Below are 55,109 nucleotides of genomic sequence, written 5' to 3'. Positions count from 1 at the left end.
GTTCGGCGACCGCGGCGGTCTCCGGGTCGTCGTGTCCGACGATGACGATGATCTCGAAGTTGGAGTGGCTGGACTCCAGCAGCCGCTCGATGGTGTGCTCCAGCACCGCCTGCTCGTGGCGGGCCGGCAGCAGCAGCGAGAACGAGAGACCGACCCCTCCGTCGGGCCGGTCGAACCGTGTCGCCGCGAGAGTCTCCGGCGTACGCCAGGCGTGCATCTGCCACCACAGCGTGAACGCCGCCATCCAGAAGAGCGCCACCGAAATGGCAGCAACGAACAGCGATATGAGCATGAATGGCCCCCCTGCCACAGCGCCGCGGCAGGACCCCCCTGACCGTCGGCACATACTTCCCCCACGCGCGTCACTCCCCAGTACGCGCGCCGATGCATCTGCGTTCAGGACAATAGAGGCGGAGGATTTCGTTCCGGAGCCTGACGGTTAAATTCGGCTTTTCTCGCCTCAGTCGGTGAGTTTCCGGGCAAGTTCTGTTGCGTTTGTGGTCGGTGAATCGCACACGAAACCACGGCAGACGTACGCGGCCGAACTGCTGTTCACCAAAGGACGGTCCCGCAGCAGCGGGAACTCGTCGCTGTCCGGCTCCCCCACCGCGACCGCCGCCCCCGGCGCCGTGCCCATCAACGCCGTCAGATGCAGCTCCCGCGTCGCCGGGTCGCCCTGCGGGCCGACGACCGCCACCTCGCGCGGCCCGTCGAGCAGTGCCTCCGCGACCGCGAGACCCCAGCCGATGAACCGCGGGGCACGCGGCCCGAGCGCCTTCACCACGCCCAGGGCCTCCTCCGCAGCGGTGCGATGGACCTCCGAGCCGGTGTGCGCGGCGTACGTCAGCAGCGCGCCGGCCGCCGCCGACCAGCCCGAGGGAGCGGCGTTGTCCGTGGGGTCCTGCGGGCGGCGGATCAAGGGCTCCGCGTCGTGGGCGGTGTCGTACAGCTGGCCGCCCTCCCCCCGGAACCGGTCGATCACCATGTCGAGCAGGAACCCGGCGAATTCAAGCCAGGCCCCTTCGCCGCCGACCGCCGCCAGCGCGAGGAAGCCCTCGGCGACGTCCGCGTAGTCCTCCAGCACCCCGGCGTTGTCCCCGGCCCGCCCGTCCTTGGACGTCCGGTGCAGGCGCACACCACCGGCCTCGAAGTCCATGTGCAGCCTCACCAGCAGGTCGGCGGCCTCCGTCGCCCGCTCGACGAGGTCCGGCCGGCCGAAATACGCACCGGTCTCGGCGAGGGCGGCGACGGCGAGCCCGTTCCAGGCGGCCACGATCTTGTCGTCGCGGCCGGGACGCGGACGCTCCTCGCGGGCCGCGAGCAGCCGGGCGCGCAAGTCCGCGTCCGGTTCGCCGACGGGCAGTTGCAGCACCGACGCACCTTCCTCGAAGGTGCCCTCCTCGGTCACCGCGAAGAGCTCCGCCGCCCGTGCCCCGTCCTCGTCGCCGAGCACCTCGCGCAGCTGCGCGGGTGTCCACACGTAGAACGCGCCCTCGGCGTGACCGCCGTCCGCCGTGTCGCTGTCCGCGTCCAGCGCGGAGGCGAACCCGCCCTCGGCGGTGCGCAGTTCGCGCACCATGAAGTCGGCGGTCTCCAGCGCGACGCGCTTGGCGAGATCACTGCCGGTGGCACGCCACAGGTGGGCGTACACCCGGCACAGCAGGGCGTTGTCGTACAGCATCTTCTCGAAGTGGGGCACGACCCACTCGCGGTCCACCGAGTAGCGCGCGAAGCCGCCGCCTAGCTGGTCGTAGAGCCCGCCCCGGGCCATCGCCTCGCCGGTGTGGGCGGCCATCTCCAGTGCCCCTTCCCCACCGGTGCGGGCATGGTGCCGCAGCAGGAACTCGATCACCATCGACGGCGGGAACTTGGGCGCACCGCCGAAGCCGCCGTGCCGCTCGTCGTAGTCCCTGGCCAGCCCGAGCAGCGCCTGGGCGAGCTCGTCCTCCCCAGGGGCGCCCTGCCCACCGTGGGCGAGCGAACGCCCGGCCAGGTCACGGCTGATCTTCTGCGCCACCTCGGCCACCTCGTCCGGGCGGCCGGTCCAGGCGTCGCTGACGCCCTCCAGCACCTGCCGGAAGGACGGCATGCCGTGGCGGGGCTCGGGCGGGAAGTAGGTCCCGAAGTAGAACGGCTCCCCGTCGGCCGTCATCCACACGGACATCGGCCAGCCGCCCTGCCCGGTCGCGGCCTGCACGGCCTCCATGTAGACGGCGTCGACATCCGGCCGCTCCTCACGGTCGACCTTGATGTTGACGAAGTGCTCGTTCATGTACGCGGCGGTCCGGGCGTCCTCGAAGCTCTCGTGCGCGAGCACATGACACCAGTGGCAGGAGCTGTATCCCACGCTGAGGAACACGGGCACGTTGCGCCGCCGCGCCTCGTCGAAGGCTGCGGGCTCCCACTGCCACCAGTCGACGGGGTTGTCGGCGTGCTGGAGGAGGTAGGGGGACGTGGCCTGCGCAAGTCGGTTCGCCATACCTCCATCCTTGCGCACGGGGGCCGGGGACGCGGAGTGCCACCGCGGAGGCGTGGCGGCGGCCCTCACCGCCGGCGGTCCGGTCAGGGGCGCCGGTGTCGTCCCTACATCCCGGCCCGGAAGGTCAGCGCCCAGGCCGTGGCACCCTTCACCGTCGAGGTCGACCTCGGCGTGCTCTGAACGCGCGCCGGCGAACCCGCCCGCTCAGCGCGCCGGGCGGTAGGTCGCGATGATCACGCCGCTGCTGGTCGGCTCGGCGCTCACCAGCTCCAGCTTCTTCATCGCGGCGTCGTCCGCGAACAGCTTCTTGCGCCCCTCGCCGGCCACTACCGGGTGGATCAGCAGGACCAGCTCGTCCAGCAGGTCCTGCTCCAGCAGCGAGCGAACCAGTGTCGGGCTGCCGGCGACGGTGATGTCCTTGCCCTCGCCCGACCTGAGCTCGTTGACCGCGGCCACGAGATCACCCTTGACCAGCGTGCTGTTCGCCCAGTCGTCGACGCCGTCCAGCGTCGAGGAGAACACGTACTTCGGCGATTCGTTGATCCACTTGGCGAAGCCGGCGTCCTCGCCGCTGGTCACGGTGGGCCAGTACCCGGCCCATTCGGTGAACGTCACCCGACCCAGCAGGATCGTGTCGGCCGTCTCCAGCGTGTTGGCCAGGGCGGCGCCCATCTCCTCGTCGAACGCGAACTGCCACTCGTTCGGGGCCTGTGCGACACCGTCGAGCGAGATGAACAGACCCGAGACAACCTTGCGCATGATTCCTCCATGATGAGTGCGGAGTCCGCCGCCCGTCCCGGCCCCGACGGCGCTCCGGCCGGGACGGGCCGACCCCTTCGGCCACGTCGTGAACACTAGGCCGGGCCGGGACTCAGGTCTTGTACAGAAGCGACAGCGGCTCCGCGCCGTCCGGGAGGCTCAGCCGAGTGGCGGTCCGGCCGATGTACCGGCTCAAGGACCGTGCGAGGTGCGGCTGGTCGAAGTACCCCAGCCGGTGGACGACGTCCTGGACCGGCACCCCCTCCTGGACCAGTACCGCCGCCTGCCGTGCGCGCTGGATCTGCCGGACGGCGCCCTGTGTCAGACCGGTCGCCGCGACGAAACGCCGCTGCAGGGTGCGGTCGGAGACGTCCGGGCGAGCGCCGCCGAGCACAGCGGGCACGATCGGGTCCTGGTCCACGATCCCCTTCCGCACCATCCGAAGGACGAACGCCTCCGCGTTGTCGTAGTCCGGCACGTGCCAGGCCGAACCCTTCAGCCACAGCGAACGTCGCGTCACGTCGGGGATCTCCGCGTTGCCGCCCACCAGACTGCTCACGGGGATGTGCGGCATCGAGGTACCCAGCGCGAAACTGATCCCGAAGAAGACGGCGTCGTCCGGCACCGGCGCCTGGGACGCCCTCGGCTCCGGGCCCAGCACGGCGGCCTGCGTCCGCCCCTGGTGCTCCCAGAACACCAGCTCCCAGTGGGACGTCGCGACCGACATCATCCGGGTGACGTCGTCGCTCCGGCTGCGCCACACCCGCTCGATGTACGGCAGCTCCGACGTCCGGCTCTCGATCACCAGACTCATCCCGGTCCCCCTCGCACGGCCCGGATCCCGAAGTCCCGGAATCCCGGAAGAGCCGCCAGTCTGACACCCCGCTCGCCGACTCCGCCGCCGGAACCCCTCGCACTTCCTCCCCGGGGCGACGACACTTGACGGGCCGATACATGGGTAGCGACACGGAATCCGGGCTCTTTCAGGGGGACGCACATGCGGGACGGCCACCGGGCTGAAGCGGAACGGCTGTTGGCACGAGCGGTGGAGGAGGAGGTGCGGCGCTCGGGCGGCAGCTCGGACGCCGGGACGCTGCTCGCGCGGGGGCGTGCCGCTCTCGACTCGATGGCGGCGAGCGCGAGCGAGGAGTACGCGGCCTACGAGCAGGCGCTCACCGAGGCCGAGGCCGGGCAGCAGCCGCTGTCGCAGCGCTTCAGCCGGGAGACGCTGGGCGCTCCGGTGCTGGTCACCGCCGTCGCCGCCGTCGCCGCGATCGGCGCGGACATCGCCCTCGGGACGGCGACGGGCACCGCGCTCGGGGCCGGTGCCGTCGTGGCCGTCGCCGGGGCGGCGACCACCGTCGCCAAGGTGACCGCCGCGCACTGGCCCGCGGCGCACCGCAGGGCGGGAGCACTCGCGCAACCCGGCGGCGTGGAGCAGCTGCGGCTCCAGTGGCTGACGGCGCTGGAGGTACGGGGCATCCGCCCGTTCCTGGACCAGCAGCGGATGCTGGCCGCGTCGGCCCGGCCCGCGAAGAAGGCGTCCGTCGTGCCGCAGCTGCGTGGCGCGGACCGGTCGGCGGCGGCACGGCGCAGGTCCGTGCTGGAGCAGTCGTTCGGCCATCTCCCCGATCCCGGGGGCCCGTTCGCCGGGCGCCGCTCGCAGATGGCGCAGATCACCCAGTGGGTGCACGCGGCACGCGCGGCGACGCAGACGCTTCCGGTGGTGGTGGTCCTCCACGGTGATCCGGGCTCGGGACGCACGACGCTCGCGGTGCGCGCCGCCCACCATCTCAAGGACCTGTTCCGCGGCGCGTGCGTGGTCGACCTCCGGGGTGACGGCGAGCAGCCGCTGCCCACCCGTGACGCACTGCTGCACCTGCTGAACCGGCTCGGTGCGCCGCGTGAGCAGCTGCTCTTCCGTGAACGCGCCTCGGCGGAGCAGCAGGTGCGGCGGCTGAGCGAGCTGTACCACCAGTATCTGACCGGGCTGCCGGTGACGGTGGTGCTCGACGACGCGCGCGACCCGGACCAGGTGCGCACGCTGCTGCCGGAGCGGTCGGACAGTCTGGTGCTGGTGACCGCACGCGCACCGCTCGACCTGCCCGACGACATCCCGGCCCGGGTGCACCACCTGCCGGTGGAGGCGCTGGACGCGGCGGGCGCGGAGGAGCTGCTGCGGGCCGCGGCGGCGAGCTCTTCACCTGGGCCGTACGACGTCCGGTCCACGGACGAGGTCCGGGAGCTGTGCGGCGGGCTGCCGCTGGCGCTGCGGACCGCGGGCTCCTCGCTGGGCGAGCGTTCCGCGGACCGCCTGGCGGCGGACCTCCGCGCCCTGGGGCCGCTGGATCCGGTCGAGCGGGCGCTGCGGCTGCGCTACACCGACCAGCCGGAGCAGGCGCGGCGGCTGCTGCGCCGGCTGGCGCTGGCGGGCCGGGCCTCGCTCGGTCCTGCGGCGGCCGCGGCGCTGCTGGCGACCGACGAGAAGGAGGCGCAGCGGCTGCTGGCGGCGCTCGCGGAGGCGGGGCTGATCGACCATGTGCGCTCGGCGCGTTACCGGCTGCACGACGCGGTGCGCCGTTTCGCCAGGAGCCGGCTGATGGACGAGGAGGACGCCGCCGACCGCGGCGCGGCGCAGGAGCGGCTGATCCGGAACTACGCGGAGCTGGCCGGTGCGGTGATCCGGATGGTCGACGGCAAGATGTCGACGCGGGCCGGGCAGTTCGGGGCGTACGGCTTCCCCTCGCTGGACGCGGCGCTGCGCTGGCTCGACGACGAGTCGAGCTTCATCACCTCGGCGCTGCGGCACGCGGAGGGTGTGGACCAGCAGGCCGTGCTCGGGCTGCTGGGCGCGCTGTGCGACTACTGCCTGCTGCGCGGCGACCTGTACCGGCTGGGTGAGATCAGCGAGCTCACCCAGGCCGTGGACCAGGGGCTGCTGGAGCGCTCCGTGCGCTGGCGTACCGGTATCGCGGCCCGGCAGCTCGGCGAGCTGGACAAGGCGCGTACGACGCTCTCGTCGGTGGTGGGCCTGTACCGGGAGGCGCACCACGACGCCGGTGCCGCGCTCGCGCTGTGCTCGCTCGGGATCACTCTGCACCATCAGGGCAATCTCACAGAGGCGGCGGCGAAGCTGCACGAGGCGATCGCGCTCCAGGATTCGCAGGAGCAGGCGGAGGACCGCGCCTGGTCGCTGCACGCGCTGGCCGCCGTGGAGCGCGACCGGGCGAATCTCGCCGAGGCCCTGCGGCTGCTGGAGACGGCGCTGGCGCTGCACCGGGAGGGCGAGTCCCTGCACGGCGAGGCCTGGTCGCAGTTCCAGCTGGGCCAGGTGTTCCTGCGCATGGGCGACGTGCCCGCCGCCCGGACGGCGCTGGAGGTGGCCCTGGACCTGTACGGCCGCACCCGCGACGGCCGCGGTGAGGCATGGGCGCTGACCCAGCTGGCGCGCGCCCGGCTCGTCGACGGCGACCCGGCGCCCGCCGTGGACGACCTGCGCCAGGCGCTGGCCAGGCACCGCGAGAACGAGGACGCCCGCGGCGAGGCGTGGACCCTGTACTACCTGGGTCAGGCCCTGGAGGAGTCCGGCGACCGCGACCAGGCGGTACGGGAGCTGGAGCGGGCGCGGACGATGTTCTCCCGGATGCGGGACGTGTACGGGCTGGCCTGCGCCCGGCACCACTCCGGGCGGGTCACCCGCGACCAGCTCGCGGCCAGGACGGGCAGCCTGCGCAACTCCGGCTTCGCCCGCCAGCTCCTCGTCGACGCCCGCGCGGACTTCGCCCGGATCGGCGTCGCGCACGGGGAGGCCTGGACGTGCCTGGAGCTGGCGATGATCGACGCCGGGAACAGCCGCGCGCCGCAGGCGCTGGAGCTGTGCGACGAGGCGGCGGCCCTGTTCGCCTCGTACGGCGACGAACGCGGCGGCGACTGGGCGCGTTTCCTGCGCTGCACCCTGCTGCCGTACGCCTCGCCCGGCGGCATCGAGGTCGGCACGGTCGTGGCCCAGGAGGAGCTGTCGCGTCTGATGGCCGCCGGGCACGCGTCGCGTGACGCGAAGCTGGAGGACTGCGCGGAGGCGCTGGCGGTGATGCTGGAACGCGGCGTGCGCCTGGAGGACGGCTGGCAGGCATGGCAGCTGGGACTGGTCCCCAACCGGCACGCCCGGGAGGTCATGGGCGTGGCCGTGGAGGCGGGCCGCTAGCGGGCGGACACACCGGTGGGCCCGGTCCGCGGAGGCGGTCCGGGCCCAGGGGGTGACGCGTCAGGCCGCCTCGGAGCCCGTCCGCTTCGCGGGGCCGGCCTCCGAGGTGACCTTCGGGTCAGGGGCCTCCTCGAAGTTCACCCGGCCCATGTGGCGGTTCATGGACTTCATCAGGGCCCACACGCCCACGGCCAGCGCCGCGAAGACGAGAAAGCCGAGGACACCCGGGGTGACCTTGTTCTCGTCGAGCTCCTTGGCGAGGGTGGCCATGTGCGTCATTGCGAGGTGTGCGCTTGCGCTCATGTCAGGCATTGTCCCGGATGCCCGCGAAGAGGTCGTCCTCGGGGAGGGAGGTTTCGACGAGCGACTTCGCGAGCTCGTACTCCTCCGTCGGCCAGACCTCCTTCTGGATCTCCATGGGGACGCGGAACCAGCCGCCCTCGGGGTCGATCTGCGTGGCGTGCGCGATCAGCGCCCGGTCACGGGTCTCGAAGAACTCGGCGCAGGGCACGTACGTGGTCAGCGTCCGCTCCGCGCGCTGGAACTCCTTCCAGCGCTCGAGCCACTCGCCGTACGGCGACTCGAGACCGCGCTCGAGCAGTGCCTCGTGGAGGGCGACCGTGCGGGGCCGGTTGAAGCCCTGGTTGTAGTAGAGCTTCTGGGGCTGGAAGACCTGCCCGTACTCGGACTCGGGGAACTTCTCCGCGTCGGCCGCGCCCTCGAACGCCACCATCGTGATCTTGTGGGTCATGATGTGGTCGGGGTGCGGGTAGCCGCCGTTCTCGTCGTAGGTCGTGATGACCTGGGGACGGAAGTCGCGGATCCTGCGCACCAGCTCGCCGGCCGCCTTGTCGACGTCCTCGAGGGCGAAGCAGCCCTGCGGGAGCGGCGGCAGCGGGTCGCCCTCCGGCAGGCCGGAGTCGACGAAGCCGAGCCAGTCCTGCTTGACCCCGAGGATCTCGCGGGCCTCGTCCATCTCCTTCCTGCGCACCTCGTGGATGTTCTCCTCGATATAGGCGTCGCCCTGGAGCTTGGGATTGAGGATGGAGCCGCGCTCGCCTCCCGTGCAGGTCACGACCAGCACGTCCACCCCCTCGGACACATACTTGGCCATCGTCGCCGCGCCCTTGCTCGACTCGTCGTCGGGGTGGGCGTGCACGGCCATCAGTCGCAGCTGCTCAGTCAAGACTCGATCCTCAATGAATAGTCGCGTCGTGCAACTTCTATAGTGACCGAATCGGCGGACGGAAAATTCCTGCCTCCGGCTCTCGAGAGGAACGATCATGGCGGCTGTCGGCGAAAAGCTTCCGCAGGGGCGCTACGGGCGCACGGCGGACGAGCGCGCGGACCGCAAGCTGCGGATCGTGGGGGCCGTTCTCGGCGCCTGCATGCTCGCTCTCGTCGGCTGGTTCGGCTACGACTACGTCGCCGGTACGCGGATCAGCGCCGAGGTGATCAAGTTCGACGTCATGGAGGGCGCCGACGAGGTCCAGGTCCATCTCGAGGTCCGCAAGGACGCGGGGGCCGCCGGCAGCTGCACGCTGCGTGCCCTCGCGGAGGACGGCGCCGAGGTCGGCCGGCTGGACGTGGCGATCGGCCAGGAGGGTGAGAACCGCGTCGACGAGGTCGTGAAGATCCGTACGACGCGGCAGGCGACGAGCGCCGAGCTGATGGGCTGCAACGCCGCGTGACACCCCGGACCCCGCGCTGAGCAGGGGTGCTGAGCAGGTGTTCTGCATTTCCCGAGGCCTTTGTCCTCCCCCTTTCCCGCCGGAATTGTTAGGCTCGTGGTTTCGCCCGCCCATGGGGGTACATCCTTCTGGGTAGGGCGATGCTTTGTATTCCCAGTACCTACGAGGAGCACCTGTGACCCAGACCAGCGACAACGTCACCTGGCTTACCCAGGAGGCGTACAACCAGCTCAAGGCCGAGCTGGAGTACCTGTCTGGTCCCGCCCGCACCGAGATCGCCAAGAAGATCGAGGCGGCGCGCGAGGAGGGCGACCTGCGGGAGAACGGCGGGTACCACGCGGCCAAGGAGGAGCAGGGCAAGCAGGAACTCCGTGTGCGCCAGCTGACCCAGCTCCTGGACAACGCCAAGGTCGGCGAGGCCCCGGCGGACGACGGCGTCGTCGAGCCCGGCATGGTCGTCACGATCGCCTTCGACGGCGACGAGAACGACACCCTGACGTTCCTGATGGCGTCGCGCGAGTACGCGAGCGCGGACATCGAGACCTATTCGCCGCAGTCGCCGCTGGGCGTCGGCGTGAACGGCAAGAAGGTCGGCGACGACGCCGAGTACGAACTGCCGAACGGCAAGAAGGCCGCGGTGAAGATCCTCGCGGCCAAGCCCTACTCGGGCTGAGCGGGACGCGTACGACGAAGGGGCCGGACCGCGGAAGCGGTCCGGCCCCTTCGTGTGCCGGTCAGGCGGCGGAGCGGTACTTGCGGACGGCCAGGGTCCGGAAGACCACGAGGATCAGCACCGACCACAGCACCGAGGCCAGGATCGGGTGCTGCATCGGCCACGCGTCCGGGGTCTTGAAGCCGGGCGGCAGGTTGCCGAACAGCTCACGGCATGCCTGGACGGTGGCGCTGAACGGGTTCCATTCCGCGATGTGCCTCAGGAAGGTCGGCATCTGGCTCGCGTCCACGAAGGCGTTGGAGATGAACGTCAGCGGGAACAGCCAGATGAGCCCGCCGGAGGTGGCCGCCTCCGGCGTGCGCACCGACAGGCCGATCAGCGCGCCGATCCAGGAGAAGGCGTAGCCCAGCAGGAGCAGCAGCAGGAAGCCGAGGAGCACCTTGCCGATGTTCTCGTGGACCCGCCAGCCGACGATCAGCGCGACCACCGAGAGCACCACGAGGGTGAGCGCTGTCTGCACCAGGTCGGCGAGCGTACGGCCGGTGAGGACCGCGCCGCGCGCCATGGGCAGTGACCGGAACCGGTCGATGAGGCCCTTGTGCATGTCGTCCGCGATGCCCGCGCCGGCGCCCGCCGTGGCGAAGGTGACCGTCTGCGCGAAGATGCCGGCCATCAGGAACTCGCGGTAGGCCTCCGGGGAGGTGGAGCCGCCGACCTGGATGGAGCCGCCGAAGACATACGTGAAGAGCACCACGAACATGATCGGCTGGATCAAACCGAAGATGATCATCTCGGGGATGCGCATCATCCGGATCAGGTTGCGCTTGGCCACCACCAGGGAGTCCCTGACGGCCTGGCCGATGCCGCCACGGGGGCGGGGCGCCGCGAGCGGCGGCGCGGTCTGCGTGGTGGCGCTCACTTCGCGCCCTCCTTCCTGGCGCTGTGGCCTGCGGCGTCTTCCGGTTCCGCGCCGCCGTTGCCCTCTGCGACCTCCGCCGCGTGCCCGGTCAGCGAGATGAAGACGTCGTCGAGGGTGGGGCGGCGCAGGCCGATGTCGTCGATCTCCACGCCTCGGGCGTCGAGGTCGCGGATGACCTCGGCGAGCAGCTTGGCGCCGCCGGTGACCGGGACCGTGAGCTTGCGGGTGTGCTCGGCGACGGCCACCTCGCCCTTGCCGTAGCCGACGAGGACCTCGCGGGCGGGCCCGATCTGCTCGGGCTCGTGGACGACGACCTCGACGCGCTCGCCGCCCGTGCGGGCCTTGAGCTGGTCGGAGGTGCCGCGGGCGATGACCTTGCCGTGGTCGACGACGCAGATGTCGTCGGCGAGGTGGTCGGCCTCCTCCAGATACTGGGTGGTCAGCAGCAGTGTCGTACCGCCGCCGACGAGTTCCTGGATGACCTCCCACAGTTGCTGCCGGTTGCGCGGGTCGAGACCGGTCGTCGGCTCGTCCATGAACATCACGGGCGGGGACACCACCAGCGCCGCGGCGAGGTCGAGCCTGCGGCGCATACCGCCGGAGTAGGTCTTGGCGGGGCGGTCGGCGGCGTCGGCCAGGTTGAACCGCTCGAGCAGCTGACCTGCCCTCTTCTTCGCGTCCCTGGCGCTCATCTGGTAGAGCTGCCCGACCATCTGGAGGTTCTCCCGGCCGGTCAGGTACTCGTCGACGGCGGCGAACTGGCCGGAGAGGCCGATGGACCTGCGCACTTCGTTGGGGTGCTTGAGCACATCGATGCCGGCGACGACCGCGGAACCGCTGTCCGGCTGGAGGAGAGTGGTCAGTACGCGCACGGTGGTGGTCTTGCCGGCGCCGTTCGGGCCGAGAAGTCCGAGGACCGTGCCTTCGGGGACGTCGAGATCGACGCCGTCCAGTGCCCTTACGTCACCGAAGGTCTTGACCAGACCTTCGGCGTAGATGGCGCCTGGCATAGGGGGTCTCCCATGGTGACGGGTGGAGTGGATGAATGCTTGCGCGCGAAAGGCCGGCTCGGCCGCTCCCTTGGCGGGAGCATGGCAGGGGCCACACCATAACGCGATACATCGCGTCTCTCAAGAGGGTGTCGCGTCGACGTCCGCGCCGGGTATCGCGATACATACGCCTCGCCCTCCCGCCGGCGCGGAAGCGCTCAGACCATCACCGTGTAACCCGCGGCGCGCAGGGTCGCCGCGACCTCCTCGCAGTGCTCGGGCCCCTTCGTCTCCAGGTGCAGCTCCACCTCCACCTCCGTGAGCCCGAGCCGCGGGTCGGTCCGTACATGGCTCACATCGAGAACATTGGCATCCGCCACTGACAACAGGCCGAGAAGCCCCGCGAGCGCACCCGGCCGGTCCGTCAGCCGCAGCCGCAGCGACAGGTACCTGCCCGCCGCGGCCATGCCGTGCCGGAGGATGCGCTGCATCAACAGCGGGTCCACGTTGCCGCCCGAGAGCAGGGCGACGACCGGGCCCTCGAACGACCTCGGATCGCTCAGCAGTGCCGCCACCGTGCTCGCCCCGGCCGGCTCGACGACCATCTTCATCCGCTCGAGGCAGAGCAGCAGCGCACTGGAGAGCGCGTCCTCGGAGACCGTACGAACCTCCTCCACAAGATCGCCAATGATTTTGAAGGGCACATCGCCCGGCCGCCCCACCTTGATCCCGTCCGCCATCGTCGTCGGCCTGTCGACGGACACCGGATGTCCGGCCGCCAGCGACGGCGGATAGGCGGCGGCGCCCTCGGCCTGCACGCCGATCAGCTTCACGTCGGGCCGCAGCGCCTGCACCGCGACCGCGATCCCGGCCAGCAGCCCGCCCCCGCCGACACCGACGAGGATCGTCCGCACCTCCGGGCACTGCTCGAGGATCTCCAGCCCCACCGTGCCCTGCCCGGCGATGATGTCCGGGTGGTCGAAGGGGTGGATGAAGACGGCGCCCGTCTCCCGCGCGTACTCCTGCGCCGCGGCCAGCGTCTCGTCGACGACCTGCCCCTGCAGACGCACATCGGCCCCGTACTCCCTGGTCGCGGCGACCTTCGGCAGCGGCGCCCCGACCGGCATGAAGACAGTGGAGCGCACCCCCAGCAGCGACGACGCCAGCGCCACGCCCTGCGCGTGGTTGCCCGCGGAGGCTGCGACGACGCCTGCCGCCCGCTCCTCCTGCCGGAGGCCGGCGATCCGCACGTACGCGCCGCGCAGCTTGAACGAGCCGGTGCGCTGAAGGTTCTCGCACTTGAGATGGACCGGCGCCCCCACCAGTTGCGACAGATGCCTGCTGCCCTCCATCGCCGTGACTCTGGCGACGCCGGACAGCATCTTCTGCGCTCCCCGGATGTCGTCGAGGATCACGGAAGGAATCTCGGGCGTACGGAAGCTCATGCTGCCAAGTCTGGCAGTTCGGGCCCCGCCGGGTGGCGCCGTCCGCATCCCGGGCCGGCGCCCCCGCCGTCACCCGGGACCGGGCCCGCGACAGAGCGGGCGCACCGGCCCGGAGTCCGGCCGCGTAAGGGGCCCGTACCGGATTGTGCAGCGCAGGTACGCCGGGACCCAGGGCCGCGTACTCTGTCCCCCACCAACCGACCACCGCACAAGAGAGCCCCCGCAGCCATGCCCACTTCTCAGGACATGACGACCACTGCGTCTGCCTCTCGGGGGACCTCCCCCGAACCCGCCGGCGGCCCCGGTCTCCTCGATGCCCTCCAGCACCAGGTGGCCGTGTTCGCACGCCGCGCGGAACAGACACGGCTCGGCGGAGTCGGCCAGGTCCGCAACTCGATGGACCGCGCCGCGTACCTGCTGCTCAACCGCCTGGACCTCGAAGGTCCGATGGGCGTCAAGGCACTTGCCGCCGGGATGGGCATCGACTCCTCGACCGTCACCAGGCAGGTGGCGCCGCTCGTGGACAGCGGCCTGGTCAAACGCACCTCGCACCCGGAGGACGGCCGTGCGGTCGTGCTCCAGCTGTCCCCGCGGGGCCTGGCCAAGCTCGAAGAGGTCCGCGCCTCACGCCGTGAGCTGATGGCGCAGGTGACGGACGGCTGGACGGAGAGCGAGCGGGAATCGTTCTGCACTCTGCTCACCCGTTTCAACACGGCGCTCTCCGCCCGCCAGGCCGGTCTTCCCGCCGGTGAGACGGAGACGCCGCCGACCTCTTGACCCAGGGCCGTCGCCGGGCCCTATATGAGGACGTGAGCGAGCGGAATTCAGCCATGGACCGCCGTCGCGCCCATGAGTTCGAAGCCTTCGTGGCGGGCGCGTCGAGCCGGCTGCTGCACGCCGCGACCCTGCTCACCGCCGAGCCCCCCACCGCCAACCCGCTGGCACAGCGGCTGCTGACCGGTGCCCTGGCCCGCACCTACGCCCACTGGGACCGGCTGCGCGGCGAGGACCCGTACGACCGCACCCGCCAGGAACTCGCCCTCCGCTTCGCCCGCAGCGCCTGGCGCTACCACCGGGTGCGCGGCGGGGTACTGGACCGTCTCACCCCGCAGGAACGCCTGATCCTCGTGCTGCGCCTCTACGAGGGGGTCGAGGAGGAGCAGACGGCCGCGATCATCGGACTTCCCGCCGACCGGGTGCGGGCCATCTGCAGCCGGGCGGTCTCCACCATGCGCGGCGCCCGCCGGGCCCGAGGCCGCACACTCCTGAGGACGGCCTCGTGAACGGCCCGGAGCGCAAGGAGGACGAGGTCAGGCGGATGATGGACGTCCCCCATCCCGTGGTCCCCGCCGGCCTCGGCCCGCGCGCCGCGGAACAGGGCGCCCGGCTGCTGCGCCGGCACCGGGCGGTCCGCCGGGCATGGATCGGGCTGCTGGTCGTGCTGGTGATCGCGTGCGCGGTGTGGGCGACGGTGACCGAACCGTGGGCGGTGCCCCCGTCGGACACGACGCCCCCGCTCGAAGGCTGGTAGCAGCCGCTCGTCGCGGATCTATCCTGAAAACAGCGGCGCAACGAACGAGCCCAGGAGGTCGTCATGACCAGAAAAGTCGCCGACTGCCGCAACACCCCCAGCGTCTCGGGCTGCACCCTCACCATCAGCGGTGAGGAGGAGGAAGTCGTGCGGGCGGCCGCAGAGCACGCCGTCTCCGTGCACGGCCACACCGACGGCCCCGAGCTGAGGCAGATGGTGCGTGAGTCCCTGGAGGACGAGAAGGCCCACGTCTGACCGGATCCCGGCCCCCTTCCGTCGGGCCCCGGCGGGCTCGCCGGGGCCCGACGGAGCGTCGGGGCAGGGTCAGCCCAGAGCCTGCTGGAGATCGGCGAGCAGGTCGTCGGCCGCCTCGATGCCCACGGAGAGACGGACCAGATCCGCCGGCACCTCCAGGGCGGAGCCCACGACGGACGCGTGCGTCATCCGGCCCGGGTGCTCGATCAGCGACTCCACACCGCCCAGCGACTCACCCAGCGTGAACAGCTTCGCCCGGTTGCACACCTCGACCGCCGCCTGCTCGCCGCCCTGCACGCGGAACGAGACCATGCCGCCGAAGGCCCGCATCTGCTTCGCCGCGATCTCGTGGCCCGGGTGCTCCGGCAGGCCCGGGTAGAGGACCTGGGTGACCTTCGGGTGGCTGGTGAGCATCTCCGCGACCCGCGTCGCGTTCTCGCTGTGCCGGTCCATGCGCACGGGCAGCGTCTTGATGCCGCGCAGCACCAGCCACGCGTCGAACGGTCCGGCGACCGCGCCCATCGCGTTCTGGTGGTACGCCAGTTCCTCGCCCAGCTCGGCGTCCGCGGCGATCAGCCCACCACCGACGACGTCCGAGTGGCCGCCCATGTACTTGGTCAGCGAGTGCACGACGACGTCGGCGCCGAGCGCGATCGGCTGCTGGAGGTAAGGGCTGGCGAAGGTGTTGTCGACGACGAGCTTCGCGCCCGCCGTGCGGGCGATGTCCGCGACGGCCGCGATGTCGGTGATGCCGAGCAGCGGGTTCGACGGCGTCTCGACCCAGATCACCTTCGTACGGTCGGTGACCGAGGAACGCACGGCCGCCGGGTCGGAGGTGTCGGCCACGGAGAAGTCGACGCCCCACCGCTCGACCACCTTGGCGAAGAGCCGGAAGGTGCCGCCGTACGCGTCGTTCGGGATGACCACGTGGTCGCCGGGGCGCAGCAGCGTACGCAGCAGGCAGTCCTCGGCCGCGAGGCCGGAGGCGAAGGCCAGACCACGGCGTCCGCCCTCGATCGCGGCGAGGTTCTCCTCCAGCGCGGTGCGCGTCGGGTTGGCGCTGCGGCTGTACTCGTAACCGCCGCGCAGACCGCCCACGCCGTCCTGCTTGTACGTGGACACCTGGTAGATGGGCGGTACGACCGCGCCGGTCAGCGGGTCCGCGGTGTTGCCCGCATGGATGGCGCGGGTCTCGAAGCTGTGGAAGCTGTGCTGGTCGCTCATGAGGTCCGAGCGTAGTCCGGTGCGGGACCGGCCGTGGCCGCACGCCGCAGGCGTCCGGGACAATGGGCTCATGGAGATTCTCTGGTTCCTGATCGCACTGTGCATGCTGACCGCGATCATCGGCCCCGTCGTGCTGCGCCGCCGGAACGGCATCCGGCTCGCCCGGCCCGGCTCGCCCGACGCCGCCGACCCGGACACCTACGGCTTCGTACGCCAGGAGCAGCTGGACGTCCGGATGCCCGGACCGGACCAGGACCTCCTGGACGTACTGGACGTCGTCCAGCGGACCCAGGACTGGCACGCCGCCTCGCAGCTGCTCGCCGGTACGCCGAAGGAGGGCGAGCGGCGCTGGCAGCGCGTCCAGGCCTTCGCCGGGGCCGCGTCCCTGGAGCTGGCGCAGCAGCCCGGCGTCGGCGGCGCGTGGCTGCGCAAGTGGCGCTCGGAGGCCCCGAAGGACGCGGGCGCGGCGCAGGTGCACGCCGAGTTCCTGGTGCAGCAGGCGTGGCGCTCGTCGGCCGTCGGCGCGGACGACTTCCGGATCATCCTGGAGGAGGCCAGGACCGTCTGCGGCGAGGCGGCGCTGCTCGCGCCCGGCGACCCCGTCCCGTACATCATCGAGCTGGCCGTCGCCCGCGGACTCGGCTACAGCCACGAGCAGTTCGACCAGCTGTGGGCGAAGGTCATCGACCGCGCGCCCGACCACATGGGCGCCCACCTGGCCGCCCTGCACCACCTCTGCGAGAAGTGGCACGGCTCCCGCGAGGAGGCCGACCACTTCGCCACGACGGCCGCGGCCCGCGCCCCGCGGGGGTCGCTGCTGGCGGCCCTCCCGCTCTTCGCGGTCTACGAGCACCTGCCCGAGGTGAACCTCGTGCGCTCCTTCTACCAGAGCGCTGTGGTCACCAAGGCCATGGAGGGCGCGCTGTTCGCGGTGCACTCCGCCCGCCCGGACGACCCGATGCTCGCGCACGTACGCCACCTGCTCATCGTCTTCCTCGTGAACTCCGAGCGGTGGGCCGAGGCGATGCACCAGCTCGTACAGGTCGACGGTCACGTGGGCGCGCTGCCCTGGACGACGGAGCCCGACCCGGCGGCGGCCTACACCGTCTACCGCGCCCTCGCGGTCGCCGGCTACGAGGCGAACGGCGGCAGCCCGGCGACCCTGCTGCGCTGAGCCGCACCCCCGCGGCGGCGGCAACGGCGCCGGTGGAATTCCGGACGGCACCGGGACGTTGTTCCGGTGCCGTCACCGTGAAGGAGAACCAGCCATGCTCTTCGGCCGTACGCCCGTGCTGCCCACCCCCGAGCAGGCCCTCAAGGGCCGCCCGGAGCCGACCTTCACGGTCCCCGACCGCCACACCGTCCTCGGCAACCCGCTGCTCGGCCCCTACCCGGAGCACCTGGAGACCGCGGACTTCGCGCTCGGCTGTTTCTGGGGCGCGGAGCGCAAGTTCTGGCAGACGCCGGGGGTATGGACGACGCTCGTCGGCTACCAGGGCGGCTACACGCCGAACCCGACGTACGAAGAGGCCTGCTCGGGCCTGACCGGCCACACGGAAGCGGTCCGCGTCGTCTTCGACCCGTCGCAGGTCACGTACGAGGCGCTGCTGAAGCTCTTCTGGGAGTCCCACAACCCGACCCAGGGCTTCCGCCAGGGCAACGACGTGGGCACCCAGTACCGCTCGGCGATCTACACCCACTCCCCCGCCCAGGCCGCTGCCGCGGCGTCGTCCCGCGACGCCTACCAGAAGGTCCTGACGGGCTCCGGGTACGGCACTATCACCACGGAGATCCTCCCGGCGGAGGGCCGGCCGTTCTACCCGGCAGAGGCCTACCACCAGCAGTACCTGGACAAGAACCCGGCGGGCTACTGCGGTATCGGCGGTACGGGCGTCTCCTGCCCGATCGGCGTGGCACGCGCCGAGGGCTGACCTCGGCCCGCCGCCGGCGGCGGCGCGTGCCCGGTTTCCACAAATCGAAGGCGGATGCGATTCGGTCCTCCTACGATCCCTGGCATGCTGCTTCGCCAGGTGTTACGGATGACCATGGTCCTCGTTCTGGCCCTCGCGGGGGCCGTCGGAGGCGGTACGAGCACGGCGCTGGCCGAGGAGAGCCGGCCGCCTGCCGATCGGCAGTTGCTGTTCTACAACCACGCCTACGGGGTGCTCGACCGGGAGACCGCCGACGCGATCGAGCACTCCGGCTTTTTGCGTACCTTCGCCGACTTCCAGGTCCGCACCACGACCGGAGCCGACGGGCAGACCTGGACCGGCCGCTATCTGCTCGGCCGCGAGACCTACCTCGAACTGTTCGGAGTGGGCGACCTGCCCGGCCAGGACGGCACCCTCGGCGCCGCCGGGACGGGGCTGTCCACCGAGCGCGCCGGTGACCTGGCCACGGTGACCCAGCGGCTGCGCGACCAGGGGATCGCCGAGCCGGTGCGGTTCCGCCAGACACGGGACTTCGGCGACGGCGTGCCCGTGCCGTGGTTCGACGCCGTCTTCACCTCCGCCCGGTACGACGCCTTCGGCGCCTGGGGGATGGAGTACCTGCCGGAGTACTTCGCCGACCCGCGCAGCAACACCGAGCCGGCGTCCTACCCCGGCGACGTCGGCCGGGAGCGCTATCTGTCCGACGGCTACCAGGACCGCCTCATGCGTGACGTGACGTACGTCCGCCTCGGGGTCACGGAGGCGGACCTCGCGAACACGGAGCCGCTGCTGCGGGCCGGCGGGTTCGTCGTGCGGCCCGTGGCCGGTGGCGTACTCACGGTGCGGGGCGGCACCACGCTCCGGTTCGACGCCGTCCCGCGCGAGCAGGCGGGCCTGCGGCAGGTCGGCCTGTCGCTCGACCGGTCCGTGGAGTACCGGCACGAGGAGCGGATCGGCCGTTCGACCCTTGTCGTCGGCCCGGGTTCCCACGCCGTGTGGACCTTCGGCGGGACCCCGTAGGCCGGGAGCCCGCAGGAGCGTCAGGCGGCGAAGCCCAGAGCCAGCGCCGCGACCACCGGGGCCGCGTACACCAGCGGGGAACGGGATGTGCGCGTACCAGCGCGCCCGGACCACGGTGGCGACGGCCCCGGTGAAGTACAGCACCAGGCCGACCCCGGCCAGGACACCGACGACGGGCACGAACAGGCCCACGAGCAGTCCCGCGGCACCGGCTGCCTTGGCCGTGCCGAGCCAGGGCAGCCAGGACATGGGGACGCCGTAGTCGGCCATGGGCCGCACGACCCACTGGGTGCGCAGAAAGACGGAGACGGCAGAGAATCCCACCATGGCGGCGGCCAGGACGGTGACGACGACATAGGCGGTGGACATCACAGATGCTCCCATCGGGCGTGCGCCGACCGGACGCTCCGGCCGGGTCTTGAGTGCGTCACTGCCATGACCCGCCGGGCCACGCGAATGTGACAGGCGGACCGGCACGGATGTCGCGCCCGGTGGCCGCGGTCATCCCCGGTCCCGGCCGGTGCGGCCCCGGTGATGGCACACTGGGCGTATGGGTTCGCACATGCACTACTTCTTTCTCTGATTCCGGACGCGGACGCAGCGTGCGAGTCGTAGGACTCCGCTGACGTCCCTCCCGCGTCCGTCCGACAGCACCCGGCCCTGCCCCGGCATGCCCGCAGGCGTACTGCGCGCTTGCCGCCGAGCGGGCCTGTCACCCAGGGAAAGACCATGCGCGATCGCGCCCGACTGACCATGAAAGACGTTTCCAAGGCGTACGACGGCCGTGCCGTCCTCGATCAGGTGTCGCTGACCGTGCGGCCCGGCGAACGCGCCGGCGTCATCGGGGAGAACGGCTCCGGCAAGTCGACACTGCTGCGGCTGATGGCCGGCGACGAGACACCCGACACGGGTGGGATCACGGTCAGCGCGCCCGGCGGCACCGGGCATCTCGACCAGACCCTCGAGCGGACGCTCGGGCTCGGCCCCCACCACACGGTGCAGGACGCCATCGACACGGCGCTCGCCGAACTCCGCGCGCTCGAACGGCAGATGCGGCAGGCAGAGGCGTCCCTCGCCGACGCGGGCGAGGCGGAACTCGCCGCCTACGGCGAGCTGCTCACGGCCTTCGAGGAGCGTGGCGGTTACGAGGCCGACGCCCGGACCGACGCCGCCCTGCACGCGCTGGGCCTGGGCGGGCTGCCGCCCGGGCGGCGGCTCGGCTCCCTCTCCGGCGGGGAGCAGTCGCGGCTCGCCCTGGCCTGTGTGCTGGCCGCCTCCCCCGAACTGCTGCTCCTCGACGAGCCGACCAACCATCTGGACCGGCAGGCGACCGAGTGGCTCGAGGAGCAGCTGCGCGGCCACCGCGGCACGGTCGTGGCCGTCACCCACGACCGGGCCTTCCTCGAACGGGTCGCCACCACGATCCTCGAGGTCGACCGTGACACGCGCGCCGTGCACCGGCACGGCGACGGCTGGGCGGGCCACCGGGCGGCCAAGGCGGCCGCACGCCGCCGCCGGGAGCAGGAGTACGAGGAGTGGCTGGACGAACTGGCGCGCACACGGGAGCTGGTGGCCGCGTCCGGGCAGCGCCTGGCGGCGTCGGGGAAGGACCCGCGTCAGGGTTTCGGCAAGCACCGCCGGTCGCACGAGGCGAAATTGTCGGGCCGGGTCAGGGCCGCACGGCAGCGTCTCGAGCGGCTCGAGCGGGAGCCGGTGGCCGCGCCGGTGCCGCCACTGCGGTTCACGGCGCGGCCCCGCACGTCGGGCCGCTCGGGAGTGCTCGCCGAGCTCACGGACATCGGGGTCGGTGACCGGCTGCGTCTGGCGGGTCTGCGGCTGGAGTCGGGGCAGCGGCTGCTGGTGACCGGACCCAACGGCGCGGGCAAGACCACGCTGCTGCGGGTGCTGGCCGGGGAGCTCCGGCCGGACGAGGGCACGGTGCGGCACGGGGAGCGGGTCAGGATCGGCTATCTCGCGCAGGAGCTGCCCGTGGCCCCGCCGCGCGGACCGCTGCTGTCGGCCTATGCGGCGGGCCGGCCGGGCCTGCCGGAGGAGTTCGCCGACGAGTTGCTCGGCCTGGGCCTGTTCCGTGAGGAGGATCTTCACGTACCGGTCCACGCCCTGTCCGTGGGCCAGCAGCGGCGACTCCAACTGGCCCGCCTGCTGGCGTCACCGGCCGATCTGCTCGTCCTGGACGAGCCGACGAACCACATGGCCCCCGACCTGATGGAGGATCTGGAGGAGGCGCTGGCTTCGTACGAGGGCGCCGTGGTCGCGGTCTCCCACGACCGGCGTTTCTGCGGCGCGTTCACCGGCGACCGGCTGGAGCTCCGCGCCGGCCGCGCCGTGGAACCCAGTGGCCACGGTGGTGCCGGTGGAGAGTGCTGAGGCCCCGCCTTCTCCTGACCGCGCGTCAGTCCCACTGCCTGGGCTCTGACCTGACGGTCACGCGGCGAGACGCACGTCGCCCTGCCGTGCCGTCCCCACCGTCCGGGCGAGCCGGGCCGTGGTGGAGCGGGCCGGGCGGACGAGCTCGCGGTGGGAGAGGGCGAGCAGGTCCGCGAGGCCGAAGCCGAGGGCGTGCGCGGTAGCGGCGAGGATCTCGGAGGAGGCTTCCTTGCGGCCGCGTTCCAGCTCGGAGAGGTAGGGCACCGAGATCCGGGCGGCGTCCGCCACGTCCTTCAGGGTGCGCTCCTGCGCCAGCCGCTCACGGCGCAGGACGCCGCCGACGACGTCCCGCCAGAGAGGCTCCCTGGGCGCCTGCCCCGGTGCCGGTACCGGCCCGTCGGGGGCGGGCGCCGCGGCCGGGCGCAGGGGAACGACACGGGCTCGGTTCGTCTCGTGGCTGCTCACCCGCCCAGCGTAGAAGCGCCGCAACGGGCTGTGGAGCAGGAGCAGTTGCGCCAGGGGCGAAACCCGGCGCGACCCGGCCCGTACCAGGCGGCCCCTTGCGGGGTCGACCCCCGTACGCCTGCGGCGGTTCGCGGTTCGGCGGGCCGACGCCTCGGCCGCGCCCGGCACGGTCCGGACGGGCCGGCGGTCAGGAGACCGCCTCCTGCTCCTGGCGCAGACGGGCCGCCGTGGCCGAGGCGTCGTAGCCGGGGGCGACTCCGTCGACGAGGATCACGTCGCCCGCCAGGTGGCGGGTGCGCAGCGGTATCAGCTCCTGGTAGGCCGGCGACTCGTACCAGTCGCGTGCCTGACGCAGCGTCGGGAAGCCGATGACGACCAGCGCGCCGGGCCACTCGCCCTCGCGGACGTCGAGGGTCGCGCCGTGGACGAGGAAGCGGCCCTCGTAGGGGTCGAGGGTCGACTGGATGCGCTCCATGTAGTCGAAGACCTCGTCGTCGAGGCGGGCGGCGGGCTGCAGGTTGCCGACGGCGTACGCGGTCATGGTGTCCTCCCGTGGATCGGCGGCTCGATGTGCCTCGATCCTGCCGGGACGGGGCGCGCCTGACGATTACCTTCCGGGTAAGGGGCCGGTGCCGGACGGCTCACAGCTTGGTCTGGAAGTACCCGATCTCGCGCTCGCGCCGGTAGCCGAGCTGTTCGTTGACGGCCAGCATCGGGCCGTTCTCGTCGGCGACGGTCGTGGCCGTCTCGCGTACGCCTGGGCACTCGGTGGCCACGACGCCCATCATGTGGCGCTTGACGGCCAGGCCGAGGCGGAGGCCGCGGTGGGCGGGCACGACGGCCGTGTCGTACTGCATGGCCCGGACGTCGGACGGGTCGCGCAGCACCAGTTCGGTGTAGGCGGCGACGGTGTCCGCGCCGTCGGCCGTGTGCACGACGGCCGAGGAGAGTATGACGCCGCCGCGGTCCTCGATCACGCGGGCCGCCGTCCGTACCCGGTCCGCGTCCCACTTCGGCCCGGAGCGGTCCACGTCCCCCATCGGCGCGTCCTCCATGGCGTCGTGGGCCTCGGCGAAGGCATCGGCGAGCCCGTCGGGTACGACACCGGTCCAGTGGGCGTAGGCGTACCCGTCGGGGAGCGCGGGACGCACCGGGTGGGCGGCGAGCGCGTCCTGGAGGTTCTGCACGTACCAGGCCATCGGGAGGGCGTTGTCGAAGCCGTGGCGGGAGGCGAACTCTTCGCCGGGCCCGCCGAGTTCTATCTCCGCGGAGACGGAAGTACGGCCGTCCGCGGCGAGATGGTCGCGGACGGCCGCCCAGAGCCGGCTCCCGACCCCGCGGCGCCTGGCCCTCGGGTGGACGGCCAACCGGTCGAGGAAGGCGGTGTGCAGGTTGTTCTCGTCGGTGAAGAGCACCACCGATGCCACGCCGTCGTACGAGCCGTCGGCCGCCACGGCCGCGTGATGGACGGTCCGGCCGTGCACCGACGCCGTCCGCAGCTTCCCCTCGGTCTCCACCCGGCCCGGCGCGGGCACGTGTCCGGGCAGGTCGTGGAGGTGTGCGGCACGGACGACGGTGTGCCAGGCGTCCACGGCGGAGTCGGCGGGCGGCGTGGGGAGGGTGGTGATCGTCATGCCGGGGACAGTACGTCCCCTCCCCCGCGGCCGCTCGGAATTACGGCAGTCCCGGTGCCCGCGCGGGCGGCCCGGAACGACGACGGTGGCGGCACCCTTCGCGGGTGCCGCCACCGTCAGGTGTCACGGGCGGGTCAGACGGCGGAGCCGGCCTTCCACTGCGCCCAGTCCATGTTCCAGCCGTTCAGGCCGTTCTCCGGCTTGATGGTGGTGTCCTTGGAGTTCTTGACGATGACGACGTCACCGACGATCGAGCTGTTGTAGAACCAGGCGGCGGGCTGCTTCGGGTCGCCGGCGCCCTTGACGTCGTTCAGGCCCACACAGCCGTGGCTGGTGTTGGCGCTGCCGAAGACGGAGTCGGGTCCCCAGTAGTTGCCGTGGATGAACGTGCCCGACGTGGACAGCCGCATGGCGTGCGGGACGTCCTTGATGTCGTACTCGCCCTTGCCGTCGTCGTCGGTGAAGCCGACCGTCGCACCGTTCATCCGGGTCTCCTTGAACTTCTCGGAGATCACCATCTGACCGTTGTAGGTCGGGTTCTCGGAGGAGCCGGCGGAGATCGGGATGGTCTTGATCGTCTTGCCGTCCTGGGTGACCGTCATGATCTTGCTGGCGGCGTCGACGGTGGAGACCTGGTTGCGGCCGATCTTGAAAATGACCGTCTTCTGCTGCACGCCGTAGACACCGTCGGCACCCTCGACGCCGTCGAGCTCGAGCTTCATGGTGACGGTGGAGCCCTCGGCCCAGTACTGCTCGGGGCGGAAGTCGAGGCGCTGGCTGTTGAACCAGTGGCCCACGACCTCCTGGCCGCTGCTGGACGTCACGGTGATCTTGGACTGGACGGCCTTGCGGTCCGTGATCGCCTTGTTGAAGTTGATCGACACGGGCATGCCGACGCCGACGGTGGAGCCGTCCTCCGGCGTGAAGTTGCCGATGAAGCTGTTGGCCGGCGAGACGGTCGTGAACGACGCGTTCTCGTGGGCCTCCAGCCCGTCGGCGTCCTTGGCCGTGGCGGAGATCTTGTACGTGGTCGAGCGCTCGAGCTGGGCGTCGGGCTTCCAGCTCTTGCCGTCGGCGGCGAGGGTGCCGGCCACGGCGGCGCCGTCCGCGGTCGTCATCGTGACCTCGGAGAGGGTGCCGTCGGTGACGGTGACCTTGGCCGCGTTGTTGATGCTCGCGTTGGTCGTGCCGTTCTTCGGCGAAATCGCTATTCGCGCCTTCGAGACCGCCTTCGCGGCCGCCTCGTCGATCTGCGCCTGTGACGTCTTCGAGGCCTCGGCAGCCGCGTCCTGTCCGTCTCCGCCGCTGCAGGCCGACAGGGCCAGCACACCCCCGAGCAGCACGGATGCGACCTTCCATCCGCTGCGCCGCTTGCTGTCCGTCATCACACGCGTCTCCATCGTTGCCGAGTCCCCTGATCAACCACTGTGGACAACCCCATTTCAGGTCATCCGGTTCCACATCGGTGCAGGATGTGGGGAACAACACCTCACCAGGTGCGCCCGTCGGACACCGCGCCCGCCGGGTACACCTCCCACCGAACTGATCGACGCTGCTTCCGTCTCATCGGTTGCACCGTTCCCGGTCCGGCTTCGTCATTCGATTGTCGCCCCCGTGCTCCTGCCCGGGAAAGCCCTGGCGGGAGTACGGGGGGCGCCTGCCCTGGCGATCTGGGCCCGAAGCGTGTAACGGGTCACTTCGCGGTCCCGTTACGGCCACCGGCCGGTGTCGCCGTCGCCGTCATCCTCGACGCCGCGGTCGTTCTCCAGCAGCGGGTAACCGTCCGGGCCCGGTTCGTAACCATCGACTTCGTCATCGTCGATGTCGAGCTCCCAGTCGGCGGAGTCCGGGTCGTACTCGATCTGCTCGCAGCTCCACGAGGCCTGCGCGAGCTCGATACCGGGCACGTCGCTGACCAGGTCGAAGGGGTCGATCAGGTACGCCAGCGCCTCCGCCTCCTCCTCCCGCACCGCGGACTGCGCGTGGGTCCGCTCGTCGTCGGGCATGAACTCGTCGTCGGCGATCCGCTCGAGCGCCGCCCCGGTCAGGGCACCGGAGTCGTCGACCTCGATCACCAATTCCACTCGCAGCCGCACATAGCGTGATGTCTCAGAGGTGGTCATACGACGGAGGGTATGGCCCTTCGGGCTGCGGCTTTCCCACGACCCGCTGCTTTCACTAGCATCGCCCCACCGGCCAATTCGAGGATGCCTCAAGGGGGATCGACTTCGTGTCCGTCGCACGTCGACCGCTGCTCACCGCCACAGCCGCAGGGACTCTCCTGTGTGCGCTGTGGTTCGTCCCCTCGGCGAACGCCACCGCCGAGAGACAGGCAGCGCAGGAGTTGGGCGGCTCGCGATCCGGGGCGGCGGCGCAGTCGGCCGGCGAGGAACTTCTGCTGGCGCAGACGGGCAGCGTGGACACCACCCCGTACGTGATCGGCGGCACGGTGTCCCTCGGTATCGGGGCGGGCTTCGTCGCGTACTCGATGCACCGGCGGCACCCGGGCACTGCCTGACCGTCCGCCGACGCACAGAGGCCGCTCCCGCCGTGACGGCGGGGGCGGCCTCTGTGTCGCGTGGGGTCAGGCGAGCGGCCCGGTCACCTTCTCCACGGCGGCGACGAGCTGTCCCTCCCGTACGAACGCGTCCGCCGCGGCCAGGTCCGGCGCGAGGAAGCGGTCAGGGCCGGGGCCCTCGACGCCTGCCGCGCGCAGCGCCTCGATGGCGGCACGCGAGGCCGGGGCCGGGGTGAGGTGGCGGCGCAGCTCTATGGCGCGGGTCGCCGCGTACAGCTCGACGGCGATGACGCGCGTCAGGTTGTCGACGGCGGTGCGCAGCTTGCGGGCGGCCGACCAGCCCATGGAGACGTGGTCCTCCTGCATGGCGGAGGACGGGATGGAGTCGGCGGAGGCGGGGACGGCGAGCCGCTTCAGCTCGCTGACCAGCGCGGCCTGCGTGTACTGGGCGATCATCAGGCCCGAGTCGACGCCGGCGTCGTCGGCGAGGAACGGCGGCAGACCGTGGCTGCGGTTCTTGTCGAGGAGCCGGTCGGTGCGGCGCTCGGCGATGGAGCCGAGGTCGGCGGCGGCGATGGCGAGGAAGTCCAGGACGTAGGCGACGGGCGCGCCGTGGAAGTTGCCGTTGGACTCGACCCGCCCGTCGGGGAGCACGACCGGGTTGTCGACGGCGGAGGCGAGCTCACGGTCGGCGACCAGTCGGGCGTGGGCCATGGTGTCCCGGCCGGCGCCGGCGACCTGCGGGGCGCAGCGCACCGAGTACGCGTCCTGGACGCGGGGCGCCTCTTCCTCCTGGAAGTGGCCGGTGAGACCGGAGCCCTCGAGAACGGCGAGCATGTTGGCGGCGGCGGCGCCCTGGCCCGGGTGGGGGCGGATGGCGTGCAGCTCGGGGGCGAGGACCTTCTCGGTGCCGAGCAGTGCCTCGAGCGTCAGCGCGGCGGTGATGTCGGCCGACTTGTAGAGGCGGTCGAGGTCGGCAAGCGCCATGACCAGCATGCCGAGCATGCCGTCGGTGCCGTTGAGGAGGGCGAGGCCCTCCTTCTCGCGGAGCTCGACGGGCGTGATGCCGTGCTCCGCGAGCAGCTCGCCCGCGGGCCGCACGGTGCCGTCGGGTCCCTCCGCGTCGCCTTCGCCCATCAGGGCCAGGGCGCAGTGGGACAGCGGCGCGAGGTCGCCGGAGCAGCCGAGGGAGCCGTACTCGTGGACGACGGGCGTGATGCCCGCGTTCAGTACGTCGGCCATCGTCTGCGCCACCTCGGGGCGTACGCCGGTGCGGCCGGAGCAGACGGTCTTCAGGCGCAGGAACATCAGCGCGCGCACGACCTCGCGCTCGACGCGCGGGCCCATGCCCGCGGCGTGGGAGCGCACGATGTTGCGCTGCAGCTGGGCACGGAGCTCGGGGCTGATGTGACGGGTGGCGAGGGCGCCGAATCCGGTGGAGACGCCGTAGACGGGCTCGGGCTTGGCGGCCAGCGCGTCCACGATCCCGCGGGCCGCGGCGAGGGCGGCGACGGCCTCGGCGGAGAGCTCGATCCGGGCGCCGTGGCGGGCCACGGCGATGACGTCATCGGCGGTGGTACCGGACGTCCCCACCACGACTGTTTGCATATCCATATTCAGCAGCGTACGGATTGAATCCAAACCTGTCACCACCGGTACGCGGTCCGGCCCCTTACAAGCTGGTCACGGCACGCGCGCCGTCAGGGCTCGCTCCACGGCTCGTCCTCCTCCGCCTCCGGGCGGGCGTCCCGGAAGCGGCGGCGGTCCTGTGCGGACCGGGGCGGGGAGTCCGCCAGCCGCATCACCGTGCCGTCCCGCCCGGCCACCACCGGCCTCGGGGAGCGCGCGGCCTTGGCCCGGTACTGCGCCGCGTCCGCCAGCCGGAAGAGCCGCCGGGCCGACCGCACCTCCCCGATCGGGTCACCGGTCGACGCGACGCCGCACGCGACGCCCTCGCCGAGCTCCAGCTCCTTCGCCCGTACGCACAGGTCGTCGGAGACGTCGACCACCTCGTCGGCGCTCGGCCCCAGCGTGACCAGGCAGAACTCGTCCCCGCCGAGCCGGGCCGCCAGGGTCCCCGGCAGCATCGCCCCGCACAGGGACAGAACGGAGCCGAACCGTTCCAGCAGCCGGTCGCCGACCGCGTGCCCCTGGGTGTCGTTCACCTGCTTGAGGCCGTTGACGTCGCACACCACCAGGCTGACCACGGAACCGTCCGCCCGGTGCTGCTCGAGCGCCTCGTCGAGCCGGGTGTCGACGGCGCGACGGTTGGCGAGGCCCGTGAGCGGGTCGGTGAACGCAAGCCTGCGGACCTCCTCCAGCCGTTCGGTCTGCGCGATGCCCGCGGCCACGACGGACGCCAGGACGGTCGCGAAATCGGCGTCCTCCCTGTCGAACACGGGCGCCGCTTCCGGCCGGGCGACGTACAGCTCGCCCCACGCCCTGCCGTGCAGCACGATCGGCGCGACGACGCAGCAGCCCCGGCCGCGCCGGCGCAGCGCCGCCACCCTCTGATGGCAGTAGCCGTGGCCGGGCGTCGCGGGACCCTGGGCGGTCTCCACCCAGGCGTCCGGCTCGCCCCCGCCCGCCCAGCGTTCGTGCAGGAACTCGGTGATCTCGGGGAAACGGTTCACCGGGTAGGTCTCCGACTCCGGGAACTCCTCCTCGTCCGGCGTGCGTTCGCCCGCGTTCACGAGCACCCTCAGCCGCCCGCGCTCGCGCTCCCACACGGACAGGGCCGCGAAAGACCCGGAGAGCGCGCCGCACGCACCGAGGGCCGCCGCCCGCCAGGACTCGCGCGCGGTCGTGGCCGCGGCCATCGCCTGCGCCAGCGCCACCACGGCTCGCAACCGCCCATCCACAGCCATCCACCCAGCTTAGGGAGGTTTCGACCGATTTGATCAGATCTGCTGAGCCGGGACGTGGGCCGGCCGCGCAACCGGTCCCCCGCTCACTCCCCCGGCCACTGCGGCTTCCGCTTCTCGTTGAACGCCGCGACGCCCTCCGCACGGTCTCCGGAGAACGCGGTGGCCCGCCACGCCGCGTCCTCGACCTCGAGCCCGGCGCGCAGGTCGAGCCCCTGCCCGAGCCGCATGGCCTTCTTCGCGTTGCGCAACCCGACCGGGGAGTTCCCCGCGATACGGGCGGCGAGCGCGAGCGCCTCGGCGCGGGCGTCCTCCGCGAGGACGTCGACGAGCCCCAACTCCCGCGCCTCCGCCGCCTCCACACGCCGCGCCGTGAAGACGAGCTCGGCGGCGCGGGCGGCCCCTACCCTGCGGGGCAGCAGCTGCGTACCGCCACCGCCGGGGATGACACCGACGGACACCTCGGGCAGCCCGACGACCGCGGTCGCGTCGGCGACGATCACGTCGCAGGAAAGCGCCAGCTCGAAGCCACCGCCGAGCGCGAAGCCGTGCACGGCGGCGACGGTCGGCATCGGCAGCTCCAGCACACCGGTGTACGCACGCCGCGCGGTGGGCCGCTGCCGCACCAACTCGGCGTCGGAGAAGGAGTTGCGCTCCTTCAGGTCGGCGCCCACGCAGAACGCGCGCTCACTGCTCGACGCGACCACGGTCACCCGCACGTCCCGGTCCGCCGCGAGCGCGTCACACGCTTCACCGATGGAACGGGCCATCTCGGTGGAGACCGCGTTCATGGCCTTGGGGCGGTCGAGGACGAGCTCGGCGACGTGGCCCTGCTCATGCCTGCGTACGACGACGAACTCGCCGAACCGCTGCTCGGACTCGGACATGGGGCACCCTCCCGGTTAACGATGGTTCACCGGGATCATAGGCGCGCGTCCGCTGCGCTGGGCCTGTTCCGGGGCTCCACCCGGACCCGTCACCACGCTCCGCGCGGTGTTTCACGGGCTCCTCCCCCTACGCCTGGCGGAGTGGGGGACCCCCACCGCACCCCCGCGCCTCGAACGCCGGCGAGGCTGGAAATCCCCCGCCGGCGCAGGCCGGAGCCGCCGACGAGGCAGATTTCGCGCAACGAAATCCAGCCCGCCTGGGGGCACCTCCCACGGCCGCCGGGCCGGAGGGGGAGATCGAGGGCACCGCCGAAGGCCGTACGGGGTTCGGGGCTTGCCCCGGTTCGGGAAGGGGCGGGGTGGGGAACAGCCCGCCGCAGGCGACTGAACGGGGCGTCAGGACGGTCGGCGGGAGAGGAGCCACGGCTCCACCACGCCAAGACCTCGCACCGGCCGCTGCCACATCGGCTGAAGCGCGAAGCGGTACGTGGGAACCTCGCGGCCCTCCTTCTCCGCCTTGACCGCTTCCTCCGCCGCCTCCGCCTCCGAGGCCGGCGCGTCCCCTGTCCTGATCACTTCCTCGGCGAACGCCCCGTCGACCAGTACGGCGTCCTTCGGAGCTATCGACGTCAGCCGGCTCGCCAGGTTGACCGTCGTGCCGAAGACGTCGCCCATGCGCGTGGTGACCGTGCCGAAGGCGATGCCGACCCGTAGCGCCGGCATCGACTCGTCGTCCGTCATCGTCTCGATGAGGCGCAGGGCGATCTCGGCGGCCGTGCCGGCGTCGTCCGCGGCGTACAGCACCTCGTCGCCAAGGGTCTTGATGAGCCTGCCGCTGTGGGCGGCGACCAGGTCCGCGCAGGTGGTCTCGAAGGATTCGACGAGCTCGCCGAGCTCCTCCTCCTCCAGGCGGCGGGTCAGCCGGGTGAAGCCGACCAGGTCGGCGAAGCCGACGGCGAGACGGCGGTCGACCATCTCCTCGTCGTCCGCGGCCTGCACGACGCGGCCGGTCGCCGCCGCCAGCTGCCGTCGCCAGACGTAGACGAGGAATTCCTCGAGCTCGGGGAGCAGCAGCTCGACCAGCGGATAGGTGACTTCGGTGCGGGTCATGCCGGGTTCGGGCGGCTCGGTGAGCCCTTCGAGGAAGGAGTCGATCTGCCAGTCGGCCAACCGCGCGGTGGTCTGCCCGGTGGAGCGGGCGACCTGGACCGCCATGGGTTCGCTGAGCAGGCCGGCCTCGACAAGGCCGGCGAGCCGGCGCAGGGCGAGCACGTCCGCCTCGGTGAGGGCCTTGGCCTGCCCGATGTCGGCGAAGCCCATGGCCCGCCAGAAGCGGGCGGCGAGCTCCATGGAGACACCGGCGGTGCGGGCCGCCTGGAAGGCGGTGTAGCGGCGCTCGGCGCCGAGGATCAGCTGTTCCAGCCGTATGGCCAGCGGGTCGTCCGACGGCTCCGCCGTGTGGTCCACCTCGTGGTGGGGCTTCGGGTGCACCGACCCCGAGGACCCGGACCCGGATCCCGAGGACCCCGATGACGAGGCGGACGCGCCGGAAGAGCCGTCCGACGGCGGCTGCGCGCCCGCGCCGGAAGTGGTGTCGTCGACGGTCACCAGCCGCCTCCTGCCCGTTCCCTGCGCAATGCCCTGCCGATCTGTCGCGCGATCGCCTCAACGATACGGCAGGTGTGCCCCAGCTCACGTCCCGGCGGCCGAGGAGGTTCGTCCACCGCCGCCGGGGACGGTGCGGCGGCGGTCAGCGCGCCGGCCTCAGGTGCACGATGTCGCCCGCGCTCACCGAGTGCCGTTCGCCCTCCGCGGTGGCGAGGACCAGCCTGCCGTCGCCGTCCAGGGCGACCGCCTCGCCGATCAGGGCCGTGCCGCCGGGCAGCTCGGCCCGCACCGAGCGGCCGAGGGTGGCGCAGCCCGCCGCATACGCCTCCTGGAGCCCGCAGGCGGCCGGGTCGCCGCCGGCGGTGCGCCAGGCGGTGTACCACTTCTCGAGGGAGCGCAGGACGGCCCGCAGCAGGGGGTCACGGTCGGTGGACACGGCGTCGGCGAGGGCCAGGGAACCGGAGGTGGGGACGGGCAGCTCGTCGGCGTGCAGGGAGACGTTGATGCCGAGTCCGAGCACCACACCGTCGTCCCCGGCGCGTTCCGCGAGGATGCCGCCGGCCTTGCGTTCCTCGCCGTCGACGACGACCAGCAGGTCATTGGGCCATTTGAGGGACATGTCCGTGCCCGCGGCCCGCGCGAGCGCGGTCGCGGCCGCGACACCGGCGAGCAGCGGCAGCCAGCCCCAGCGCGTCACGGGCACGTCGGCGCCGGGCCGCAGGAGTACGGAGAAGAAGAGGCCGGAGCGGGCAGGGGCGGTCCAGGTGCGGTCCAGCCGGCCCCGTCCCGCGGTCTGCTCCTCCGCGACGAGCACCGCCCCTTCCGGTAGGGAGAGGGCCCGTGCGGCCAGGTCGGAGTTGGTGGAGCCGGTGGACGCCACCACGTCCAGCGAGGTCCACAGGCCGCCGGGCACGACGACGGCACGGCGCAGAACGGAGGCGTTCAGAGGGGGCCGCTCGAGATCGGACCAGCGGCTCTCGGGCGCATTCGGAGGCGTCATGCAAGCCAGGTTAGGTGTGGCCAACGCCGCACTGCTGAACCGTATCCGCGCCGATACGCTACGAGTCAGTAGCAACCGATCGTTAACACGTCCCGGTTACCAGTCCCCGTAAGCCGTCCCCGTGACCAGCCAGGGAGCCGCATCCCGATGTCCGAGCCGGAAAACGCCCTCTCCCAGAATCCGAGCAGCCACACCACCGCGGGAAAGATCGCGGATCTTCAGCGCCGTATCGAAGAGGCGACGCACGCCGGCTCCGCCCGCGCGGTGGAAAAGCAGCATGCGAAGGGCAAGTTGACGGCCCGGGAGCGGATCGATCTGCTGCTGGACGAGAACTCCTTCGTGGAGCTCGACGAGTTCGCCCGCCACCGCTCGACCAATTTCGGGCTGGAGAAGACACGGCCGTACGGGGACGGTGTCGTCACCGGCTACGGCACGGTCGACGGCCGCCCGGTCGCGGTCTTCTCGCAGGACTTCACCGTCTTCGGCGGCGCTCTCGGCGAGGTGTTCGGACAGAAGATCATCAAGGTGATGGACTTCGCGCTGAAGACCGGCTGCCCGGTCATCGGCATCAACGACTCCGGCGGCGCCCGCATCCAGGAAGGCGTCAGCGCGCTGGGCATGTACGGCGAGATCTTCCGCCGCAACACCCACGCCTCCGGCGTCATCCCGCAGATCTCGCTGGTCGTCGGCCCCTGCGCGGGCGGTGCGGTCTACTCGCCGGCGATCACCGACTTCACGGTGATGGTCGACCAGACCTCGCACATGTTCATCACCGGCCCCGACGTCATCAAGACCGTCACCGGCGAGGACGTCGGCTTCGAGGAACTGGGCGGCGCCCGCACCCACAACACCACCTCCGGTGTCGCGCACCACATGTCGGGCGACGAGAAGGACGCGATCGAGTACGTCAAGTCCCTGCTGTCGTACCTGCCGTCCAACAACCTCTCCGAGCCGCCGTCCTTCCCCGAGGAGGCGGACACCGCGGTCAGCGAGGAGGACCGCGAGCTGGACACGCTCATCCCGGACTCGGCGAACCAGCCGTACGACATCCGCACCGTCATCGAGCACGTCCTGGACGAGGGCGAGTTCCTCGAGACCCAGTCGATGTTCGCCCCGAACATCGTCACCGGCTTCGGCCGGGTCGAGGGCTTCCCGGTCGGCATCGTCGCCAACCAGCCGATGCAGTTCGCAGGCTGCCTGGACATCAACGCCTCCGAGAAGGCCGCACGCTTCGTGCGCACCTGCGACGCGTTCAACGTCCCCGTGCTGACCTTCGTCGACGTCCCCGGCTTCCTGCCGGGCGTGGACCAGGAGTACGGCGGCATCATCCGCCGCGGCGCCAAGCTGATCTACGCGTACGCCGAGGCCACCGTCCCGCTGATCACCGTCATCACCCGCAAGGCGTTCGGCGGCGCCTACGACGTCATGGGCTCCAAGCACCTGGGCGCCGACCTCAACCTCGCCTGGCCCACCGCCCAGATCGCCGTCATGGGCGCCCAGGGCGCGGTCAACATCCTGCACCGCCGCACCATCGCCGCCGTCGAGGGCGCCGAGGAGCAGGAAGCGACCAGGGCGCGGCTCATCCAGGAGTACGAGGACGCGCTGCTCAACCCGTACACGGCGGCCGAACGCGGCTACATCGACGCCGTGATCATGCCTTCGGAGACCCGGGCGCAGATCGTCAAGGGCCTGCGCCAGCTCCGCACCAAGCGGGAAAGTCTGCCCCCCAAGAAGCACGGGAACATCCCCCTGTAGGGGCTCCGAGGCACGAGGAAGGGACGCGACGATGATCAGGGTCGTACGAGGAAACCCGACTCCCGAGGAGCTGGCCGCCGCACTGGCGGTGGTCCAGGCCCGCGCCGCGGCGAGCGCCGGTGCCGCGGCCGGGGAGCCGCGGATGCCGGAGGGCTGGTCGGATCCGGCGCGCATCGCCCGCAGCAGCAGGCCGCTGCCCGGCCCGCGGGCGTGGGCACGCAGCTACTGGCCGGTGTGACAGCACGGTGAGCGGAGGCCGGGCCCTGCACGGGGTCCGGCCTCCGCGCTGTTCAGAGCATGTCGGCCAGCAGTTCGGCCATGACCTGGTAGCCCTTGTCGCCGGGGTGGAGGCGGTCGCCGAAGTCGTAGGCGGGGTGCAGACGTCCTGGGTCGGCGGGGTCGGCGAGGGCCCGGTCGAAGTCGACGACGCCGTCGTACTCGCCGCCCGTGCGGATCCACCGGTTGATCTCCGGGCCGACGCGCGCGGAGTGCGCGCCCCAGTGGTCGGACCCGGCCAGCGGCAGGAGCGTCGCACCGACGATCCGCACGCCCGCGGCGCGGGCCTGCCGGATCAGCTCCCGATGGCCGGCGACGACTTCCGCCGAGCTGACGACGGGGGCGGGTTTGTAGGTCGGCTCTCCAAGGGCCTCGCTGAAGCCGATGTCGTTGAGTCCTTCGAGGACGACGACGGTGGAGACGCCGGGCTGGGCGAGGGCGTCGCGACGGAACCGCGCGGTGCCCCTCTCCCCGTACCAGGCCGAGTCGTTGAGGAGGAGATTGCCGCCGATGCCGGCGTTGAGGACGGGCCGGCCGGTGAGTTCGGCGAGCGCGTCGGACCAGCGGCGGTTCGCCCCGGGCGTCGATCCGAAGCCGTCCGTGACGGAGTCGCCGAACAGGACGATCCCGTCCGCGCGTCCGGCGTCCACCTCCACGCCGGCGAGGTGGTACCAGGACGCGCTGGCGTCCGTGAACGCCGCTCCCGACACGTCGGCGCGACGGTCGCCGTCGGCCCGGTAGGAGTCCGCCCATGCCTGGGAGTGGAACGTCACGGGGCCGGTGGTGCCGGCGAAGTACAGCGTGACCGTCACGGACCCGAGCCGCTCGACGGGCAGGCCGGCCGGATCGCTGCGCAGTTCGGCCCGTGCGGGGACCACGGCGGACCGCGCTCCGCCGAAGGTGAGCTCCCGGAGGGACCCCTCCTCGATCGCGGCGCCGCCGGCGGAGCGGGCGACGGTGGCGCCGGTGAGGTGCAGCGGGGACGTGCCGTAGGCGTTGGAGAGACGGACGCGCAGGCGCTCGCCGCCCGCGGTGACGCGCACGGCCTGGCGGACGGTCTGGTGCGAGAAGCCTTCCTGGGACCAGTTCGGGGTGAAGCCGGTGCTGGGCATCTGGGGAGAGGCGGCCCAGGCCGCGGTCCATTCGCTCATGACGTAGCCCCTTCCGCCACTAATGGGCGGTGAGTTCCATTAGGATGGGGGCACACTAACAGAGTTCGCGCCACTAATGGAACAGGAGACCCGTTTGGAAGCCGTCCCGGGTACGGTCCGCCCCGGCGGCCGCACCGCGAAAGTCCGCGCGGCCGTCCTCGCCGCCACCCAGGAAGCGCTGGTCGACGGCGGGTTCCACGCCCTGACGCCGGAGCGGGTCGCGGCAGTCGCGGGCGTCGGCAAGACCACCGTCTACCGGCGCTGGCGGTCACCGGCCGGTCTGGTCGCGGACCTGCTGCGCGACATGGCCGAGCAGTCCCTGCCCGCCGCGGACACCGGATCACTGGAAGGGGACCTGCGCGCCAACGCCGCGCTCGTACGCGACACCCTCAACGACCCGCGCATGGGCCCGGTCTTCGCCGCCGTCATCGCGGCCGCCGCGTGCGACCAGGAGTGCGCGGACGCCCTCCACGGCTTCTACGCGACCCGGCTCGCGGAATGGGCCCCGGCGGTCGAACGCGGCCTCGGCCGCGGCGAGATCCCGGCCGGCACCGACCCGCTGGAGGTCCTGCGGGCCGTCTCCGCGCCCCTGTACTACCGCTTCGCCGTCAGCCACGAGCCCCTGACGGCCGACGCCGCCGACAGAGCGGCGTCGGCGGCGCTGGCGGCTGCGCGGGCGGGTGCCTTCGTGGTTTGAGTACGCATACTCAGGCGCGAGGCCGCCTGCACCAGCACCATCGAAGGCATGCTGTGGTCCGACCCGGAGAACGAACCGCCCAAGGAACTCCGCGACATGCAGACGATGCTGCGTCGCGCGGGGCTGGTGCTGGCGCTGGCGATGGTGGTGGCGATGTTCGCGGCGGGCCTACGGTGAGCCCGGGGCGCGGCGGGTGCGCGTGCCGCCTGCGGCGGGCGTGTTCCCCACCCCGCCCAGCGACCACACCCCGCCACCTACCATGTCCCCCATGACCACCCCGTCACCCCACCGCCCCCGTCTCGTCCTCGCCTCCGCCTCCCCCGCGCGGCTGAATCTGCTGCGGCAGGCCGGTCTCGCGCCGGACGTGATCGTCAGCGGCGTCGACGAGGACGCGCTCACCGCGCCGACCCCCGCCGAGCTCGCGCTCGTGCTGGCGGAGGCGAAGGCCGCGGCCGTCGCAGCCCGGCCGGAGGCCGCCGGGGCGCTGCTGATCGGATGCGATTCCGTCCTGGAGCTCGACGGCGAGGCGCTCGGCAAGCCCGCCGACGCCGAGGAGGCGACCGCCCGCTGGAAGGCGATGCGCGGCAGGACGGGCGTCCTGCAGACCGGGCACTGCGTGATCGACACGGTGACCGGCCGCCGCGCTTCGGCGACCGCGTCGACGACGGTGCGGTTCGGCGAGCCGACCGACGACGAGATCGCCGCGTACGTCGCGAGCGGCGAACCGCTGTACGTCGCGGGGGCGTTCACGCTGGACGGCCGCTCGGCCCCGTTCATCGACGGCATCGAAGGCGACCCGGGCAACGTCATCGGACTGTCGCTGCCGTTGCTGCGCCGGCTCCTGGCGGAGCTGGGCGTCTCGATCACGGACCTCTGGGCCGCCTGAGCGGACGACGGGTCAGGCGGGCGCCGGACCGCTGACGGGTGCGACCGGGTCGTCGCCGTCGGCGCTCCCGGACGGCGCGGCCGGGGGCTGCTCCTTGCCGTACACGATCAGGGACGCGACCAGCAGGCCGAGCACCACCATCAGGAACGCGAAGGCGCTCCAGCCGACCAGGCCCACCGCCACCGCGCCGAGCACCCCGTGCACGACGGCGAGGGTGATGAGGGCGATGCGGGCGAAGCGGCCGGGAGCCCGGTCGCGTATGCCTGCCACGAGCAGCAGCACGCCGCACAGGGCCAGGAAGAGGCCGGACCCTATGCCCAGTCCCCACGTCGCGGTCACCATCACGTCCGGGTCCATGCCGTCCAGGGACATCCGCTGAGCCCCGACGAACGTGGCCATGACACCGTTGAGCACCACGATGCCGACGGCCTCGATCAGCAGGACAAGCGCAGCCACCACGGCCACCGGTCTGCGCACCACGGCGCCCCCAACCCTCTGTGTACCGGAAGTACGTACGACAGCCGCGAGGCTACTGACCGGTAAACGCGGGGACAAGGGTTGCGGCACGCTCGGTCCCGAGGCAAAGAATCGTTGGGCCATTCGTAGGGACTCCACAAAGAAACGTGTCGGGCCGCTGGCCCCGCAGACAGAGACCTTGACCACACCAGAGGGCTACTGTGCGGGGGAGGAACCCGTCGTACCGTGGTGCGACAAGGGATTTCGCGATCGAGCGAGCCTCGAATCACGCTCCGTGTGGGCAAGCTCACCATTGGGGACGGGTCGAAAGGCCGTGTCGGCAGTCCCTAAACTCAGCTTGTTTCAAGGAGGGAGCCATCGTGCGCAAGGTGCTCATCGCCAACCGTGGCGAAATCGCTGTCCGCGTTGCCCGTGCCTGCCGGGACGCCGGGATCGCAAGCGTAGCCGTCTACGCCGATCCTGACCGGGACGCATTGCATGTCCGCGCGGCCGACGAAGCGTTCGCCCTGGGCGGTGACACCCCGGCCGCCAGTTACCTGGACATGGCCAAGGTGCTCCAGGCCGCTGCCGATTCGGGGGCGGACGCCATCCACCCCGGATACGGCTTCCTGTCCGAGAACGCGGACTTCGCCCAAGCGGTCATCGACGCCGGCCTGACCTGGATCGGCCCGCCCCCGCAGGCCATCCGCGACCTCGGTGACAAGGTCGCCGCCCGTCACATCGCCCAGCGCGCCGGCGCGCCGCTGGTCGCCGGCACCCCCGACCCGGTCTCCGGCGCCGACGAGGTCGTCGCCTTCGCCCGGGAACACGGGCTGCCGATCGCCATCAAGGCCGCCTTCGGCGGTGGCGGCCGCGGCCTGAAGGTCGCCCGCACCCTCGAAGAGGTCCCGGAGCTGTACGACTCCGCCGTCCGCGAGGCGGTCGCCGCCTTCGGCCGGGGCGAGTGCTTCGTCGAGCGCTACCTCGACAAGCCCCGCCACGTGGAGACCCAGTGCCTGGCCGACTCCCACGGCAACGTGGTCGTCGTCTCCACCCGTGACTGCTCGCTCCAGCGCCGCCACCAGAAGCTGGTCGAGGAGGCCCCGGCGCCGTTCCTGTCCGAGGCTCAGAACGCGGAGCTGTACCGCGCCTCGAAGGCCATCCTCAAGGAAGCCGGCTACGTCGGCGCCGGCACCGTCGAGTTCCTCGTCGGTGTCGACGGCACCATCTCCTTCCTCGAGGTCAACACCCGCCTCCAGGTCGAGCACCCGGTCACCGAAGAGGTCACCGGCATCGACCTGGTCCGCGAGATGTTCCGCATCGCCGACGGCGAGGAACTCGGCTACGACGACCCCGCGGTGCGCGGTCACTCCTTCGAGTTCCGCATCAACGGTGAGGACCCCGGCCGGGGCTTCCTGCCCGCGCCCGGCACCGTCACCACCTTCAACCCGCCCACCGGCCCGGGTGTCCGCCTCGACGCCGGTGTCGAGTCCGGCTCCGTCATCGGCCCGGCGTGGGACTCGCTCCTCGCCAAGCTGATCGTCACCGGCGCCACCCGTGAGCAGGCCCTGCAGCGCGCCGCGCGTGCGCTGGCGGAGTTCGAGGTCGAGGGCATGGCCACCGCCATCCCCTTCCACCGTGCGGTCGTCGCCGACCCGGCGTTCACGGCGGACCCCTTCCGTATCCACACCCGCTGGATCGAGACCGAGTTCGTCAACGAGATCAAGCCGTTCGCGCCTGCCGGCGCCGACACGGACGAGGACGAGGCGGGCCGCGAGACCATCGTGGTCGAGGTCGGCGGCAAGCGCCTCGAGGTGTCGCTGCCGTCCTCGCTCGGCATGACCCTCGCGCGCACCGGCCTCGCCGCCGGAGCCAAGCCCAAGCGCCGGGCCGCGAAGAAGTCGTCCTCGGCCGCCTCCGGTGACACCCTCGCCTCCCCGATGCAGGGCACCATCGTCAAGGTCGCCGTCGAGGAGGGCCAGGAGGTCAAGGAGGGCGACCTCGTCGTCGTCCTGGAGGCCATGAAGATGGAGCAGCCGCTCAACGCGCACCGCTCCGGCACCATCAAGGGCCTCGCGGTCGAGATCGGCGCCTCCCTCACCTCCGGCGCCACCATCTGCGAGATCAAGGACTGACACGTCCGACCGTCTGCTCAAGGGCCCCCGGCATCCGTGCCGGGGGCCCTTCGTGCTCGGGCGCGTCCTATGCTGCTCGTGCCACGCGATGTCGATCTACCGGGGGACGCGTATGGAGATCCGGCTGAGGGTTGTGGACGTCGACCTCGCCGCGGAGCACGCCCGTTCACTGCACCACTGGCTGCGCGGACAGGACGGCGACCGGTGGGAGACCGCGCTGGAGTACGGCACGGACACCGTGGCCGTACTGCTTTTGGACGAGGGGGCAGCGGCGCGCCTCGCCTGGTCGGTCGTGGAGTGGCGCGGCCGGCGCACCGGCACGCCGGTGGTCGTGGCCGAGTCGGCCGGCGGCACGCCCGTACCGCGGGAGCTCGTCCGGATCCTGGCCGAGGAGTCCCCACCGCACGGGGGCGGCGCCGTCACGGTGCTCGAACCGGACGACCGGGTTCCCGGAGCCGTCCACCACGCGCGGCCCCCGGAACGTGACCTCGACTTCGGCGGCCCGCCCGGTCCGATCCTCGACCCGGACGACGACTGGGACCGGGACTGAGCCTTGGGGGACATCGCCAAGGGCGTCCTGGGGGGCGGCTGGTCGCTCGTCGTCGGCTGGGTGCTGCCCGCCGCGCTCAATCTCGCCGTGTTCTTCTTCGCCGTGGCGCCGAGCCTGCGCCACACGGCCCTCATGGAACGGATCTGGCCGGAGTCGTCCGCCGACACGGCCCTGCTGCTCCTCGTGGCCGCGGTCATGTTCGGGCTGCTCCTCAACGCCCTGCAGGCGCCCCTGTACCGGCTGCTGGAGGGTTACCTGCTGTGGCCGCGCCGGGCGTACGACAGGGGCTGCCGGATCCAGCGGGCCCGCAGGCAGCGGATCACCGACCGTATCGCCGGGGCGGACGCCCGGGCCCCCATCCAGGCCGCCCTGCTCCAGGAACGCCTCGCCCGCTATCCCGCCGCCGACGAACAGATCGCCCCGACCCGGCTCGGCAACGCCATCCGCCGCTTCGAGGAGTACGGCCACGACCGCTACCGGCTCGACACGCAGGTGCTCTGGAACGAGCTGACCGGCACCGCCCCGAAGGAGCTCGGCCGCCAGGTCGACACGGCGCGCAGCAGCGCCGACTTCTTCGTGGCGCTGCTGTTCGGGCACGCCGTCATGGCCGCGGCGGCGCTCGCCTCGCTCCCCTTCGAAGAGGCCGACGTGCCCCTGTCGGCCGTCACGGCCACGGTGCTGATCGTGCTGATCCCGGCCTGGTACCGCGCGGCGGTGGCCGCCACGGACGAGTGGGCCGCCGCGGTACGCGCCCTGGTCAACGCGGGCCGCAAGCCGCTGGCGGAGGCGCTCGGACTCGTCCTGCCGCAGGACCTGCGCAAGGAACGCGAGATGTGGCTGCTCGTGACGCGGATGTCCCGGCGGCCCTACCGCCCCGCCGCGGACGCCGCCCTCGCCCCCTACCGGGCCGCGCCCGCCCAGCCGGGCTGCTGCTGCACTCCGCCGCCGCCCGCTCCCTGACGTCCGGCATCCTTGACGTGTGACGGAGACCAGGCCCAAGCGCGCCGACGCGCGCCGCAACTACGACCGGCTGCTGACCGAGGCGCGGGCCGCGTTCGCCGAGCGCGGCACAGACGCCTCGCTCGAGGAGATCGCCCGTAGCGCGGGCGTCGGCATCGGCACGCTGTACCGCCACTTCCCGAACCGTCACGCCATGATGAACGCGGTCTTCCAGGAGGCCGTCGCCGCCCTGCTGGAGCGCTCACACGCACTGGCGGGCGCGGAGCAGCCGTGCACGGCGCTGGTGGAGTGGCTGCGCGCCCTCATCACCCACGCGGGTGAGTACCGCGGCCTCGCCCGTGCGCTTCTTTCGGCGTCCCACGACAGGAACTCGGCCCTGTCGGCTTGCAGCGTCCCCCTGCGTGACGCGGGCGAACGCCTGCTGTCCCGGGCGCAGGAGGCGGGGTCGGTCCGTACGGACGTCTCGATCGGCGACCTGATGCAGCTGACGAACGCGATCGCGCTGGCGGCGGAACAGGACCCGGCGGACCCGGAGTTGGCTGACCGCCTGCTGAACCTGACCCTGCGGGGCCTGCGACCCCACTAGCTGCCGCGCGTTCGGCGTCCGTGAAATTCCTGTGCGGTCAAGGCTGTTGGTCACGTCATGACTCAAGGACCAGCACCTCGCGCACTGTCCGACGAAGCCCTCTCGAAGCTGCTCGGCCGGCAGCAGTTCGGCACGCTCGCCACCGTGAAACGCAGCGGCCACCCCCACCTGACCACCATGCTGTACAGCTGGGACCCTGAGGCCCGCATCGTGCGGTTCTCCACGACGGCCGACCGGGTCAAGGTCGCGCACCTGCGGCGCGATCCGCGTGCCGCGCTGCACGTGCAGGGTGGCGACGTCTGGTCGTTCGCCGTCGCCGAAGGCGAAGCCGAGGTCTCCGAGATCACGACCGTCCCCGGCGACGCGGTCGGACGGGAACTGCTCGGGATGATCCCGAAGGCCGCGCAGCCCGAGGACGGCAATGCGTTCCTGGAGCAGTTGGTCGCCGAGCGGCGGGTGGTCGTCCGGTTGAAGGTGGACCGGCTGTACGGAACAGCGCTCGACATCGAAGGCTAGGGTTCCGGGGACCGACGCCCAGCAGGGCAAGTGTGGCGGTCCGTAGCCATGTCGCCGCCTCTTGGACCGACATGCGTCCCGCCCCGACCTCGTCGCCTGCCGCGTGGCCGAGAGCGGTGACCGCGGCCACCGGCCAGGTGGCCGGTGGTGCGGGATCGGACTCGCCCGACGCCTGGCCCTGCTCGATCAGCCGGGCCATGCGGGCCGCGACGGGCTCGTGCCGAGCCTGGTCGGCGCCGGCGCGGGTGCTCCCGAGCTGGAGGAGTACCGGGTTGCGTTCGAACAGCCGCCAGCCGATGTCCTGGAGCCGCAGCAGCGCGTCCAGGGCGGGACCGCCGTTCTCTTCTGCCTCGTCCATGGCGGCCATGGCCTGGTCCGTGATCCGGTCGGCGACAACGTCCAGCAGCGCGTCACGGGTGCCGAAGTGCGCGTGCGCGGTTTGGGGGCCGGGCTCCTCGCTGTCGTGTCCTTCCTGGTCACCCGTCTCGGCAACGTCCCCATCAACGGCCGTATCAAGCAGTGGGCGGCCACCTCGGCCCCCGCCGATCACGCCGAGATACTCGCTCGCTGGGAGGTGTTCAACTACGCACGCACGGGCGCCGCGTTCGCCGCCTTCGGGCTGCTGATCGTTCTCTCCATGCGATTCTCCGCGCATGAACGACGAACACTGGCGGACGTGGACACGCCTCTTCCTGTCCCTCCTCGCGGCTGACGAACCGGATCAGCTCACTTGGCTGGGCGAGCGCGAGTTGGAGACGTGCCTCGTGGTCGACGATGTCGAGTTCGCCTGCCTCATAGCCGAAGGACTCACGGACCGCGGAGCCTTCGAACCCGAGAACCTGCGCGACCTTCAGGCCCTCGGCCGCCGCGTCGGCGAGATCGACGCCGACCGCCGGACCGCCCAGTGGGCCGACGCCCTGGCCACGGATCCCGCCTGGGAAGACGTCCGGACCCTCGCCCGCCGCTTTCTCGTCACACTGCTCGGCGACTGGCGTCAGCCACTCCCCCGCCCCGTGCGGCCGCACGGGGCGGCACCCCCTCCCGCCGCGGGCCCACCGACCCGAGGGGAAGGACCGGACGTGACGGGGGCGGGGTCGGAGGAGGGGGGTGTCCGGCAGTGAAGCGTCGCAACTCGCCCGAAGCGCGGTGAGAACACCGCGGACCGAGCGAGCCCGGGCCCACCCCCCGAAAAGGACCGCGTCAGCGACGGCGGAGGTCCGCCACGCGGGCCGACCGGTCCGCAAGGGCGTCCGGCCCCAGCGCCCCCGCCGCGCTGCGGAGGCCCGCCCGGGTGCGGCGCTGGCCGGGCAGCGGTACCTCAGGGCGCGGCGCGGGCGCCGCCCCCGCCCCGGCGACCGCGATCTGCACACCCTGGTCCGCGAGCGCCTGAAGCTCCGTCGCCGCCCGGTCGTCGTGCGCCGGCGGCTCGTCCGTCACCAGGCGGGTGATCACGTCCGTCGGCACGGTCTGGAACATCGTGTCCGTACCGAGCTTGGTGTGGTCGGCCAGGACCACGACCTCCGCCGCGGCCTGGACGAGCGCCCGGTCGACGCTCGCGGAGAGCATGTTGGACGTGGACAGTCCCCGCTCGGCCGTCAGCCCGCTCCCGGACAGGAACGCGCGGGAGACCCGCAGCCCTTGGAGGGACTGCTCCGCACCGCTCCCGACCAGCGCGTAGTTGGAGCCGCGCAACGTGCCGCCGGTCATGACGACTTCGACCCGGTTGGCATGGGCGAGCGCCTGGGCGACGAGGAGGGAGTTGGTGACCACGGTCAGCCCGGGGACGCGCGCGAGCCGGCGGGCCAGCTCCTGCGTGGTGGTACCGGCGCCGACGACGATGGCCTCACCCTCTTCGACGAGGGCGGCCGCGAGGTCGGCGATGGCCGTCTTCTCCGCGGTGGCGGACAGGGATTTCTGCGGAAAGCCGGACTCGCGGGTGAACCCGCCCGGCAGTACCGCACCGCCGTGCCGGCGGTCGAGGAGTCCTTCTGCCTCCAGTGCCCGCACGTCACGCCGTACGGTCACTTCGGAGGTCTGGACGACGCGGGCGAGCTCACGGAGCGACACGGCACCGTTGGCACGCACCATTTCGAGGATCAACTGACGACGTTCTGCAGCGAACACGAAACTGACAGTAACCCCACCGCCCGTCAGTTTTCAGCTCTATGCGCCGGATACCGGAAATTGCGCACTTAAGAGGCCGCCAAGTGGTATAGACGGCCCCCAAGTTGATCGCGCGACGAGTGAAGTGCCCAGGGTTCGCCGGGTTTCTTCCGTGCGCGGGTGCGGTCAGCCCTCGCCCGACGTCTTCCGGGTGTGCAACTGACGTGCCACCTCCGCGATCGACCCGGACAGGGAGGGGTACACCGTGAAAGCGTTTGCGATCTGTTCGACCGTCAGGTTGTTGTCGACCGCGATCGAGATGGGGTGGATCAGTTCCGAGGCGCGCGGCGAGACGACCACACCGCCGACCACGATCCCGGTCCCCGGACGGCAGAAGATCTTGACGAAGCCGTCCCTGATGCCCTGCATCTTGGCGCGGGGGTTGCGCAGCAGCGGCAGCTTGACCACTCGGGCGTCGATCTTGCCGGCGTCGACGTCGGCCTGGCTGTAGCCGACGGTCGCGATCTCGGGGTCGGTGAAGACGTTGGAGGAGACGGTCTTCAGGTTCAGCGGGGCGACCGCGTCGCCGAGGAAGTGGTACATCGCGATCCGGCCCTGCATGGCGGCGACGGACGCGAGGGCGAAGATGCCGGTGACGTCCCCGGCCGCGTACACGCCGGGCGCCGACGTACGGGACACCTTGTCGGTCCAGATGTGACCGGAGTCCTTGAGCCGGACACCGGCCTCCTCGAGGCCCATGCCCGCCGTGTTGGGGATCGCGCCGACGGCCATCAGGCAGTGCGAGCCGCTGATGACGCGGCCGTCGGAGAGCGTGACCTCGACCCGGTCGCCGACGCGCTTGGCGGACTCGGCGCGGGAGCGGGCCATGACGTTCATGCCGCGGCGGCGGAAGACGTCCTCGAGGACCGCGGCGGCGTCCGGGTCCTCGCCGGGCAGCACGCGGTCACGGGAGGAGACGAGGGTGACGCGCGAGCCGAGCGCCTGGTAGGCGCCGGCGAACTCGGCGCCCGTGACACCGGAACCGACCACGATGAGCTCCTCGGGGAGCTCGTTCAGGTCGTAGACCTGCGTCCAGTTCAGGATGCGCTCGCCGTCGGGCAGCGCGTCGGGGATCTCGCGCGGGTGACCGCCGGTCGCGATCAGGACGGCGTCCGCGGTGAGCGTCTCCTCGGTGCCGTCCGCCGCGCGCACGATCACCTTGCGGGAGCCGTCCATCGCCTGCTGCCCGTCGAGGCGGCCGCGGCCGCGCATGACGCGGGCGCCGGCACGGGTGACGGAGGCGGTGATGTCGTGCGACTGGGCGAGCGCGAGGCGCTTGACACGCCGGTTGACCTTGCCGAGGTCCACACCGACGACGCGGGCGGCCTGCTCGATGTGCGGGGTGTCGTCGGCCACGATGATGCCGAGCTCCTCGTAGGAGGAGTCGAAGGTCGTCATGACTTCGGCGGTGGCGATCAGGGTCTTCGACGGTACGCAGTCGGTCAGCACCGACGCCCCGCCCAGACCGTCGCAGTCGACGACGGTCACCTCCGCGCCGAGCTGAGCGCCGACAAGGGCCGCCTCATATCCGCCGGGTCCGCCACCGATGATCACGATCCGGGTCACGAAAAAGTCCGCCTCGCATTGTCGTTCCCGGCCCGCCTGCCCGCTCTGCCGGGGTCCGGGGGTGCCCCCGGTGGAATGCAGTACGTACTTCATTGTCCCGCATCGGTCAGGCGTTCTCCCCCCGGGGCCTCCATACGGCCGCGACCACCACGGCCCTCCCGCTCGGCCGCCGACCGGGCCCCGCCGTACCTCGCGGCGGGGGCGGCCGCTCGTTCGCCTCCCGTACCCTCGACCCCATGTCGCTCTACGCCGCGTACGCCGGCAACCTCGACGCGCGGCTCATGACCCGCCGCGCACCGCACTCACCGCTGCGCGGCACCGGCTGGCTCAACGGCTGGCGGTTGACCTTCGGCGGCGAGCAGATGGGCTGGGAAGGAGCGCTGGCCACGATCGTGGAGGCCCCGCGCTCCCAGGTCTTCGTCGCGCTGTACGACATCGCCCCCATGGACGAGGACTCCATGGACCGCTGGGAGGGTGTCGGTCTCGACATATACCGGCGCATGCGGGTCCGCGTGGACACCCTGGACGGCGAGGAGCCGGCCTGGGTGTACGTCCTGAACGGCTACGAGGGCGGCCTCCCGTCCGCCCGCTACCTGGGCGAACTCGCGGACGCGGCGGAGTCGGCGGGCGCGCCGCACGACTACGTGATGGAACTCCGCAAGCGCCCCTGCTGAACGGCTGCCCAGGCCGTCGGCCGAGTCGGCGGGGCGGCTCGGGCCCGTCGTCGGCGCGCGTTGCCGCGCCGTTCGTCGGAAACGACAAGACAACGATCCGAAGACCGTCGGCTGCGTCATCTACGCGCGTAGGAATTCCCGGGTTACCCTCATCCGCGTGAACGCATCTGTGAATCCGGACCTCGTCGGCGCTCTCGCCGACCCCCATGCCGCGGCCGACGCCGCCGCCGCCCGCCTGCGCGAGCTGACCGGCACCGAGACCCACGACGTCGCACTGGTGATGGGTTCCGGCTGGGCTCCGGCCGTCGACGCGCTCGGCACCCCCGAGGCCGAGTTCCCCGTCACCGAACTGCCCGGCTTCCCGCCCCCGGCGGTCGAGGGCCACGGCGGCAAGATCCGCTCGTACCGCATCGGCCAGAAGCGCGCGCTGGTCTTCCTCGGCCGTACGCACTTCTACGAGGGCCGCGGCGTCTCCGCCGTCGCCCACGGCGTGCGCACCGCGGTCGCGGCCGGCTGCAAGACCGTGGTGCTGACCAACGGCTGCGGCGGCCTGCGCGACGGCATGCGTCCGGGGCAGCCGGTGCTGATCAGCGACCACATCAACCTCACCGCGGCGTCGCCGATCATCGGCGCGAACTTCGTCGACCTGACCGACCTCTACTCCCCGCGGCTGCGGGCGCTGTGCAAGGAGGTGGACGCGACGCTCGAGGAGGGCGTGTACGTCCAGTTCCCCGGTCCCCACTACGAGACCCCGGCCGAGATCAACATGGTCCGCGTGCTCGGCGGCGACCTGGTGGGCATGTCCACCGTCCTCGAGGCCATCGCGGCCCGCGAGGCCGGCGCGGAGGTGCTGGGCATCTCGCTGGTCACGAACCTGGCGGCGGGGCTCTCGGGCGAGCCGCTGAACCACGAGGAAGTGCTCCAGGCGGGACGGGATTCCGCGGCGCGGATGGGTGAGCTGCTGACGCGGGTGCTGGAACGCATCTGAGGCGGCGGGGGCGTGGCCGCGGCGCGGCGCGCCCTTTCCCACCCCCTGCGGCCTTGCGGCCGCAGGGATCCCACGGAGCCGGGGCAGGCCCTGACCCGTAGGGCCTTCGGCCGTGCCCTCGATCTCCCTACGGCCCGGCGGCCGTGGGAGGTACGCCCCGAGGGGCTGGGATGCCACTGCGCGGCCCGGCCCTGCCGGCGGGCTCCGGCCCTGGCGGCGGACGTAGCCCTACCGGAGGCTCCGGCCCTGGCGGCGGCACGTAGCCCTACCGGCGGCTCCGGCCCTACCGGCGGCTCCGGCCCTGGCGGCGGCTCCGGCCTCGCCCAGGGGCGGCGAATGCGGCCCTACGGGCGCAAGCACTCCCCGGCCACGCCGACGGAGGCATTTCCCAGCCCCTGGTGGGCACTCCCACGGCCACCTGGCCATAGGGGGAGATTGAGGCGCGGGGTCCCCGGGGCAGAGCTCCCAGGACACCGCCCGAAGGGCAGCACCGGGCCGGGGCCTTTCCGGCCCCGGCGGCGATTGAGGCGCGGGGCCCCGCCTGACGGGCAGGCACCGGATCCGGGCGGAGACCGGTTTCAGGAGTGGGTCCCCACGGCCGCCAGGCCGTAGGGGGAGGCCGAGGACCACGCCCCGCAGGCGTCGCGACTCGCGGGCCCCGGCCCGCCCCGCGCAGACTCGACACAGCGAAGACGAGAGGCGGACAACCGTGCAGCAGGAGCAGGACCTGATCGCCCGGGCCGAGGCATGGCTCGCGGAGGACCCGGACGCGGAGACGCGGGACGAGCTCGCGCGGCTCATCGAGGCGCGTGATCTCGGCGAGCTGGCCGACCGGTTCGGCGGGACGCTCCAGTTCGGCACCGCCGGGCTCCGTGGTGAGCTCGGGGCCGGGCCGATGCGGATGAACCGGGCCGTCGTGATCCGGGCGGCGGCCGGACTCGCGGCCTACCTGAAGGCCAAGGGGCAGACGGACGGCCCGGTCGTCGTCGGCTACGACGCCCGCTACAAGTCCGCCGACTTCGCGCGGGACACCGCCGCGGTGATGGTCGCCGCGGGTCTGCGCGCAGCGGTGCTGCCTCGCCCGCTTCCCACCCCCGTACTGGCCTTCGCCATAAGGCATCTGGGCGCTGTCGCGGGCGTCGAGGTGACGGCGAGCCACAATCCTCCCCGGGACAACGGCTACAAGGTCTACCTGGGCGACGGTTCGCAGATCGTGCCGCCCGCCGACGCGGAGATCGCCGCCGAGATCGACGCGATCCGCGGCCTCGCCGACGTCCCGCGCACGGACGAGGGGTGGGAGACGCTCGGTGACGAGGTGCTCGAGGCGTATCTGGCGCGTACGGACGCCGTGCTGACGGCCGGCTCCCCCCGTACCGCCCGGGTCGTCTACACGGCCATGCACGGCGTCGGCAAGGACGTGGTGACGGCCGCCTTCGCGCGCGCCGGGTTCCCGGAGCCGGTCCTGGTGGCGGAGCAGGCGGAGCCGGACCCCGCGTTCCCGACGGTCGCGTTCCCCAACCCGGAGGAGCCGGGGGCGATGGATCTCGCCTTCGAGACCGCGCGCCGGACCGGGCCCGACGTGGTCATCGCCAACGACCCGGACGCGGACCGCTGCGCCGTCGCCGTCCCCGACGCCACGGCGGACGGCGGCTGGCGGATGCTGCGCGGCGACGAGGTCGGCGCCCTGCTCGCCGAGCACCTCGTCCACAAGGGCGCCACCGGCGTCTTCGCCGAGTCGATCGTGTCGTCGTCGCTGCTGGGCCGGATCGCGGCCGCCGCCGGGCTCGGACACGAGGAGACGCTGACGGGGTTCAAGTGGATCGCCCGCGTCGAGGGCCTTCGGTACGGCTACGAGGAGGCGCTCGGCTACTGCGTCGACCCGGAGGGCGTACGCGACAAGGACGGCATCACGGCGGCGCTGCTGGTGGCCGAGCTGGTCTCGGAGCTCAAGGAGCAGGGCCGTACGCTCGGCGACCTGCTGGACGACCTCGCCGTCGAGCACGGTCTGCACGCCACCGACCAGCTGTCGGTGCGGGTGAAGGACCTCGGCATCATCGCGAACGCCATGAGGGCGCTGCGCGAGCAGCCGCCGACCGCGCTGGCCGGCCTGCGGGTCACGGCGGCGGAGGATCTGGCCGTCGGGACGGACAGGCTCCCACCGACCGACGGTCTGCGCTACTACCTCGACGGCGAGTTCAAGGCCCGTGTCATCGTCCGCCCGAGCGGTACGGAGCCGAAGCTGAAGTGCTACCTGGAGGTGGTCGTCCCGGTCGCCGACGCGAGCGCGCTGGCCGGGTCCAGGGCGCGCGCCGCGCAGGTGCTCGACGGCATCAAGCGGGACCTGTCCGCCGCCGCCGGTATCTGACATCCGCCCGGTGTCCGGCGCCCGCCGCGGTCCGATCCGGACCACGGCGGGCGCCGTTGCGTGGGGTCCCCGCCCCGCCCGCTCACGGCGCCTGGTGACCGGGGTGTCAGCCGGTCGCGAGGAGGACCGTGAGGAGAACGGCGCCCGCGGCGGCCGGCGCCAGCAGTTCGTACGCCCAGCGGATCCGGGGCTCGCCCTGGGCCTCCGCGGCCAAGGACCGCCGTTCCGCCAGTTCCCGCAGGTCGGCGATGGTCCGGTCGGCAGGGGCGACCCGGGACTTCGCGTCGCTCACGTCGGCGTGCACGGACGTCGTGCCGTGCGGGTCGTCGTAGGCGGCCTGGGCCTGCCGCCGGGCCGCGGCCTTGCGCTTGCGCAGCGAGACCGGAATGGCCCAGAGCTGGTACTTCGCGCCTCCCTGCGTGAAGATCTCGCTGGAGTAGGAGGCCCGCACGTCGGCCACGCTGCCCCACGGCAGGACGATGGTCCGGAACGGGTTCCTGATCCGGATGCGGTCCTCGCCGGCGAAGACGGCCGGGCGGAAGGTGAAGGCGACGACGACCGGCACCGCGAGCAGCGCGCCGGCGAGGGCGAGCCACGGCGTGCGGCCCTCACCGCGGACGACGGCGTCGACGACGATCCAGGCGATGAGCCCGAGCAGTACGGCACCACCCGCCATTCCGGCGGGCGAGCGGAAGATCCGGTCGCTGGCGGTGGAGGGCTCGGGCTGCTGGGGGCTCGTCATGGTTCCGATTCTGCCGCACGCCGGTTCCAGGTCCCCGGCACGGGGTGGCCCTGCGGTGGCCGCGGCTTCTGCCCTGTTTCGGGCAGAGTTTTCGCGCACCCCCTGTACAGGTCGCTACGCGCGTAGATATGCTCGTCTGGTGACCATGCCCACCACCGCACCTGCATTCGCCGACGTGACCGCGTCCGACAGCACTCTGCGCCGCTTCCTGCACGGGCTGCCCGGCGTCGACGCCGTCGGCCTCGAAGGGCGCGCGGCGTCCCTCGGCACGCGTTCCATCAAGACCACGGCCAAGGCGTACGCCATCGATCTGGCCATCTCCATGATCGACCTGACGACGCTCGAAGGCGCGGACACCCCGGGCAAGGTCCGGGCGCTCGCCGCCAAGGCCGTCAATCCTGATCCGATCGACCGCACGACCCCGCACACCGCGGCGGTCTGCGTCTACCCCGACATGGTGGCGACCGCCAAGGAGGCCCTGAAGGGCTCCGAGGTCAAGGTCGCCTCCGTGGCGACCGCCTTCCCGGCCGGTCGTGCCGCCCTCCCCGTGAAGATCGCGGACGTCCGTGACGCGGTCGCCGCCGGTGCGGACGAGATCGACATGGTGATCGACCGCGGCGCCTTCCTGGCCGGCAACTACATGAAGGTGTACGAGGAGATCCGCGCCGTGAAGGAGGCCTCCGGCAGCGCCCGGCTCAAGGTCATCTTCGAGACCGGCGAGCTCTCCACGTACGACAACATCCGCCGCGCCTCCTGGCTCGGCATGATCGCCGGCGCGGACTTCATCAAGACGTCGACCGGCAAGGTCGCGGTGAACGCCACCCCGGCGAACACCCTGCTGATGCTTCAGGCCGTGCGCGACTTCAGGGAGCAGACTGGGGTACAGGTGGGCGTGAAGCCTGCCGGCGGTATCCGTACGTCCAAGGACGCGATCAAGTTCCTTGTCCTGGTCAACGAGACCGCGGGCGAGGACTGGCTGGACAGTCACTGGTTCCGCTTCGGCGCGTCGAGCCTGCTCAACGACCTGCTGATGCAGCGGCAGAAGCTGGCGACCGGCCGCTACTCCGGCCCTGACTACGTGACGGTGGACTGATCATCATGGCTTCCGTATTCGAATACGCACCCGCACCCGAGTCGCGGTCGATCGTCGACATCGCCCCGTCCTACGGGCTGTTCATCGACGGCGAGTTCTCCGAGGCCGCGGACGGCAAGGTCTTCAAGACCGTCTCGCCGTCGAGCGAGGAGGTCCTGGCCGAGGTCGCCCGGGCGGGCGCCGAGGACGTGGACCGTGCGGTGAAGGCCGCCCGCAAGGCGTTCGGGAAGTGGTCGGCGCTGCCCGGCGCGGAGCGCGCCAAGTACCTGTTCCGTATCGCCCGGATCATCCAGGAGCGCAGCCGCGAGCTGGCCGTCCTGGAGACCCTGGACAACGGCAAGCCGATCAAGGAGACCCGCGACGCGGACCTCCCGCTGGTCGCCGCTCACTTCTTCTACTACGCGGGCTGGGCCGACAAGCTCGACCACGCGGGCTACGGCGCCAGCCCGCGCCCGCTCGGCGTCGCGGGCCAGGTCATCCCCTGGAACTTCCCCCTCCTGATGCTCGCGTGGAAGATCGCCCCGGCGCTCGCCACCGGCAACACGGTCGTCCTCAAGCCCGCGGAGACGACACCGCTGTCCGCCCTGTTCTTCGCGGACATCTGCCGCCAGGCCGGCCTGCCGAACGGTGTGGTCAACATCCTGCCCGGCTACGGGGACACCGGCGCCGCCCTGGTCGAGCACCCGGACGTGAACAAGGTCGCCTTCACCGGCTCTACCGCGGTCGGCAAGGCCATCGCCCGCCAGGTCGCCGGCACGAAGAAGAAGGTCACCCTCGAGCTCGGTGGCAAGGGCGCCAACATCGTCTTCGACGACGCCCCCATCGACCAGGCCGTCGAGGGCATCGTCAACGGCATCTTCTTCAACCAGGGGCAGGTCTGCTGCGCGGGCTCGCGCCTGCTGGTCCAGGAGTCGATCCAGGACGAGCTGCTGGACTCCCTCAAGCGCCGCCTGTCCACGCTGCGCCTCGGCGACCCGCTGGACAAGAACACCGACATCGGGGCGATCAACTCCGAGGAGCAGCTGTCCCGGATCACCACCCTGGTCGAGGCCGGCGAGGCGGAGGGCGCCGAGCGCTGGTCGCCCGCGTGCGAGCTGCCCGCCTCCGGCTACTGGTTCGCGCCGACGCTGTTCACGAACGTCACGCAGGCGCACACCATCGCCCGCGACGAGATCTTCGGCCCGGTGCTGTCCGTGCTGACGTTCCGCACTCCGGACGAGGCCGTCGCAAAGGCGAACAACAGCCAGTACGGCCTGTCCGCCGGCATCTGGACGGAGAAGGGCTCCCGCATCCTCGCGGTGGCGAACAAGCTCCGCGCGGGTGTGGTGTGGGCCAACACGTTCAACAAGTTCGACCCGACCTCGCCCTTCGGCGGCTACAAGGAGTCGGGCTTCGGCCGCGAGGGCGGCCGTCACGGTCTGGAGGCCTACCTCGATGTCTGACGGGCGACTCAGCGTCTTCAAAACCTACAAGCTGTACGTCGGGGGCAAGTTCCCCCGCTCCGAGAGCGGCCGGGTGTACGAGGTGACGGACTCGAAGGGCAAGTGGCTGGCCAACGTGCCGCTCTCCTCCCGCAAGGACGCGCGGGACGCGGTGGTCGCCGCCCGCAAGGCGTTCGGCGGCTGGTCGGGCGCGACCGCGTACAACCGCGGCCAGATCCTCTACCGCATCGCCGAGATGCTGGAGGGCCGCAAGGACCAGTTCGTCCGCGAGGTCGCGCAGTCCGAGGGACTGTCCAGGTCGAAGGCGGCGGACGTCGTCGACGCGGCCATCGACCGCTGGGTCTGGTACGCGGGCTGGACGGACAAGATCGCCCAGGTCGTGGGCGGGGCGAACCCGGTCGCGGGCCCCTTCTTCAACCTCTCCACCCCGGAGCCGACGGGTGTCGTGACGGTCGTCGCGCCGCAGGAGTCGTCGTTCCTCGGTCTCGTCTCCGTGGTCGCCCCGGTGATCGCCACCGGTAACACCGTGGTCGTCGTCGCCTCCGAGCGGGCCCCGCTCCCGGCGCTCTCCCTCGGCGAGGTGCTCGCCACCTCCGACCTGCCCGGCGGCGTGGTCAACGTGCTCTCGGGCCGTACGGAGGAGATCGCCGCCCCGCTCGCCGCGCACCAGGACGTCAACGGCATCGATCTGACCGGCGCGGACGAGGTCCTGGCGAAGGAGCTCGAGGTCGCGGCGGCGGACAACCTGAAGCGCATCTTCCGTCCACAGGCTGTGGATTTCTCGGCGGACCCCGGCACCCACCGGCTGACGGCGTTCCTCGAGACCAAGACGGTCTGGCACCCGACCGGCTCGCTGGGCGCCTCCGGCTCGGCGTACTGACGCTGCCGGCACCGGCCGAAGCCCCCGCCTCTCCGTCCGGAGGCGGGGGCTTCCCGTGTGTCCGGCGCGATTCCGTTCCCCATCAAGTGACCGTGCGCGTACGGAAAGTGGCCGGCGGTGTGATGCTCGTACCAACCGGGCCTCCAGGGGGTTCCAGGAGCCGCTGGATGCGTCACACTTGTCTCCCGTGAGTTCCCAACCCCTCCCGACCCGCGTCGTGCTGCTCGCGGGCCCCTCAGGCTCCGGAAAGTCCTCTCTCGCCGCCCGTACCGGCCTGCCGGTCCTGCGCCTGGACGACTTCTACAAAGAGGGCGACGACCCGACGCTTCCCCTCGTGACGGGCAGCACCGACATCGACTGGGACTCGCCCTCGTCCTGGGACGCGGACGCCGCGGTCGCGGCGATAGCGGAGCTGTGCCGCAGCGGACGGACCGCCGTGCCGGTGTACGACATCGCCACCAGCTCCCGGACCGGGACCGAGACGCTGGACATCGACCGCACACCCCTGTTCGTCGCCGAAGGCATCTTCGCGGCCGACATCGTGCGGCGCTGCGAGGAACTGGGCGTCCTCGCCGACGCACTGTGCCTGCGCGGCCGGCCCTCCACGACGTTCCGCCGCCGCCTCGCGCGCGATCTGCGCGAGGGGCGCAAGTCCGTGCCGTTCCTGCTGCGGCGCGGGTGGCGTCTGATGCGCGCGGAGCGCGGCATCGTTGCCCGCCAGGCGGGCCTGGGCGCGCACCCCTG

56 protein-coding genes and 1 pseudogene (2 of these 57 cut by a window edge) are annotated in these 55,109 nt (G+C 71.9%); 31 read left to right on the top strand and 26 right to left on the bottom strand.

Annotation, left to right across the window (positions count from 1 at the left end; all coding sequences use genetic code 11):
• The 4 genes from ACIPJI_RS08335 to ACIPJI_RS08320 form a co-directional block, all read right to left on the bottom strand.
• Positions 1-292, bottom strand: partial view of a glycosyltransferase gene (locus tag ACIPJI_RS08335; protein ID WP_356623515.1) — the 5' end (the start) only. It extends 980 nt beyond the left edge of the window; 292 of the gene's 1,272 nt are visible here — the first part of the coding sequence; it begins with the start codon at positions 290-292; its stop codon lies off the left edge, out of view.
• A gap of 168 nt (positions 293-460) precedes the next feature.
• On the bottom strand, positions 461-2,479 hold the full coding sequence (locus tag ACIPJI_RS08330) for a thioredoxin domain-containing protein (RefSeq protein ID WP_402245146.1): 2,019 nt from the start codon (positions 2,477-2,479) through the stop codon (positions 461-463).
• A gap of 204 nt (positions 2,480-2,683) precedes the next feature.
• Complete coding sequence (locus ACIPJI_RS08325) at positions 2,684-3,238, bottom strand: dihydrofolate reductase family protein (RefSeq protein WP_356623517.1); 555 nt, start codon at positions 3,236-3,238, stop codon at positions 2,684-2,686.
• A 112-nt stretch (positions 3,239-3,350) separates the two neighbouring features.
• The gene (locus ACIPJI_RS08320; protein WP_356623518.1) at positions 3,351-4,052 is read right to left on the bottom strand and encodes a helix-turn-helix domain-containing protein; all 702 of its coding nucleotides are present in this window, start codon (positions 4,050-4,052) and stop codon (positions 3,351-3,353) included.
• Positions 4,053-4,235: 183 nt separating this feature from the next.
• Here ACIPJI_RS08320 and ACIPJI_RS08315 point away from each other — a divergent pair, with 183 nt between their 5' ends.
• Positions 4,236-7,442: a tetratricopeptide repeat protein gene (locus ACIPJI_RS08315; protein ID WP_402245143.1), complete on the top strand. Its 3,207-nt coding sequence runs from the start codon at positions 4,236-4,238 to the stop codon at positions 7,440-7,442.
• Between the two features lie 60 nt (positions 7,443-7,502).
• Here ACIPJI_RS08315 and ACIPJI_RS08310 read toward each other — a convergent pair whose 3' ends face one another.
• Together ACIPJI_RS08310 and mca are read right to left on the bottom strand one after the other, a co-directional pair.
• Complete coding sequence (locus ACIPJI_RS08310; protein ID WP_307707993.1) at positions 7,503-7,754, bottom strand: hypothetical protein; 252 nt, start codon at positions 7,752-7,754, stop codon at positions 7,503-7,505.
• Complete coding sequence (mca, locus tag ACIPJI_RS08305; protein ID WP_307707992.1) at positions 7,747-8,628, bottom strand: mycothiol conjugate amidase Mca; 882 nt, start codon at positions 8,626-8,628, stop codon at positions 7,747-7,749. The genes ACIPJI_RS08310 and mca overlap by 8 nt, the downstream gene beginning before the upstream one ends.
• Before the next feature lie 97 nt (positions 8,629-8,725).
• On the opposite strand from mca, the gene ACIPJI_RS08300 reads away from it, so the two are divergent.
• Positions 8,726-9,133, top strand: coding sequence for a DUF4307 domain-containing protein (locus ACIPJI_RS08300; RefSeq protein ID WP_307707991.1), 408 nt, complete (start codon positions 8,726-8,728; stop codon positions 9,131-9,133).
• A 175-nt stretch (positions 9,134-9,308) separates the two neighbouring features.
• A complete protein-coding gene (greA, locus tag ACIPJI_RS08295; RefSeq protein WP_159688063.1) occupies positions 9,309-9,806 on the top strand; it encodes a transcription elongation factor GreA in 498 nt (165 codons plus the stop codon).
• A 61-nt stretch (positions 9,807-9,867) separates the two neighbouring features.
• On the opposite strand, the gene ACIPJI_RS08290 is transcribed toward greA, so the two are convergent.
• From ACIPJI_RS08290 to ilvA, 3 genes are all read right to left on the bottom strand, one after another.
• Positions 9,868-10,725 carry an ABC transporter permease gene (locus ACIPJI_RS08290; RefSeq protein ID WP_356623521.1) on the bottom strand — a complete coding sequence of 286 codons (858 nt, stop codon included), beginning with the start codon at positions 10,723-10,725 and terminating at the stop codon, positions 9,868-9,870.
• Complete coding sequence (locus ACIPJI_RS08285) at positions 10,722-11,735, bottom strand: ATP-binding cassette domain-containing protein (RefSeq protein WP_402245140.1); 1,014 nt, start codon at positions 11,733-11,735, stop codon at positions 10,722-10,724. The genes ACIPJI_RS08290 and ACIPJI_RS08285 overlap by 4 nt, the downstream gene beginning before the upstream one ends.
• A 197-nt stretch (positions 11,736-11,932) precedes the next feature.
• A complete protein-coding gene (ilvA, locus tag ACIPJI_RS08280; RefSeq protein WP_356623523.1) occupies positions 11,933-13,159 on the bottom strand; it encodes a threonine ammonia-lyase in 1,227 nt (408 codons plus the stop codon).
• Positions 13,160-13,405: 246 nt separating this feature from the next.
• Between ilvA and ACIPJI_RS08275 the strand changes: the two genes are divergently transcribed.
• The 4 genes from ACIPJI_RS08275 (at position 13,406) to ACIPJI_RS08260 (ending at position 14,945) form a co-directional block, all read left to right on the top strand.
• Complete coding sequence (locus tag ACIPJI_RS08275; protein WP_307707986.1) at positions 13,406-13,936, top strand: MarR family winged helix-turn-helix transcriptional regulator; 531 nt, start codon at positions 13,406-13,408, stop codon at positions 13,934-13,936.
• A gap of 53 nt (positions 13,937-13,989) precedes the next feature.
• On the top strand, positions 13,990-14,442 hold the full coding sequence (locus tag ACIPJI_RS08270; protein ID WP_402245138.1) for a sigma factor-like helix-turn-helix DNA-binding protein: 453 nt from the start codon (positions 13,990-13,992) through the stop codon (positions 14,440-14,442).
• Positions 14,439-14,690, top strand: coding sequence for a hypothetical protein (locus ACIPJI_RS08265; RefSeq protein WP_307707984.1), 252 nt, complete (start codon positions 14,439-14,441; stop codon positions 14,688-14,690). Before ACIPJI_RS08270 ends, ACIPJI_RS08265 begins: the two co-directional genes overlap by 4 nt.
• A gap of 63 nt (positions 14,691-14,753) precedes the next feature.
• On the top strand, positions 14,754-14,945 hold the full coding sequence (locus ACIPJI_RS08260) for a DUF1059 domain-containing protein (RefSeq protein WP_307707983.1): 192 nt from the start codon (positions 14,754-14,756) through the stop codon (positions 14,943-14,945).
• 69 nt (positions 14,946-15,014) lie between these two features.
• Here the strand turns inward: ACIPJI_RS08260 and ACIPJI_RS08255 are convergent, their stop codons facing one another.
• A complete protein-coding gene (locus tag ACIPJI_RS08255; RefSeq protein ID WP_189466488.1) occupies positions 15,015-16,169 on the bottom strand; it encodes a cystathionine gamma-synthase in 1,155 nt (384 codons plus the stop codon).
• Between the two features lie 70 nt (positions 16,170-16,239).
• On the opposite strand from ACIPJI_RS08255, the gene ACIPJI_RS08250 reads away from it, so the two are divergent.
• The 3 genes from ACIPJI_RS08250 to ACIPJI_RS08240 all read left to right on the top strand — a co-directional run bounded on the left by ACIPJI_RS08250 (position 16,240) and on the right by ACIPJI_RS08240 (position 19,120).
• Positions 16,240-17,343 (top strand): hypothetical protein, encoded by a 1,104-nt coding sequence (locus ACIPJI_RS08250; RefSeq protein ID WP_307707982.1) that lies wholly within the window; start codon positions 16,240-16,242, stop codon positions 17,341-17,343.
• Between the two features lie 94 nt (positions 17,344-17,437).
• Complete coding sequence (gene msrA, locus ACIPJI_RS08245) at positions 17,438-18,100, top strand: peptide-methionine (S)-S-oxide reductase MsrA (RefSeq protein ID WP_356623526.1); 663 nt, start codon at positions 17,438-17,440, stop codon at positions 18,098-18,100.
• Positions 18,101-18,208: 108 nt separating this feature from the next.
• Positions 18,209-19,120 (top strand): DUF5829 family protein, encoded by a 912-nt coding sequence (locus ACIPJI_RS08240; RefSeq protein WP_402245779.1) that lies wholly within the window; start codon positions 18,209-18,211, stop codon positions 19,118-19,120.
• Between the two features lie 20 nt (positions 19,121-19,140).
• On the opposite strand, the pseudogene ACIPJI_RS08235 reads toward ACIPJI_RS08240, so the two are convergent.
• Positions 19,141-19,489: pseudogene (locus tag ACIPJI_RS08235) on the bottom strand (DoxX family protein).
• A 360-nt stretch (positions 19,490-19,849) separates the two neighbouring features.
• Between ACIPJI_RS08235 and abc-f the strand changes: the two are divergent.
• Entirely contained in the window at positions 19,850-21,508 is a 1,659-nt protein-coding gene (abc-f, locus tag ACIPJI_RS08230) for a ribosomal protection-like ABC-F family protein (protein WP_402245135.1), read from the top strand.
• Positions 21,509-21,565: 57 nt separating this feature from the next.
• On the opposite strand, the gene ACIPJI_RS08225 is transcribed toward abc-f, so the two are convergent.
• From ACIPJI_RS08225 to ACIPJI_RS08205, 5 genes are all read right to left on the bottom strand, one after another.
• Positions 21,566-21,973, bottom strand: a complete 408-nt coding sequence (locus tag ACIPJI_RS08225) for a helix-turn-helix domain-containing protein (RefSeq protein WP_402245133.1) — start codon at positions 21,971-21,973, stop codon at positions 21,566-21,568.
• Positions 21,974-22,160: 187 nt separating this feature from the next.
• Complete coding sequence (locus ACIPJI_RS08220) at positions 22,161-22,514, bottom strand: DUF1330 domain-containing protein (RefSeq protein ID WP_356623531.1); 354 nt, start codon at positions 22,512-22,514, stop codon at positions 22,161-22,163.
• 100 nt (positions 22,515-22,614) lie between these two features.
• The gene (locus ACIPJI_RS08215) at positions 22,615-23,607 is read right to left on the bottom strand and encodes a GNAT family N-acetyltransferase (protein WP_356623532.1); all 993 of its coding nucleotides are present in this window, start codon (positions 23,605-23,607) and stop codon (positions 22,615-22,617) included.
• A gap of 134 nt (positions 23,608-23,741) precedes the next feature.
• Positions 23,742-25,007 (bottom strand): Ig-like domain-containing protein, encoded by a 1,266-nt coding sequence (locus tag ACIPJI_RS08210; RefSeq protein WP_402245130.1) that lies wholly within the window; start codon positions 25,005-25,007, stop codon positions 23,742-23,744.
• 309 nt (positions 25,008-25,316) lie between these two features.
• Complete coding sequence (locus ACIPJI_RS08205; RefSeq protein WP_402245128.1) at positions 25,317-25,730, bottom strand: hypothetical protein; 414 nt, start codon at positions 25,728-25,730, stop codon at positions 25,317-25,319.
• 107 nt (positions 25,731-25,837) lie between these two features.
• Between ACIPJI_RS08205 and ACIPJI_RS08200 the strand changes: the two genes are divergently transcribed.
• Positions 25,838-26,125: a hypothetical protein gene (locus tag ACIPJI_RS08200; protein ID WP_356623535.1), complete on the top strand. Its 288-nt coding sequence runs from the start codon at positions 25,838-25,840 to the stop codon at positions 26,123-26,125.
• 66 nt (positions 26,126-26,191) lie between these two features.
• Here the strand turns inward: ACIPJI_RS08200 and hutH are convergent, their stop codons facing one another.
• The 5 genes from hutH to ACIPJI_RS08175 all read right to left on the bottom strand — a co-directional run bounded on the left by hutH (position 26,192) and on the right by ACIPJI_RS08175 (position 32,484).
• Entirely contained in the window at positions 26,192-27,733 is a 1,542-nt protein-coding gene (gene hutH, locus ACIPJI_RS08195; RefSeq protein ID WP_307710463.1) for a histidine ammonia-lyase, read from the bottom strand.
• Between the two features lie 92 nt (positions 27,734-27,825).
• Positions 27,826-28,992 (bottom strand): diguanylate cyclase domain-containing protein, encoded by a 1,167-nt coding sequence (locus tag ACIPJI_RS08190; RefSeq protein ID WP_356623536.1) that lies wholly within the window; start codon positions 28,990-28,992, stop codon positions 27,826-27,828.
• Between the two features lie 83 nt (positions 28,993-29,075).
• Positions 29,076-29,876, bottom strand: a complete 801-nt coding sequence (locus tag ACIPJI_RS08185) for an enoyl-CoA hydratase/isomerase family protein (protein WP_307707971.1) — start codon at positions 29,874-29,876, stop codon at positions 29,076-29,078.
• A 396-nt stretch (positions 29,877-30,272) separates the two neighbouring features.
• Positions 30,273-31,484 carry an adenylate/guanylate cyclase domain-containing protein gene (locus tag ACIPJI_RS08180; RefSeq protein ID WP_053556990.1) on the bottom strand — a complete coding sequence of 404 codons (1,212 nt, stop codon included), beginning with the start codon at positions 31,482-31,484 and terminating at the stop codon, positions 30,273-30,275.
• A gap of 142 nt (positions 31,485-31,626) precedes the next feature.
• Positions 31,627-32,484, bottom strand: coding sequence for a biotin--[acetyl-CoA-carboxylase] ligase (locus ACIPJI_RS08175; RefSeq protein ID WP_402245125.1), 858 nt, complete (start codon positions 32,482-32,484; stop codon positions 31,627-31,629).
• 147 nt (positions 32,485-32,631) lie between these two features.
• Between ACIPJI_RS08175 and ACIPJI_RS08170 the strand changes: the two genes are divergently transcribed.
• Positions 32,632-34,239, top strand: coding sequence for an acyl-CoA carboxylase subunit beta (locus tag ACIPJI_RS08170; protein ID WP_307707969.1), 1,608 nt, complete (start codon positions 32,632-32,634; stop codon positions 34,237-34,239).
• Between the two features lie 31 nt (positions 34,240-34,270).
• A complete protein-coding gene (locus ACIPJI_RS08165) occupies positions 34,271-34,477 on the top strand; it encodes an acyl-CoA carboxylase epsilon subunit (RefSeq protein WP_189466524.1) in 207 nt (68 codons plus the stop codon).
• Positions 34,478-34,529: 52 nt separating this feature from the next.
• Here the strand turns inward: ACIPJI_RS08165 and ACIPJI_RS08160 are convergent, their stop codons facing one another.
• Complete coding sequence (locus tag ACIPJI_RS08160; protein ID WP_402245123.1) at positions 34,530-35,666, bottom strand: SGNH/GDSL hydrolase family protein; 1,137 nt, start codon at positions 35,664-35,666, stop codon at positions 34,530-34,532.
• A gap of 76 nt (positions 35,667-35,742) precedes the next feature.
• Here ACIPJI_RS08160 and ACIPJI_RS08155 point away from each other — a divergent pair, with 76 nt between their 5' ends.
• From ACIPJI_RS08155 to ACIPJI_RS08145, 3 genes are all read left to right on the top strand, one after another.
• Positions 35,743-36,363: a TetR/AcrR family transcriptional regulator gene (locus ACIPJI_RS08155; RefSeq protein WP_307707966.1), complete on the top strand. Its 621-nt coding sequence runs from the start codon at positions 35,743-35,745 to the stop codon at positions 36,361-36,363.
• 48 nt (positions 36,364-36,411) lie between these two features.
• Positions 36,412-36,540 carry a morphogenic membrane protein MmpB gene (gene mmpB, locus ACIPJI_RS08150; protein WP_259372230.1) on the top strand — a complete coding sequence of 43 codons (129 nt, stop codon included), beginning with the start codon at positions 36,412-36,414 and terminating at the stop codon, positions 36,538-36,540.
• A gap of 91 nt (positions 36,541-36,631) precedes the next feature.
• Positions 36,632-37,249, top strand: coding sequence for a Maf family protein (locus ACIPJI_RS08145; protein ID WP_402245121.1), 618 nt, complete (start codon positions 36,632-36,634; stop codon positions 37,247-37,249).
• A gap of 12 nt (positions 37,250-37,261) precedes the next feature.
• Here the strand turns inward: ACIPJI_RS08145 and ACIPJI_RS08140 are convergent, their stop codons facing one another.
• Positions 37,262-37,705: a hypothetical protein gene (locus ACIPJI_RS08140; protein ID WP_307707964.1), complete on the bottom strand. Its 444-nt coding sequence runs from the start codon at positions 37,703-37,705 to the stop codon at positions 37,262-37,264.
• 380 nt (positions 37,706-38,085) lie between these two features.
• On the opposite strand from ACIPJI_RS08140, the gene ACIPJI_RS08135 reads away from it, so the two are divergent.
• The 7 genes from ACIPJI_RS08135 (at position 38,086) to ACIPJI_RS08105 (ending at position 43,573) form a co-directional block, all read left to right on the top strand.
• Positions 38,086-39,840, top strand: a complete 1,755-nt coding sequence (locus ACIPJI_RS08135; protein WP_402245119.1) for an acetyl/propionyl/methylcrotonyl-CoA carboxylase subunit alpha — start codon at positions 38,086-38,088, stop codon at positions 39,838-39,840.
• 88 nt (positions 39,841-39,928) lie between these two features.
• Positions 39,929-40,390, top strand: a complete 462-nt coding sequence (locus ACIPJI_RS08130; RefSeq protein WP_402245117.1) for a hypothetical protein — start codon at positions 39,929-39,931, stop codon at positions 40,388-40,390.
• Positions 40,391-40,393: 3 nt separating this feature from the next.
• Positions 40,394-41,350 (top strand): hypothetical protein, encoded by a 957-nt coding sequence (locus tag ACIPJI_RS08125; protein WP_402245115.1) that lies wholly within the window; start codon positions 40,394-40,396, stop codon positions 41,348-41,350.
• 19 nt (positions 41,351-41,369) lie between these two features.
• Positions 41,370-41,936: a TetR/AcrR family transcriptional regulator gene (locus ACIPJI_RS08120; protein ID WP_307707960.1), complete on the top strand. Its 567-nt coding sequence runs from the start codon at positions 41,370-41,372 to the stop codon at positions 41,934-41,936.
• A gap of 57 nt (positions 41,937-41,993) precedes the next feature.
• A complete protein-coding gene (locus ACIPJI_RS08115) occupies positions 41,994-42,452 on the top strand; it encodes a PPOX class F420-dependent oxidoreductase (protein ID WP_356623553.1) in 459 nt (152 codons plus the stop codon).
• Between the two features lie 61 nt (positions 42,453-42,513).
• A complete protein-coding gene (locus tag ACIPJI_RS08110) occupies positions 42,514-43,164 on the top strand; it encodes an anthrone oxygenase family protein (RefSeq protein ID WP_402245112.1) in 651 nt (216 codons plus the stop codon).
• On the top strand, positions 43,106-43,573 hold the full coding sequence (locus ACIPJI_RS08105) for a hypothetical protein (protein ID WP_402245110.1): 468 nt from the start codon (positions 43,106-43,108) through the stop codon (positions 43,571-43,573). Before ACIPJI_RS08110 ends, ACIPJI_RS08105 begins: the two co-directional genes overlap by 59 nt.
• A gap of 79 nt (positions 43,574-43,652) precedes the next feature.
• Here ACIPJI_RS08105 and ACIPJI_RS08100 read toward each other — a convergent pair whose 3' ends face one another.
• A complete protein-coding gene (locus ACIPJI_RS08100) occupies positions 43,653-44,576 on the bottom strand; it encodes a DeoR/GlpR family DNA-binding transcription regulator (protein WP_307707954.1) in 924 nt (307 codons plus the stop codon).
• A 165-nt stretch (positions 44,577-44,741) separates the two neighbouring features.
• Positions 44,742-46,181 carry an NAD(P)H-quinone dehydrogenase gene (locus ACIPJI_RS08095; protein ID WP_307707953.1) on the bottom strand — a complete coding sequence of 480 codons (1,440 nt, stop codon included), beginning with the start codon at positions 46,179-46,181 and terminating at the stop codon, positions 44,742-44,744.
• Positions 46,182-46,417: 236 nt separating this feature from the next.
• Here ACIPJI_RS08095 and ACIPJI_RS08090 point away from each other — a divergent pair, with 236 nt between their 5' ends.
• The 3 genes from ACIPJI_RS08090 to ACIPJI_RS08080 all read left to right on the top strand — a co-directional run bounded on the left by ACIPJI_RS08090 (position 46,418) and on the right by ACIPJI_RS08080 (position 50,208).
• Positions 46,418-46,855, top strand: a complete 438-nt coding sequence (locus tag ACIPJI_RS08090) for a gamma-glutamylcyclotransferase (RefSeq protein ID WP_005312922.1) — start codon at positions 46,418-46,420, stop codon at positions 46,853-46,855.
• A gap of 157 nt (positions 46,856-47,012) precedes the next feature.
• Positions 47,013-47,843: a purine-nucleoside phosphorylase gene (locus ACIPJI_RS08085; RefSeq protein ID WP_189466543.1), complete on the top strand. Its 831-nt coding sequence runs from the start codon at positions 47,013-47,015 to the stop codon at positions 47,841-47,843.
• A 709-nt stretch (positions 47,844-48,552) separates the two neighbouring features.
• Positions 48,553-50,208, top strand: a complete 1,656-nt coding sequence (locus ACIPJI_RS08080; protein WP_402245107.1) for a phospho-sugar mutase — start codon at positions 48,553-48,555, stop codon at positions 50,206-50,208.
• 106 nt (positions 50,209-50,314) lie between these two features.
• Here ACIPJI_RS08080 and ACIPJI_RS08075 read toward each other — a convergent pair whose 3' ends face one another.
• Positions 50,315-50,950 carry a PH domain-containing protein gene (locus tag ACIPJI_RS08075; RefSeq protein ID WP_402245105.1) on the bottom strand — a complete coding sequence of 212 codons (636 nt, stop codon included), beginning with the start codon at positions 50,948-50,950 and terminating at the stop codon, positions 50,315-50,317.
• A 139-nt stretch (positions 50,951-51,089) separates the two neighbouring features.
• Between ACIPJI_RS08075 and deoC the strand changes: the two genes are divergently transcribed.
• The 4 genes from deoC to ACIPJI_RS08055 form a co-directional block, all read left to right on the top strand.
• Complete coding sequence (gene deoC / locus ACIPJI_RS08070) at positions 51,090-52,043, top strand: deoxyribose-phosphate aldolase (protein ID WP_356623562.1); 954 nt, start codon at positions 51,090-51,092, stop codon at positions 52,041-52,043.
• Positions 52,044-52,048: 5 nt separating this feature from the next.
• Entirely contained in the window at positions 52,049-53,485 is a 1,437-nt protein-coding gene (locus tag ACIPJI_RS08065; protein WP_356623564.1) for an aldehyde dehydrogenase family protein, read from the top strand.
• The gene (locus tag ACIPJI_RS08060; protein WP_402245103.1) at positions 53,478-54,365 is read left to right on the top strand and encodes an aldehyde dehydrogenase family protein; all 888 of its coding nucleotides are present in this window, start codon (positions 53,478-53,480) and stop codon (positions 54,363-54,365) included. Before ACIPJI_RS08065 ends, ACIPJI_RS08060 begins: the two co-directional genes overlap by 8 nt.
• Before the next feature lie 187 nt (positions 54,366-54,552).
• Positions 54,553-55,109 carry the 5' portion of a uridine kinase gene (locus tag ACIPJI_RS08055; protein ID WP_307707947.1) on the top strand. 82 nt of this gene lie beyond the right edge of the window, so the window shows 557 of its 639 coding nt (coding positions 1-557); its start codon is at positions 54,553-54,555; its stop codon lies off the right edge, out of view.

This window comes from Streptomyces sp. NPDC086835, from assembly GCF_044745705.1.
GTDB lineage: Bacteria > Actinomycetota > Actinomycetes > Streptomycetales > Streptomycetaceae > Streptomyces.
The sequence above is the reverse complement of the archived record's forward strand: the minus strand, read 5'-3'. Positions and strand labels throughout refer to the sequence as shown.

Excerpts from the sequence above, each read along its gene's own strand:
- ACIPJI_RS08330 (WP_402245146.1), bottom strand. The coding sequence starts at position 2,479 with ATGGCGAACCGACTTGCGCAGGCCACGTCCCCCTACCTCCTCCAGCAC.
- ACIPJI_RS08325 (WP_356623517.1), bottom strand. The coding sequence starts at position 3,238 with ATGCGCAAGGTTGTCTCGGGTCTGTTCATCTCGCTCGACGGTGTCGCA.
- ACIPJI_RS08320 (WP_356623518.1), bottom strand. The coding sequence starts at position 4,052 with ATGAGTCTGGTGATCGAGAGCCGGACGTCGGAGCTGCCGTACATCGAG.
- ACIPJI_RS08315 (WP_402245143.1), top strand. The coding sequence starts at position 4,236 with ATGCGGGACGGCCACCGGGCTGAAGCGGAACGGCTGTTGGCACGAGCG.
- ACIPJI_RS08310 (WP_307707993.1), bottom strand. The coding sequence starts at position 7,754 with ATGCCTGACATGAGCGCAAGCGCACACCTCGCAATGACGCACATGGCC.
- ACIPJI_RS08300 (WP_307707991.1), top strand. The coding sequence starts at position 8,726 with ATGGCGGCTGTCGGCGAAAAGCTTCCGCAGGGGCGCTACGGGCGCACG.
- ACIPJI_RS08285 (WP_402245140.1), bottom strand. The coding sequence starts at position 11,735 with ATGCCAGGCGCCATCTACGCCGAAGGTCTGGTCAAGACCTTCGGTGAC.
- ilvA (WP_356623523.1), bottom strand. The coding sequence starts at position 13,159 with ATGAGCTTCCGTACGCCCGAGATTCCTTCCGTGATCCTCGACGACATC.
- ACIPJI_RS08275 (WP_307707986.1), top strand. The coding sequence starts at position 13,406 with ATGACGACCACTGCGTCTGCCTCTCGGGGGACCTCCCCCGAACCCGCC.
- ACIPJI_RS08270 (WP_402245138.1), top strand. The coding sequence starts at position 13,990 with ATGGACCGCCGTCGCGCCCATGAGTTCGAAGCCTTCGTGGCGGGCGCG.
- ACIPJI_RS08260 (WP_307707983.1), top strand. The coding sequence starts at position 14,754 with ATGACCAGAAAAGTCGCCGACTGCCGCAACACCCCCAGCGTCTCGGGC.
- ACIPJI_RS08255 (WP_189466488.1), bottom strand. The coding sequence starts at position 16,169 with ATGAGCGACCAGCACAGCTTCCACAGCTTCGAGACCCGCGCCATCCAT.
- ACIPJI_RS08250 (WP_307707982.1), top strand. The coding sequence starts at position 16,240 with ATGGAGATTCTCTGGTTCCTGATCGCACTGTGCATGCTGACCGCGATC.
- msrA (WP_356623526.1), top strand. The coding sequence starts at position 17,438 with ATGCTCTTCGGCCGTACGCCCGTGCTGCCCACCCCCGAGCAGGCCCTC.
- ACIPJI_RS08240 (WP_402245779.1), top strand. The coding sequence starts at position 18,209 with ATGACCATGGTCCTCGTTCTGGCCCTCGCGGGGGCCGTCGGAGGCGGT.
- abc-f (WP_402245135.1), top strand. The coding sequence starts at position 19,850 with ATGCGCGATCGCGCCCGACTGACCATGAAAGACGTTTCCAAGGCGTAC.
- ACIPJI_RS08220 (WP_356623531.1), bottom strand. The coding sequence starts at position 22,514 with ATGACCGCGTACGCCGTCGGCAACCTGCAGCCCGCCGCCCGCCTCGAC.
- ACIPJI_RS08215 (WP_356623532.1), bottom strand. The coding sequence starts at position 23,607 with ATGACGATCACCACCCTCCCCACGCCGCCCGCCGACTCCGCCGTGGAC.
- ACIPJI_RS08210 (WP_402245130.1), bottom strand. The coding sequence starts at position 25,007 with ATGGAGACGCGTGTGATGACGGACAGCAAGCGGCGCAGCGGATGGAAG.
- ACIPJI_RS08205 (WP_402245128.1), bottom strand. The coding sequence starts at position 25,730 with ATGACCACCTCTGAGACATCACGCTATGTGCGGCTGCGAGTGGAATTG.
- hutH (WP_307710463.1), bottom strand. The coding sequence starts at position 27,733 with ATGCAAACAGTCGTGGTGGGGACGTCCGGTACCACCGCCGATGACGTC.
- ACIPJI_RS08190 (WP_356623536.1), bottom strand. The coding sequence starts at position 28,992 with ATGGCTGTGGATGGGCGGTTGCGAGCCGTGGTGGCGCTGGCGCAGGCG.
- ACIPJI_RS08185 (WP_307707971.1), bottom strand. The coding sequence starts at position 29,876 with ATGTCCGAGTCCGAGCAGCGGTTCGGCGAGTTCGTCGTCGTACGCAGG.
- ACIPJI_RS08175 (WP_402245125.1), bottom strand. The coding sequence starts at position 32,484 with ATGACGCCTCCGAATGCGCCCGAGAGCCGCTGGTCCGATCTCGAGCGG.
- ACIPJI_RS08170 (WP_307707969.1), top strand. The coding sequence starts at position 32,632 with ATGTCCGAGCCGGAAAACGCCCTCTCCCAGAATCCGAGCAGCCACACC.
- ACIPJI_RS08165 (WP_189466524.1), top strand. The coding sequence starts at position 34,271 with ATGATCAGGGTCGTACGAGGAAACCCGACTCCCGAGGAGCTGGCCGCC.
- ACIPJI_RS08160 (WP_402245123.1), bottom strand. The coding sequence starts at position 35,666 with ATGAGCGAATGGACCGCGGCCTGGGCCGCCTCTCCCCAGATGCCCAGC.
- ACIPJI_RS08155 (WP_307707966.1), top strand. The coding sequence starts at position 35,743 with ATGGAACAGGAGACCCGTTTGGAAGCCGTCCCGGGTACGGTCCGCCCC.
- mmpB (WP_259372230.1), top strand. The coding sequence starts at position 36,412 with ATGCTGTGGTCCGACCCGGAGAACGAACCGCCCAAGGAACTCCGCGAC.
- ACIPJI_RS08145 (WP_402245121.1), top strand. The coding sequence starts at position 36,632 with ATGACCACCCCGTCACCCCACCGCCCCCGTCTCGTCCTCGCCTCCGCC.
- ACIPJI_RS08130 (WP_402245117.1), top strand. The coding sequence starts at position 39,929 with ATGTCGATCTACCGGGGGACGCGTATGGAGATCCGGCTGAGGGTTGTG.
- ACIPJI_RS08115 (WP_356623553.1), top strand. The coding sequence starts at position 41,994 with ATGACTCAAGGACCAGCACCTCGCGCACTGTCCGACGAAGCCCTCTCG.
- ACIPJI_RS08105 (WP_402245110.1), top strand. The coding sequence starts at position 43,106 with ATGAACGACGAACACTGGCGGACGTGGACACGCCTCTTCCTGTCCCTC.
- ACIPJI_RS08090 (WP_005312922.1), top strand. The coding sequence starts at position 46,418 with ATGTCGCTCTACGCCGCGTACGCCGGCAACCTCGACGCGCGGCTCATG.
- ACIPJI_RS08075 (WP_402245105.1), bottom strand. The coding sequence starts at position 50,950 with ATGACGAGCCCCCAGCAGCCCGAGCCCTCCACCGCCAGCGACCGGATC.
- ACIPJI_RS08065 (WP_356623564.1), top strand. The coding sequence starts at position 52,049 with ATGGCTTCCGTATTCGAATACGCACCCGCACCCGAGTCGCGGTCGATC.
- ACIPJI_RS08060 (WP_402245103.1), top strand. The coding sequence starts at position 53,478 with ATGTCTGACGGGCGACTCAGCGTCTTCAAAACCTACAAGCTGTACGTC.